General features: G+C 71.8%; 44 protein-coding genes and 1 tRNA gene (2 of these 45 cut by a window edge). 25 read left to right on the top strand and 20 right to left on the bottom strand.

From position 1 onward, the window contains the following. The 3 genes from BGP73_RS08365 to BGP73_RS08355 form a co-directional block, all read left to right on the top strand. Positions 1-40 carry the final stretch of a DUF4244 domain-containing protein gene (locus BGP73_RS08365; protein WP_069813301.1) on the top strand. The gene continues 158 nt to the left of window position 1, outside the view, so only the last 40 of its 198 coding nucleotides appear in the window; the start codon falls outside the window, past its left edge; its stop codon occupies positions 38-40. Then, positions 27-485, top strand: coding sequence for a TadE family type IV pilus minor pilin (locus BGP73_RS08360; RefSeq protein WP_069813299.1), 459 nt, complete (start codon positions 27-29; stop codon positions 483-485). Before BGP73_RS08365 ends, BGP73_RS08360 begins: the two co-directional genes overlap by 14 nt. 156 nt (positions 486-641) lie before the next feature. Beyond that, complete coding sequence (locus BGP73_RS08355; RefSeq protein WP_244501136.1) at positions 642-974, top strand: Rv3654c family TadE-like protein; 333 nt, start codon at positions 642-644, stop codon at positions 972-974. A 189-nt stretch (positions 975-1,163) separates the two neighbouring features. Here the strand turns inward: BGP73_RS08355 and BGP73_RS08350 are convergent, their stop codons facing one another. Further along, positions 1,164-3,605, bottom strand: a complete 2,442-nt coding sequence (locus BGP73_RS08350; protein ID WP_079127342.1) for a DEAD/DEAH box helicase — start codon at positions 3,603-3,605, stop codon at positions 1,164-1,166. A gap of 55 nt (positions 3,606-3,660) precedes the next feature. Between BGP73_RS08350 and bldG the strand changes: the two genes are divergently transcribed. The 5 genes from bldG to BGP73_RS08320 all read left to right on the top strand — a co-directional run bounded on the left by bldG (position 3,661) and on the right by BGP73_RS08320 (position 10,206). Next, positions 3,661-4,002 (top strand): anti-sigma factor antagonist BldG, encoded by a 342-nt coding sequence (bldG, locus tag BGP73_RS08345; protein WP_069813297.1) that lies wholly within the window; start codon positions 3,661-3,663, stop codon positions 4,000-4,002. A 107-nt stretch (positions 4,003-4,109) separates the two neighbouring features. Then, positions 4,110-4,532, top strand: a complete 423-nt coding sequence (locus BGP73_RS08340; RefSeq protein ID WP_069813295.1) for an ATP-binding protein — start codon at positions 4,110-4,112, stop codon at positions 4,530-4,532. Positions 4,533-5,264: 732 nt separating this feature from the next. Next, complete coding sequence (locus BGP73_RS08330; protein ID WP_069813291.1) at positions 5,265-7,658, top strand: sodium-translocating pyrophosphatase; 2,394 nt, start codon at positions 5,265-5,267, stop codon at positions 7,656-7,658. Between the two features lie 305 nt (positions 7,659-7,963). Further along, a complete protein-coding gene (locus BGP73_RS23045; protein ID WP_170837792.1) occupies positions 7,964-8,530 on the top strand; it encodes a small secreted protein in 567 nt (188 codons plus the stop codon). A 104-nt stretch (positions 8,531-8,634) separates the two neighbouring features. Further along, on the top strand, positions 8,635-10,206 hold the full coding sequence (locus tag BGP73_RS08320) for a N5-glutamine methyltransferase family protein (protein ID WP_069813287.1): 1,572 nt from the start codon (positions 8,635-8,637) through the stop codon (positions 10,204-10,206). Between the two features lie 133 nt (positions 10,207-10,339). Here BGP73_RS08320 and BGP73_RS08315 read toward each other — a convergent pair whose 3' ends face one another. The 3 genes from BGP73_RS08315 to BGP73_RS22555 form a co-directional block, all read right to left on the bottom strand. Next, a complete protein-coding gene (locus BGP73_RS08315; protein ID WP_069813285.1) occupies positions 10,340-10,591 on the bottom strand; it encodes a TM2 domain-containing protein in 252 nt (83 codons plus the stop codon). Positions 10,592-10,906: 315 nt separating this feature from the next. Continuing rightward, positions 10,907-11,320, bottom strand: coding sequence for a DUF2752 domain-containing protein (locus BGP73_RS22560; RefSeq protein ID WP_069813283.1), 414 nt, complete (start codon positions 11,318-11,320; stop codon positions 10,907-10,909). Next, positions 11,313-11,747 (bottom strand): TM2 domain-containing protein, encoded by a 435-nt coding sequence (locus tag BGP73_RS22555; RefSeq protein ID WP_069813281.1) that lies wholly within the window; start codon positions 11,745-11,747, stop codon positions 11,313-11,315. Before BGP73_RS22555 ends, BGP73_RS22560 begins: the two co-directional genes overlap by 8 nt. A 349-nt stretch (positions 11,748-12,096) precedes the next feature. Between BGP73_RS22555 and topA the strand changes: the two genes are divergently transcribed. From topA to BGP73_RS08280, 5 genes are all read left to right on the top strand, one after another. Further along, on the top strand, positions 12,097-14,964 hold the full coding sequence (gene topA / locus BGP73_RS08300) for a type I DNA topoisomerase (protein ID WP_069813279.1): 2,868 nt from the start codon (positions 12,097-12,099) through the stop codon (positions 14,962-14,964). A 143-nt stretch (positions 14,965-15,107) separates the two neighbouring features. Then, complete coding sequence (tmk, locus tag BGP73_RS08295; RefSeq protein WP_079127340.1) at positions 15,108-18,269, top strand: dTMP kinase; 3,162 nt, start codon at positions 15,108-15,110, stop codon at positions 18,267-18,269. A 327-nt stretch (positions 18,270-18,596) separates the two neighbouring features. Beyond that, a complete protein-coding gene (locus BGP73_RS08290) occupies positions 18,597-19,847 on the top strand; it encodes a DNA polymerase III subunit delta' (protein WP_069813275.1) in 1,251 nt (416 codons plus the stop codon). Positions 19,848-20,087: 240 nt separating this feature from the next. Continuing rightward, positions 20,088-21,656: an alpha/beta hydrolase gene (locus BGP73_RS08285; RefSeq protein ID WP_069813273.1), complete on the top strand. Its 1,569-nt coding sequence runs from the start codon at positions 20,088-20,090 to the stop codon at positions 21,654-21,656. A gap of 195 nt (positions 21,657-21,851) precedes the next feature. Next, a tRNA-Thr gene (locus tag BGP73_RS08280) sits at positions 21,852-21,925 on the top strand. A gap of 236 nt (positions 21,926-22,161) precedes the next feature. On the opposite strand, the gene BGP73_RS08275 is transcribed toward BGP73_RS08280, so the two are convergent. The 11 genes from BGP73_RS08275 to BGP73_RS23035 all read right to left on the bottom strand — a co-directional run bounded on the left by BGP73_RS08275 (position 22,162) and on the right by BGP73_RS23035 (position 37,760). Then, positions 22,162-23,157: a DUF4184 family protein gene (locus BGP73_RS08275; protein WP_079127339.1), complete on the bottom strand. Its 996-nt coding sequence runs from the start codon at positions 23,155-23,157 to the stop codon at positions 22,162-22,164. 775 nt (positions 23,158-23,932) lie between these two features. After that, positions 23,933-24,772 (bottom strand): ABC transporter permease, encoded by an 840-nt coding sequence (locus BGP73_RS08265; RefSeq protein ID WP_069813266.1) that lies wholly within the window; start codon positions 24,770-24,772, stop codon positions 23,933-23,935. Next, positions 24,769-25,713 carry an ABC transporter ATP-binding protein gene (locus BGP73_RS08260; protein ID WP_069813264.1) on the bottom strand — a complete coding sequence of 315 codons (945 nt, stop codon included), beginning with the start codon at positions 25,711-25,713 and terminating at the stop codon, positions 24,769-24,771. Before BGP73_RS08260 ends, BGP73_RS08265 begins: the two co-directional genes overlap by 4 nt. Next, positions 25,706-26,947: a M50 family metallopeptidase gene (locus BGP73_RS08255; RefSeq protein ID WP_069813262.1), complete on the bottom strand. Its 1,242-nt coding sequence runs from the start codon at positions 26,945-26,947 to the stop codon at positions 25,706-25,708. The genes BGP73_RS08260 and BGP73_RS08255 overlap by 8 nt, the downstream gene beginning before the upstream one ends. After that, positions 26,944-27,963, bottom strand: coding sequence for a thiopeptide-type bacteriocin biosynthesis protein (locus BGP73_RS08250; RefSeq protein WP_069813260.1), 1,020 nt, complete (start codon positions 27,961-27,963; stop codon positions 26,944-26,946). Before BGP73_RS08250 ends, BGP73_RS08255 begins: the two co-directional genes overlap by 4 nt. Then, positions 27,963-30,650 (bottom strand): lantibiotic dehydratase, encoded by a 2,688-nt coding sequence (locus BGP73_RS08245; protein WP_069813258.1) that lies wholly within the window; start codon positions 30,648-30,650, stop codon positions 27,963-27,965. The genes BGP73_RS08250 and BGP73_RS08245 overlap by 1 nt, the downstream gene beginning before the upstream one ends. A 14-nt stretch (positions 30,651-30,664) precedes the next feature. Continuing rightward, on the bottom strand, positions 30,665-32,278 hold the full coding sequence (locus BGP73_RS08240) for a SagB family peptide dehydrogenase (protein ID WP_069813256.1): 1,614 nt from the start codon (positions 32,276-32,278) through the stop codon (positions 30,665-30,667). A gap of 32 nt (positions 32,279-32,310) precedes the next feature. Next, positions 32,311-34,257, bottom strand: a complete 1,947-nt coding sequence (locus BGP73_RS08235; RefSeq protein ID WP_170837791.1) for a TOMM precursor leader peptide-binding protein — start codon at positions 34,255-34,257, stop codon at positions 32,311-32,313. Positions 34,258-34,531: 274 nt separating this feature from the next. Then, positions 34,532-34,708 carry a hypothetical protein gene (locus tag BGP73_RS23040; protein ID WP_170837790.1) on the bottom strand — a complete coding sequence of 59 codons (177 nt, stop codon included), beginning with the start codon at positions 34,706-34,708 and terminating at the stop codon, positions 34,532-34,534. Between the two features lie 282 nt (positions 34,709-34,990). After that, positions 34,991-37,033, bottom strand: coding sequence for a TOMM precursor leader peptide-binding protein (locus tag BGP73_RS08230; RefSeq protein ID WP_069813252.1), 2,043 nt, complete (start codon positions 37,031-37,033; stop codon positions 34,991-34,993). 580 nt (positions 37,034-37,613) lie between these two features. Further along, on the bottom strand, positions 37,614-37,760 hold the full coding sequence (locus tag BGP73_RS23035; protein WP_170837789.1) for a hypothetical protein: 147 nt from the start codon (positions 37,758-37,760) through the stop codon (positions 37,614-37,616). 638 nt (positions 37,761-38,398) lie between these two features. Between BGP73_RS23035 and BGP73_RS08225 the strand changes: the two genes are divergently transcribed. Then, positions 38,399-39,403: a helix-turn-helix domain-containing protein gene (locus BGP73_RS08225; protein ID WP_069813250.1), complete on the top strand. Its 1,005-nt coding sequence runs from the start codon at positions 38,399-38,401 to the stop codon at positions 39,401-39,403. A gap of 674 nt (positions 39,404-40,077) precedes the next feature. Further along, a complete protein-coding gene (locus BGP73_RS08220; protein WP_107473994.1) occupies positions 40,078-40,872 on the top strand; it encodes an AfsR/SARP family transcriptional regulator in 795 nt (264 codons plus the stop codon). Positions 40,873-40,934: 62 nt separating this feature from the next. Here the strand turns inward: BGP73_RS08220 and BGP73_RS08215 are convergent, their stop codons facing one another. The 4 genes from BGP73_RS08215 to BGP73_RS08200 all read right to left on the bottom strand — a co-directional run bounded on the left by BGP73_RS08215 (position 40,935) and on the right by BGP73_RS08200 (position 45,903). Then, complete coding sequence (locus BGP73_RS08215) at positions 40,935-42,074, bottom strand: FAD-dependent oxidoreductase (protein WP_069813246.1); 1,140 nt, start codon at positions 42,072-42,074, stop codon at positions 40,935-40,937. A gap of 250 nt (positions 42,075-42,324) precedes the next feature. Next, positions 42,325-43,590, bottom strand: a complete 1,266-nt coding sequence (locus BGP73_RS08210) for a nucleotide sugar dehydrogenase (RefSeq protein ID WP_069813244.1) — start codon at positions 43,588-43,590, stop codon at positions 42,325-42,327. 38 nt (positions 43,591-43,628) lie between these two features. Next, positions 43,629-44,789 carry a DegT/DnrJ/EryC1/StrS family aminotransferase gene (locus BGP73_RS08205; protein ID WP_244501135.1) on the bottom strand — a complete coding sequence of 387 codons (1,161 nt, stop codon included), beginning with the start codon at positions 44,787-44,789 and terminating at the stop codon, positions 43,629-43,631. Continuing rightward, positions 44,776-45,903, bottom strand: coding sequence for a DegT/DnrJ/EryC1/StrS family aminotransferase (locus BGP73_RS08200; protein WP_244501134.1), 1,128 nt, complete (start codon positions 45,901-45,903; stop codon positions 44,776-44,778). Before BGP73_RS08200 ends, BGP73_RS08205 begins: the two co-directional genes overlap by 14 nt. Before the next feature lie 348 nt (positions 45,904-46,251). Here BGP73_RS08200 and ispH point away from each other — a divergent pair, with 348 nt between their 5' ends. From ispH to ispG, 10 genes are read left to right on the top strand one after another with little or no spacing between them, the layout of a single operon-like run. Then, positions 46,252-47,244 (top strand): 4-hydroxy-3-methylbut-2-enyl diphosphate reductase, encoded by a 993-nt coding sequence (gene ispH, locus BGP73_RS08195; RefSeq protein ID WP_079127337.1) that lies wholly within the window; start codon positions 46,252-46,254, stop codon positions 47,242-47,244. Positions 47,245-47,254: 10 nt separating this feature from the next. Next, positions 47,255-48,310 (top strand): polyprenyl synthetase family protein, encoded by a 1,056-nt coding sequence (locus BGP73_RS08190; RefSeq protein ID WP_069813240.1) that lies wholly within the window; start codon positions 47,255-47,257, stop codon positions 48,308-48,310. Positions 48,311-48,315: 5 nt separating this feature from the next. Next, positions 48,316-49,395, top strand: coding sequence for a Gfo/Idh/MocA family oxidoreductase (locus BGP73_RS08185; RefSeq protein WP_069813238.1), 1,080 nt, complete (start codon positions 48,316-48,318; stop codon positions 49,393-49,395). Continuing rightward, a complete protein-coding gene (locus tag BGP73_RS08180) occupies positions 49,385-50,287 on the top strand; it encodes a sugar phosphate isomerase/epimerase family protein (RefSeq protein WP_069813236.1) in 903 nt (300 codons plus the stop codon). The genes BGP73_RS08185 and BGP73_RS08180 overlap by 11 nt, the downstream gene beginning before the upstream one ends. After that, a complete protein-coding gene (locus BGP73_RS08175; RefSeq protein ID WP_069813234.1) occupies positions 50,287-51,624 on the top strand; it encodes a M20/M25/M40 family metallo-hydrolase in 1,338 nt (445 codons plus the stop codon). Before BGP73_RS08180 ends, BGP73_RS08175 begins: the two co-directional genes overlap by 1 nt. Beyond that, on the top strand, positions 51,621-52,829 hold the full coding sequence (locus BGP73_RS08170; protein ID WP_069813232.1) for an Ldh family oxidoreductase: 1,209 nt from the start codon (positions 51,621-51,623) through the stop codon (positions 52,827-52,829). Before BGP73_RS08175 ends, BGP73_RS08170 begins: the two co-directional genes overlap by 4 nt. Then, entirely contained in the window at positions 52,826-53,749 is a 924-nt protein-coding gene (locus BGP73_RS08165; RefSeq protein ID WP_069813230.1) for a Gfo/Idh/MocA family protein, read from the top strand. The genes BGP73_RS08170 and BGP73_RS08165 overlap by 4 nt, the downstream gene beginning before the upstream one ends. Continuing rightward, the gene (locus BGP73_RS08160; protein WP_069813228.1) at positions 53,749-54,183 is read left to right on the top strand and encodes a DUF6917 domain-containing protein; all 435 of its coding nucleotides are present in this window, start codon (positions 53,749-53,751) and stop codon (positions 54,181-54,183) included. The genes BGP73_RS08165 and BGP73_RS08160 overlap by 1 nt, the downstream gene beginning before the upstream one ends. A 24-nt stretch (positions 54,184-54,207) precedes the next feature. Then, positions 54,208-56,028 (top strand): 1-deoxy-D-xylulose-5-phosphate synthase, encoded by a 1,821-nt coding sequence (locus tag BGP73_RS08155; RefSeq protein ID WP_069813226.1) that lies wholly within the window; start codon positions 54,208-54,210, stop codon positions 56,026-56,028. A gap of 49 nt (positions 56,029-56,077) precedes the next feature. Next, complete coding sequence (ispG, locus tag BGP73_RS08150; protein WP_069813224.1) at positions 56,078-57,229, top strand: flavodoxin-dependent (E)-4-hydroxy-3-methylbut-2-enyl-diphosphate synthase; 1,152 nt, start codon at positions 56,078-56,080, stop codon at positions 57,227-57,229. A 33-nt stretch (positions 57,230-57,262) separates the two neighbouring features. Here the strand turns inward: ispG and BGP73_RS08145 are convergent, their stop codons facing one another. Beyond that, positions 57,263-57,671 carry the final stretch of an ATP-binding protein gene (locus tag BGP73_RS08145; RefSeq protein ID WP_139134541.1) on the bottom strand. 1,985 nt of this gene lie beyond the right edge of the window, so 409 of the gene's 2,394 nt are visible here — the last part of the coding sequence; its start codon lies off the right edge, out of view; the stop codon is at positions 57,263-57,265.

Raw genomic sequence — 57,671 nt, 5'->3', positions numbered from 1 at the left:
TCAGTCAGTGGTCGCCAAGGCGCTCGATGCGCAGTTCTGACCGTGGGTATGTGACGGCGGAGGCGGCTGTGGTCCTGCCGGCCATGGCGCTGTTCACGGTGGCGCTGATCTGGGGGCTGATGGCCGCGGCGGCACAGATCCAGTGCGTCGACGCGGCCCGTGCGGGGGCGCGGGCCGCGGCTCGCGCCGAACCGGAGGAGGCCACCTTGGCCGCGGCGCGTACCACCGCGCCCGAGGGTGCCGAGATCTCCGTGAAGCGGGAGGACGGCCTGGTCCGAGTCCGTGTGGAGGCCCCGGCCGGCCCGGGAGCGCTGCCGGTACGGCTGGGGGCCGAGGCGGTGGCGCTGGACGAGTCCATGGCGTCCCCGCCCGGAGCGGGGCAGGGCGCTGCTGGTTCCGAGGCGGGGGACGAGGAGGGGGACGGCGTCACGTCGGAAGGCAGCGTCACGTCGGAAGGCAAGGGAGCAGCAGGCGGGTCTCGCTGAGCGACCCGGCGCTGTTCGTCGGAGAAGGCCCGGGTGGTACGTACGGAAGGGAGGCAAGCCATGCGGTGGGTGGGCGGAAGGCTGGGCCGGGTAGGTCTGGGCCGGTTGCCTGGACGAGGGCGTGGTCGGCTGCCGAGCCGAGCCGGGGGGCGGAGGGTGTCTCCACTCGGTGCGGAGCAGGGCTCGGCGACGGTGTGGACGGCCGTAGCCGCCACCGCGCTCTGTGCGGTGTTCGCCGCCGAGTTGGCGCTGGGCGGGGTGGTCGGAGCTCGGCATCGGGCTGCCGGCGGAGCGGATCTCGCCGCGCTCGCCGCGGCCGGGCATGCGTTGGAGGGGCAGACGAGGGCGTGTGGCCTGGCCAGGAAGGTGGCCGTGGCTCAAGACGTGCGGGTGGTCCGCTGCGCGGTCCGTGGTGAGATCGCCGACCTCACCGCGGAGGTCGGGTACGGCCCGTTCACCGCCAGGGTGCGGTCCCGTGCCGGGCCGTAGCCAGCGGGTGGGGGCAGCACGGAGCTGCCGAGGCCCACCGGGCTGCGCTGGGCTCCGAGGAGGCGGCCGGGCAGGCGTCCGTCAGCGTCGGCGGGCCGCCACCTCGCCGGTGGCCGGTGTCGGTGCCGCGTACCGCAGATCGCCGGGTGAGGCCGCCCACTCCGGCCTGGGGCAGGGGGACGCGGCCACTCACTCCGATGGAGCACCGCTGAGGAGGGTGCCGAGCAGCCGCACGGCAGCCCGCTTGTCCAACGGATCGTTGCCGTTTCCGCACTTCGGCGACTGGATGCAGGACGGACACCCCGCTTCGCACTCACAGGCGGCGATCGCTTCCCGGGTCGCTCGCAGCCATCGGGAGGCCACCTGGAAGGCCCGCTCGGAGAAGCCCGCCCCGCCCGGTTGGCCGTCGTAGACGAAGACGGTGGGCAACAGGGTGTCCGGATGCAGCGGGACGGACACACCGCCGATGTCCCAGCGATCGCAGGTCGCGAAGAGCGGCAGGATTCCGATGGCGGCGTGCTCGGCGGCGTGCAGCGCACCCGCCAGGGACTCGGGAGCGATGCTCGCCTCGTCGAGCTGGTCCTCGGTGACCGTCCACCACACCGCCCGGGTGCGCAGCGTACGGGGCGGCAGGTCCAGCTTGCTCTCGCCGAGGACCTCGTTGGTGATCAGTCTGCGCCGGAGGAAGGAGACGACCTGGTTGGTGACCTCCACGGAGCCGAAGCAGAGTCGGCCCGCGCCCCACGGCACCTCGGTGGCGGTCTCCAGCACCGAGATGGCGGTGGTGTCCCTGGCGGTGGTCGAGTAGGGCGGCGACGACTCCTCGACCAGCGCCACCGAGTCCGCCAGGTCCAGCTCCCGGACCACGTAGGTGCGCCCCTGGTGGAGGTGGACGGCCCCGGTGTGGACGGTCGTGTGGGCCGCCGCCGCGTCGACCGTGCCCAGCAGTCGGCCGGTGCCCGCCTCGACCACCTGGACGGGGGCGCCGCCCTGGCCGCGGATGTCGGCGAGGTCCGCGGCCCGGTCGCTGCGCGGCCAGTGCCAGGCGGTCGCCCGCCGCCGCAGCAGCCTCCGTCGCTCCAGTTGGGGGAGGAGCCCGGGGGCCGCCGGTCCGAAGAGCGCCAGATCCTCCTCGGTGAGCGGCAACTCCGCTGCTGCCGCGCACAGGTGGGGGGCCAGCACGTAGGGGTTGTCCGGGTCCAGCACGGTCGACTCGACGGGCTGCCGGAACAGCGCCTCGGGATGGTGCACGAGATAGGTGTCGAGCGGGTCGTCGCGAGCCACCAGCACCGCGAGCGAGCCCTGGCCGGCGCGTCCGGCCCGGCCGGCCTGCTGCCACAGGGACGCCCGGGTGCCCGGATAACCGGCGAGCAGCACCGCGTCCAGGCCGGAGACGTCCATCCCCAGTTCCAGGGCGTTGGTGGCGGACAACCCGAGGATCTCACCGGAGTGCAGGGCTTGCTCCAGGCCACGCCGTTCCTCGGGAAGGTATCCGCCGCGGTAGGCGGCGACCCGCCCGGGCAGCGACCGGTCGACGGCCGCGAGGCGTTCCTGGGCGATGAGGGCGATCATCTCGGCCGCCCGCCGGGAGCGGACGAAGGCGACGGTGCGGGTGCCCTGCACGGCGAGGTCGGTGAGGAGGTCGGCGGTCTCCGCCGTGGCGCTGCGCCGCACCGGGGCGCCCTGCTCCCCGTGGAGCTCGGTCAGCGGCGGCTCCCAGAGCGCGAAGACGAGCTCCCCGCGCGGTGAGGCGTCGTCGGTGACCTCGACCACCGGAAGGCCGGTCAGCCGGCCGGCGGCCTCCGCCGGTTCCGAGGCCGTGGCCGAGGCGAGCAGGAAGACCGGCTCCGAGCCGTACCGCGCACAGACCCGCCGCAGTCGGCGGATCACCTGGGCCACGTGGGAGCCGAAGACCCCGCGGTAGCTGTGGCACTCGTCGACGACCACATAGCGCAGTGCGCGTAGGAAGGAGGACCAACGCGGGTGCCCGGGCAGGATGCTCCGGTGCAGCATGTCGGGGTTGGTCAGCAGGTAGTTGGCGTACCGCCGGGCCCAGTCCCGCTCCTCGACCGGTGTGTCCCCGTCGAACACCGCCGGCCGCACGGCGCTGCCCAGCGGTGCCGTGAGTTCGCCGACGGACCGTCGCTGGTCGGCGGCGAGGGCCTTGGTCGGCGCGAGGTACAGCGCGGTGGTGCCCCGTCCGCCCCGCTCCGCCGCGCCGTCGAGCAGCGTGCTGACCACCGGGACCAGGTAGGAGAGCGTCTTGCCGGAGGCGGTCCCGGTCGCGACGACGACGGAGGTGCCGCTCAGCGCCTGCTCGGCGACGCGGGCCTGGTGTTCCCAGAGGTGCTCGATCCCGGCGTTCCGGACCGCCTCCACCACTTCTGGCCGGATCCGCTCCGGCCAGCGCGCATGACGGCCCGTGCGCGGGGGCAGGTGCTCCGTATGGGTGATGCGCGCAGCGCGGTCCGCGCTACCGGCGAGCCGGTCGAGGACGGACCGTGCGGGGGAGTGGGCGGCCCCGACACGCGGGAGTTGGTTGTCGGCCATCGGCACCGAGTGTGTCACCGGAGTGACGGACAATGCGCTCAAGGCGTCGTGCACGCCGGTCGGTAAGTGATTGAATGCCATCGCGGCTGCCGATCCATGGGGGGCGACCGTTCGATTGCAAGCTGCTGGAGGATCCGTGGACCTGTCCCTGTCGACCCGGACCGTAGGCGACCGCACAGTGGTCGAAGTCGGTGGCGAGATCGATGTATACACCGCGCCCAAGCTGCGTGAGCAGCTGGTCGAGCTTGTGAACGACGGGAGTTACCACCTGGTCGTCGACATGGAGGGGGTCGACTTCCTCGACTCCACCGGTCTCGGCGTCCTGGTGGGCGGGCTGAAGCGGGTGCGTGCCAATGAGGGCTCGTTGCGCCTGGTGTGCAACCAGGAGCGCATCCTCAAGATTTTCCGCATCACCGGGCTGACCAAGGTGTTCCCGATCCACACCTCGGTCGACGACGCTGTCGCAGCCACCGACTGACAGTCGCCGGCGAGCCCCGTGCCGATGGCACGGGGCGCGGCAAGCCTGGGGTGCCGGTGGCTGCGCCCGGACCCCCGAGAGATGCCACACGCGACCGAGGGGAAGGCATGGCCACCGTCGAACTGCTGTTCAGCGCCCTGCCCGAGCACGTACGGACCGCCCGCCTGGTGGCGGCGGCCGTGGCGCGCAAGGCCGGGGTCGACGAGGCTGTGCTGGACGAAGTCCGCCTGGCTGTCGGAGAGGCCTGCAGCCGGGCTGTCGGCCTGCACAGGGGCCATGGTCTGGCCGCGCCGGTGCGGGTGTTGTTGATCGAGGAGGAGAAGAAGTTCTCGATCGAGGTCGGCGAAGGAGTGGCTTCGGGTGCCGAGGGCGAGCCTTCCGGCCCGGCGGCCCGGCCCGCCGATGCCGATGACGAGATGGGCCTTGCCGTGATCAGAGGGCTCGTCGATGATTTCGAGGTGACCGGTTCCGGGCTCGTGGGCCTCATTCGGATGAGCTGGCCGGCCACTCAACTGCCTGAAGTGCCCTGAGCCACGGAGGAATGGCCCCATCAGCCGTCAGGCCCTGTCGGGGCCGTCGGGGCCTGATGGGACCGGCGCCGCTCTGACGGTCCGGGATCCTCCGGGTTCACTGATGCTCCCGGCGCCTGGCCGGACCGTGACCGGACCGGAGGGTGGTCGGCGCCGCGCGGAGCCCTTCGGCGGTGACTGTCTTATCGCTCGAGTCGGTGAACCTGCGTCCCAGCGGGTCCGAACGCCCGGTCCGTCCCATGGCCACCGCCTCGACCGGCTCACCCAGATGCAGGCCCGGACGGCCGACGAGTCCCCTGTTTCCCATGACAGCACCTCGACACCTGGATCCACGACGAGAAAACGTTCCATCGGCGACTCGTCGGACCGTCACGGACTTCGAGGTCAGTACACCGTGATCGTTCTCGCCGGTAGCCGCTGTAGCGACCTTCCGTGGCGAGCAGGTTTGTTTTTCATCCGCGCCGTTGAACAGGTGTTTCTTTATGCGCTGAGATCATTTGCAGATCATCTCCGATCGCGTCAAGGAAATGATCACCGACCTGCCTTCGGGTGATCTTTTACTCTCGATGTTTTTTGATCTTCGCTGGTGCTGGTGAATTCCCGGGTACGCGCACTGTTTTGATCGACCGCAGCTCCCTACAATCCGTCAACATCTTCTAAAGATCCAGCACGCTTGAGCGCTGCGGCTCGTTCCGTGCTGCGCGCCCATGTGCCAAACGTCAAGGAGGACGAATGGCGGGGCCCCTTCCCCCACTCACGCCGGACCCTTTTCCAACGCTCGCGGCCGCCACGCTGACCCACGACAACAGAATGATCGTGTCGGTTATCGCGGTGGTGGCGCTCGCGGCACTGGCCGTCGCCGTGGTCCTGGTGCGGCAGGTACTCGCCAACGGCGAGGGAACCGACAGCATGAAGAAGATCGCCGCTGCCGTGCAGGAGGGCGCTAACGCCTATCTCGCACGCCAGTTGCGCACCCTCGGCGTATTCGCCGTCGTGGTGTTCTTCCTGCTGATGCTGTTGCCCGCGGATGACTGGACACAGCGTGCCGGACGTTCGATCTTCTTCCTGATCGGCGCGCTCTTCTCCGCGGCCACCGGATACATCGGAATGTGGCTGGCGGTGCGGAGCAATGTGCGGGTGGCCGCCGCGGCCCGGGAGGCGACCGCGGTCGGCGGCGCGCCGGCCAAGGACCTCACCGCCGTCTCCCACAAGGCCATGAAGATCGCATTCCGCACCGGCGGTGTGGTCGGCATGTTCACCGTGGGGCTGGGCCTCCTCGGGGCCTCCTGCGTCGTGCTGGTCTACGCGGCGGACGCCCCGAAGGTGCTTGAGGGCTTCGGGCTCGGTGCCGCCCTGATCGCGATGTTCATGCGGGTGGGCGGCGGCATCTTCACCAAGGCGGCGGACGTCGGCGCCGACCTGGTCGGCAAGGTCGAGCAGGGCATCCCGGAGGACGACCCGCGAAACGCCGCCACCATCGCGGACAACGTGGGCGACAACGTCGGCGACTGCGCCGGAATGGCGGCCGACCTGTTCGAGTCCTACGCCGTGACCCTGGTCGCCGCGCTGATCCTGGGCAAGGTCGCCTTCGGCGACTCCGGCCTCGCCTTCCCGCTGCTGGTCCCCGCCATCGGCGTGGTCACGGCCATGATCGGCATCTTCGCGGTGGCCCCGCGCGCCTCCGACCGCGGCGGGATGACCGCCATCAACCGGGGCTTCTTCATCTCCGCGGTCATCTCGCTGGTACTGGTCGCGGTGGCGGTGTACACCTATCTGCCCTCCACCTACGCCGAGTTGGCGGGTGTGACGGACGCCGCCATCCTGGGCCACGAAGGCGACCCCCGGGTGCTCGCCCTGCTCGCGGTGGCGATCGGCATCGTGCTCGCCGCACTCATCCAGCAACTCACCGGATACTTCACCGAGACCAGTCGGCGGCCGGTGCAGGACGTCGGGAAGTCCTCGCTGACCGGCCCGGCGACCGTGGTACTCGCCGGAGTCTCGCTGGGGCTGGAATCCGCGGTCTACTCGGCGGTGCTCATCGGCCTGAGCGTCTACGGCGCCTTCCTGCTCGGCGGGGCGTCCATCATGCTGGCGCTGTTCGCGGTCGCCCTGGCCGGCACCGGCCTGCTCACCACGGTCGGTGTGATCGTCGCCATGGACACCTTCGGTCCGGTCTCCGACAACGCCCAGGGCATCGCGGAGATGTCGGGCGACGTCGAGGGCGCGGGCGCCCAGGTGCTCACCGACCTGGACGCCGTCGGCAACACCACCAAGGCCATCACCAAGGGCATCGCCATCGCCACCGCGGTGCTCGCCGCGGCGGCGCTCTTCGGCTCCTACCGGGACGCGATCGCTACGGCGGTCACCGATGTGGGGGCGATGGGCAGTGAGCTGGGGCTGAGCCTGGACATCTCGCAGCCGAACAACCTGGTCGGCCTGGTCCTGGGAGCGGCCGTCGTCTTCCTCTTCTCCGGGTTGGCGATCAATGCGGTCTCGCGGTCCGCCGGGGCGGTCGTCTACGAGGTCCGCCGGCAGTTCCGGGAGCGTCCCGGGATCATGGACTACACCGAGAAGCCGGAGTACGGCCGGGTGGTGGACATCTGCACCAAGGACGCGCTGCGCGAACTGGCCACGCCCGGTCTGCTGGCCGTCATGGCCCCGATCGCGGTCGGTTTCACCCTCGGGGTCGGCGCGCTCGGAGCGTACCTCGCGGGCGCGATCGGCACCGGCACCCTGATGGCGGTGTTCCTCGCCAACTCCGGTGGCGCCTGGGACAACGCCAAGAAGATGGTCGAGGACGGCCACCACGGCGGCAAGGGGAGCGAGGCACACGCCGCCACGGTCATCGGTGACACCGTGGGCGACCCGTTCAAGGACACCGCGGGCCCCGCCATCAACCCGCTGCTGAAGGTCATGAACCTGGTGGCCCTGCTGATCGCTCCCGCGGTCGTGCGGTTCAGCTACGGAGCGGACGCCAGCCCGGCCGTCCGGGCCGTGGTGGCGACCTTCGCCATCGTGGTCATCATCGCGGCGGTCTACCTCTCCAAGCGCCGGGGCATCGCGGTCGGCGAGGAGGTCGGCACGGCACCGGCGAAGGAGTCGGCCGACGCGGCGCCCGTCTCCTGACGGCTGCCTACCCCCGGTGGATCGGTACCCGGCGTCAGGTGCGGTGCGCGGCCGCTCCGGCCGGGAACCCCCACCTGGCACCGCTCCCGCACGGGCGGACGCTGTCTGCCGCGGCGCGGGGCGGGCGGGCCGCCGGATCGGTCGGACGGGCGGCGTGCTGCGGCGCGCCGCCCGTCCGACGTTCCGGGCACCGTCCACCCTTGGGCCGAGTGTGAGAAACCCGACTGTTCGTCGTGGCCGGCTCGTGGTCCCCGCTCTTCTGGCGTGTATGTTCCGGGGCCGAGAGCATGGAAGGGACCGATCCGGTGAACAACAAGCTTGCGGCCGCACTCTCCGGCGGTGCGGTGCTGATGCTCGTGCTGTCCGGCTGCGCCGAGGGGAACCAGAAGGTCGACGAGTACGCCAAGCGGATCTGCGACCAGCTGGGGCCCCAGCTGAAGAAGATCAGCCAGGCGAACCAGTCGATCACCTCGACCGCGGCCGACGGCAAGCCCGAGGACATCAAGAAGGCCGACTCCGCCGCCTTCGACAAGATCTCCAAGGCGTACGCCGCGATGTCCGCCAGCGTGGAGAAGGCCGGCCCGCCGCCGGTCGAGGGCGGCGCCAAGACGCAGCAGGAGGCGGTGAAGGAGCTGAAGGGCACCTCCCGGGCCTACAGCGACCTGAAGAAGTCCGTCGACCGGCTCGACACCATGGACCAGGGGAAGTTCGCCGAGGGGCTGAGCGGAATCGTCGAACAGCTCGACGAGATCAACCGGCTCGGCGGCAAGGCGATCCAGAAGTTCCAGTCCGGCGACCTCGGCGCCGCGATGGGGCAGCAGGCCGGCTGCCAGCGGCCGGGGGGCGAACTGAAGCCGAACGGCGATAAGTGAGGTCCGGCGCGGCGGCCCCTCCGGCCCCCGCGCCGGACCAGCGGTCGCCGCCCGGGTGGTGTCGAGCCGTCGACCGGCGGGCCGGGAGCCCCGACAATGGCCAGGTGACTACGCACCGCCTCCCCACTCCCGACGCCGACCGCACGTCCCGGCTGCGCGAGGCCCTGCTCACCGCAGGCTTCACCGCCGACGGGCTGCTCGAACTGCTCGGCGCGCCCGCCTACACCGCCCTCGCCCGGAACGAGACGGTCCCCGCGCTCCGGGCCACCCGCGGCGGTTCGCCGCTGGAGGCCCTGGCCAGACTCTTCCTGCTCCAGCACCCGGTGCCCTACCGGCAGGCGCTCCGGGCGCTGCCCGTCGAGGAGTGCCTCGCGGACGGCTGGCTGCTCCGGGACGGCGAGGAGGTGCGGTCCGGTGTCGACGTACGCCCCTACGGCGGGCCGGAGGGGCAGGACTGGTGGATCGTCTCCGACCTGGGCTGCGCGGTGGGCGGAGCCGGCGGTGTGCCCGTCCCCGCCGACCAGCAGGACGGCGGCCCGCCGGGGACCGCGGGGGCCAGGCCGCGGGCGGGCGGCGAGGACGACGCGGGCCTGGTGCTGGGCGTCGGGGGAGCCTCCACGACCCTGGCCGGCATCACCGTGCGGACACCCGTCGCCCGGGCGCTCGACCTGGGCACCGGCTCCGGTATCCAGGCGCTGCACGCGGTCGGTCACGCCCGGCGGGTGACGGCCACCGACGTCAACCCGCGCGCGCTGGCGTTCGCCCGGCTGACGCTGGCTCTGTCCGGCGCCGGCGAGGCGGAGTTCCGGCAGGGCTCCCTCTTCGAGCCGGTGCAGTCCGAACGGTTCGACCTGATCGTCTCCAACCCGCCGTTCGTCATCTCCCCGGGCGCCCGGCTGACCTACCGGGACGGTGGGATGGCCGGCGACGAACTGTGCCGAACGCTGGTCGAGCGGTCGGCCGAGCACCTCACCGACGGCGGCTACTGCCAGCTGCTCGCCAACTGGGAGCACACCGGTTCCGCCGACTGGCGCGAACGGCTCGCGGCCTGGGTGCCGAGCGGCTGCGACGCCTGGATCGTCCAACGGGACGTACAGGACGTCACCGAGTACGCGGAGCTGTGGCTGCGGGACGCCGGCGACCACCGGGCCGGCCGGGAGCGGTACGCCGCCCGCTACGACGCCTGGCTGGAGGAGTTCGAGCGCCGCGGGACCAAGGCCGTCGGGTTCGGCTGGATCACGCTGCGCAGGTCGGGCTCCGAGTCGCCTTCCGTCACGGTGGATGAATGGCCGCATCCGGTGCAGCAGCCGTTGGGGGAGGCGGTGCGGGAGCACTTCGCCCGGCAGGACTTCCTCCGCCGGACGGACGACGCGGAGTTGCTCACCACCACGCTCAAGCTGGCGGACGGGGTGCTGCAGGAGCAGGTGGGACCGCCGGGAGCGGAGGATCCGGAGCACGTGGTGCTCCGTCAGGAGTTCGGCATGCGCCGGGCGGCCCGGGTGGACACGGTGGGCGCCGGGTTCGCCGGCGTCTGCGACGGAACTCTCTCGGCCGGGCGCATCCTCGACGCCATCGCCCAACTGCTGGGCGAGGACCCGGTGGTGCTGCGGGACCGGATGCCCGAGTCCATCCGGATGCTGGTGGGCCAGGGATTCCTGGAGCCGGTGGAGGGCTGAGCGGGGGAGGCGAGTACGCGGGCGTCAGCCCGTCGGCCCTGCCCGAAGTCCCGGGGTACGACCGACGGTCGCGGCCCGTCGACGGAACCCCCGTCGACGGGCCGCGACCGTGCCGGCTACCGGCCGATGCGTCTCAGCCGCGCAGTACGCGACCGTCGCTGTCGGTCCGGTCGTTGCTGATGAAGAAGATGATGGCGTCGATCAGCGCCCAGAGACCGAGGCCGCCGCAGGTCAGGAGCTGGGCTATGCCCATGCCGATGTGCCCGGTGTAGAAACGCCCGATCCCCAGGCCGCCGAAGAAGAGCTGGAGCAGACCAGCCACGATCTTGGACTTCTCGGAGTAGGGCTGGCCGTTCGGGGCGACCGGCTGGCCGGGGTTCCCCATCGGGGGCGGAGCAGGGTACGACACGGGTGTTCCTCCTGAGCGGTGTGACTGACGCCGGTCGAACAAGGGGACGACGCCGGCGAGGAACAAGCTGCCATGGATGGGTTGTCCACCGCGATCCCGGAGGGGAATCGTCACCATATGGTGACGATTCCGGGAGGTTTCGGTGTGCCGCGGATGGTTCTCGCACCTCAACCGCCGGGTGGCTCGGTGCCGGTGACTGTGTGAATGGCGCACCGGAGGAGGCCGTGGGACGGGATGGTTCCGGGCCGCGCCCGTCCGGGGTGCCGGGCCGCCGAAGAGACTGAGCGAGCGTCAGCCCACGAGGTTGCGGGCCAGCGTCCAGCAGACGGCGGTCGCCAGTACCGCGGCGGTGCCGAGGCGGCCGAAGGAGGGCCGGTAGCGCCGCCGGCGCACCCCCTCGAACAGCCAGCGGAAGCCCAGGTAGGCCCCGAGCGGAACACCGAGGAGCAGCAGTGCGGCGTTGTCGCGGAGCGCCGCGGCGAAGTCGCCGTGCATCAGGTCGTACGCCATGCGGGTGCCGCCGCAGGCCGGGCAGAGCAGGCCGGTGGCCCAGTTGAAGGGGCACCGGGGCAGCCAGTGTCCGGACTCGTGCGGGTTGGTGCCGTAGAGGTAGACGGCGGCGGCGATCCCGGCCGCGAGCACCGCGAGGGGTGCCGCGGCCGGATGCCCGGTGGCCCGGCGTCGGACCGCCGTGGTGTCAGCCACGGAGCGGGCGACCTTCGGAGTCGGTGGCGCCGCTGCCGGCGAGCAGCATGATGCCGTCGACCAGCGACCAGATGCCGCAGCCGCCGCAGGTGAGCAGCTGGGCCACGCCCATGCCGATGTGTCCGGTGTAGAAACGCCCCACGCCCAGCCCGCCGAGGAAGAGCTGCAGCACACCGGCGACGATCTTCGACTTCTCGGAGTACGGCCGACCGTAGGGGTCGTAGCCGTAGGGCGCGTTCGGGTCGCCCGTGTACGCCCCGCCGAGCGGCTGCTGCTGCGCGTAGCCGTAGCCGCCCTGCGGGTAGCCGTACCCCGCCTGCTGGTGGGCGCCGTAGCCGGGCTGGCCGTAGGACTGCTGGCCGTCCTGCGGGTAGCCGTAGCCGCCGTTCGGGTCCTGCGGTGCGCCGTAAGGGTTCGAATTGGACATGGGCTGGGCCCCCCGATGTGTTCTGGACGGTTGTGCGGGACTGGTGAACCAGCGCGGTCACCGCCCGCCATCCTGCCAGTGGTGCCACCGCTGGTTGCAAGACCGGGGGGCGACCGGACGCCGGACCCCGGCCCCGCCCGGTGCCCGGCGCGGGATGGCAGGATGCGGGGATCCCCGGCTGTCCGAGCGCGGGCGACATGCTTGTCGGGTTACCGTTCGAGTGGCGTTGCGGACTTTTCCCGTTTGACATGGGGCCGGGAGGTACCGTCACACTCCGCAGCGTCACACCGTGCCCGTTACGAGTGGCGATGCCTATCCACTGAGAGCCGATCCGGAGAGAAGAGCGAAGTTGTCCCCGACCAGCGAGCCCGCGAAGGGCGAACGCCGACTCGTCATCGTCGAGTCGCCTGCCAAGGCGAAGACGATCAAGGGTTACCTCGGCTCCGGCTATGTGGTCGAGGCCAGCGTCGGGCACATCCGCGACCTGCCCAGCGGAGCGGCGGAGGTGCCCGACAAGTACACCGGTGAGGTGCGCCGGCTGGGCGTCGACGTCGAACACGACTTCCAGCCGATCTACGTCGTCAACAGCGACAAGAAGAGCCAGGTCAGGAAACTCAGGGAGCTGCTCGCCGAGTCCGACGAACTCTTCCTCGCCACCGATGAGGACCGCGAGGGCGAGGCCATCGCCTGGCACCTCCGGGAGGTGCTGAAGCCGAAGGTTCCGGTCCGCCGGATGGTCTTCCACGAGATCACCAAGTCCGCGATCCGGGAGGCCGTCGCCAACCCCCGCGAACTCAACAAGCGCCTGGTCGACGCCCAGGAGACGCGCCGGATCCTGGACCGCCTCTACGGCTACGAGGTCTCTCCGGTGCTGTGGAAGAAGGTCTCCCGCGGGCTGTCCGCCGGGCGGGTGCAGTCCGTGGCCACCCGGCTCGTGGTGGAGCGGGAGCGGGAGCGGATCGCCTTCCGGTCGGCCGAGTACTGGGACCTCACCGGCACCTTCGGCACCGGCCGGGCCGGTGACGCGACCGACCCCGGGACCTTCGGCGCCCGGCTGAGCGCCGTAGACGGCAGGCGGGTGGCGCAGGGCCGGGACTTCGGTTCCACCGGCGTCCTCAAGGAGGGTGCGAACGTCCTCCACCTGGACGAGGAGGCCGCCCGGGCGCTCGCCGCAGGTCTGGAGGGCACCGCCTTCTCGGTGCGCTCGGTGGAGGCCAAGCCGTACCGCCGCTCGCCGTACGCGCCGTTCCGCACCACCACCATGCAGCAGGAGGCCGCCCGGAAGCTGGGCTTCGGCGCCAAGGCCACCATGCAGGTGGCGCAGAAGCTGTACGAGAACGGCTTCATCACCTACATGCGGACCGACTCGACCACCCTGTCGGAGACGGCGGTCAAGGCGGCCCGCGCCCAGGTCACGCAGCTCTACGGCGCCGACTACCTGCCGGACAAGCCCCGGATGTACGCCGCCAAGGTGAAGAACGCCCAGGAGGCGCACGAGGCGATCCGGCCCTCCGGGGACCGCTTCCGCACCCCGGCCGAGACCGGCCTCACCGGCGACCAGTTCCGGCTCTACGAGCTGATCTGGAAGCGGACGGTCGCTTCCCAGATGAAGGACGCGGTCGGGCAGTCGGTCACGGTCCGGATCGGGGGGCGTGCCGCCGACGGCCGGGACGCGGAGTTCTCCGCCTCCGGCAAGACGATCACCTTCCACGGCTTCCTGAAGGCTTACGTCGAAGGCGCCGACGACCCGAACGCCGAGCTGGACGACCGGGAGCGCAGGCTCCCCCAGGTCAGCGAGGGCGACGCGCTCTCGGCCGAGGAGATCACGGTCGACGGTCATGCGACCAAGCCCCCGGCCCGCTACACCGAGGCGTCGCTGGTCAAGGAGCTGGAAGAGCGGGAGATCGGCCGCCCGTCGACCTACGCCTCGATCATCAGCACCATCCTGGACCGGCGCTACGTCTTCAAGAAGGGCACCGCGCTGGTGCCGTCCTTCCTCTCCTTCGCGGTCGTCGGGCTGCTGGAGAAGCACTTCGGGCGCCTCGTGGACTACGACTTCACCGCCAAGATGGAGGGCGACCTCGACCGGATCGCCGCCGGCGAGGCGGAGTCCGTGCCCTGGCTGCGCCGCTTCTACTTCGGCTCCGAGGAGAACGGGCGGGCCGGAGCGGCGGCCGAGGCCGGCAACGGCGACGGCGACCACCTCGGCGGGCTCAAGGAACTCGTCACCGACCTGGGCGCCATCGACGCCCGCGAGGTGTCGTCCTTCCCGGTCGGCGAGGGCATCGTGCTCCGGGTCGGCCGCTACGGACCGTACGTCGAGAAGCCGTCGCCCAAGGAGGACGAGCCGGGGCAGCGCGCCGACGTGCCCGACGACCTCCCCCCGGACGAGCTGACCGTCGAGTACGCCAAGGAACTGCTCGCCAAGCCGACGGGCGACTTCGAGCTGGGCACCGACCCCGAGACCGGGCGGCCGATCGTCGCCAAGGACGGCCGGTACGGGCCGTACGTCACCGAGGTGCTCCCGGAGGGCACCCCGAAGACCGGCAAGAACGCCGTCAAGCCGCGCACCGCCTCGCTGCTGAAGTCGATGTCGCTGGACACCGTGACCCTGGAGGACGCGCTCCGGCTGCTCTCGCTGCCGCGGGTGGTCGGCGTCGACCCGGAGTCCGGCACCGAGATCACCGCACAGAACGGCCGGTACGGGCCGTATCTGAAGAAGGGCACCGACTCCCGCTCGCTCGAGTCGGAGGAGCAGCTCTTCACCCTCACCCTGGACGAGGCGCTGGCGATCTACGCCAAACCGAAGCAGCGGGGGCGGGCGGCAGCCAAGCCGCCGCTCAAGGAACTGGGCGTCGACCCGGTCAGCGAACGTCCGGTGGTCGTCAAGGACGGCCGTTTCGGCCCGTACGTCACCGACGGGGAGACCAACGCCACCCTGCGCCGGGAGGACGAGGTCGAGACCATCACCCCGGAGCGCGGGTACGAGCTGCTCGCGGAGAAGCGGGCCAAGGGGCCTGCCAAGAAGACCGCCAAGAAGACCGCGGCGAAGAAGACGGCCACCAAGAAGACGGCGGCGAAGAAGACGGCGGCCAAGAAGACCGCCACCAAGACGGCGGCCAAGAAGACCGCCACCAAGGCGGCGGCGAAGAAGACCACCGCGAAGAAGACCACCACCAAGAAGAGCGCCGCGGGGAAGAGCGGACCAGCCGACTGAACCGGGCCGTCGGCCCGCGCCACCGCCGACGAAACCCGGAAAGCCGCCCGATCCGCCCGGAATAAATGGAATAGTTCGGGGCGGTCCGGGCAGTTGTTCGGGCACCGCGACGCTGCTTGGGTCGCTCCCGATAGGCTGGCCGAATGACGCGAGCCGAGCAGCCAACGGTCGTGAACCCCACTTCCGATCACCTTGCCGCGGACTCCCGTGAGCGCGCCGTACGAGCACTGCTGCGATTCCCGCCGCTGCGGCGGTTGTGGACCGCGCAGCTCGTCAGCGGAGTCGGGGACGCGCTGGCCCTTCTGGTGCTCCTCCTGCTGACGCTGCATGCGTCCGTGGTGCAGGACACCTTCGGGGTCGGCTACCGCGGTGCGGCCTTCGCGGTGGCCGCGGTGATCGGGGTGCGGGCGCTGGCGACCCTTCTCTTCGGGGCCGTTTTCCTGGGACCGCTCACCAGGCTCACCGCACCCTCCGGCCCGCTCGACCGCCGCTGGACGATGATCGGTGCGGACGGAGTACGCCTCGCGCTGCTCATCGTCGCGCCGCTGTGGACGGACTGGACGCCCGCGAACGCGGTGCCGTGCCTGCTGGTCACCGTCTTCGTCGTCGGTGTGGCGGAGCGGGTCTGGGGTGTCTGCCGGGAGAGCGCCGCGCCCATGCTGCTGCCGGCCGCACCGGCCGAGGGAGCGGCCGTACGCCCGCTGCCCGACAACCTGGACGCGCTGCGGAGGCTCTTCCTCCGCACGGACTTCCTGGCGCTGCCCCTCGCGGCGGTCGTGCTGGTCGTCGTCACCCTGCTCAACAACCTGCTCGGCTCGGGCTTCGGCTGGTTCCGCCTCCACCAGGTGGCGCTCAGCTCCTACGTGGCCTCCGGGCTGTTCGCCGCCGCCGTCTCGGCGCTCTACTTCCTGGAGATCCCGGCCGGGCAGTCCCCACGGCCGCGCTCGCCCTTCGAGGGCCTCCGCCGTCCGCGCGTCGGCAAGGACACCGACAAGGGCCGCACCGGGGCCGCCCCGCTGATCGTCTTCGCCTGCGCGTCGGTCGCCGGCGCTGTCGCCGCGGGGGTGGCCCTCGCCGCTCTGCACGCCGCCGACCTGGGCGGCGGGCCGATCGGTTTCGCGCTGCTCGTCCTGGCACTGACCGGCGGCACCGGCGCCGGGATCCGGTTGGCTCCGAAGGTGCTCCCGGCGCTCTCCCGGCGGCGGCTGCTGGCGATGGCCCTGGCCGTCACCGGACTGGCGCTGCTCGCCTCCGGACTGACCCCCGACGCCACCACCGTGCTGTTCCTGGTGCTGCTCGCGGGGGTCGCGGCCGGTATCTCGGCCAACACCGGACACGTCCTGCTCGACCAGGAGAGCGAGGAGAGCCGACGGGCCCGGACCACGCTGCACCTGCACGCCGTCGTCCGCGTCTTCGTCGGCGGTGGCGCGATCGCCGCCCCGCTGCTCGCCGCGGCCATCGGCCCCCACCGCCTGGCACGGAACGGTTTCGTCTTCGCCCACGGAGGCGCGGCCTTCACCCTGATGCTCATCGGCGCCCTGCTGCTGCCCGTGGCGGCGCTGGTTCTCGTCAAGACCGACGACCGCTCAGGCGTACCGCTCCGCCAGGACCTGCGGGACGCGCTGCGCGGCGGCGGCCCCGACCGGGAGTCCCTGGCCGAGAACGGCTTCTTCATCGCGGTCGAGGGCGGCGACGGCGCCGGCAAGTCCACGCAGGTGGAGGCGGTGGCCGAGTGGATCAGGGCGAAGGGCCACGAGGTGGTGGTCACCCGCGAACCGGGCGCCACCGCCGTCGGGAAGCGGCTCCGCTCGATCCTGCTGGACGTCTCCTCGGCGGGCATCTCGCACCGGGCCGAGGCGCTGCTGTACGCGGCGGACCGGGCCGAGCACGTGGACAGCGTCGTCCGGCCGGCCCTGGAACGCGGCGCCGTCGTGATCTCCGACCGCTACATCGACTCCTCGGTCGCCTACCAGGGAGCCGGGCGGGATCTGTCGCCGACCGAGATCGCCCGCATCTCCCGCTGGGCGACCGGTGGCCTCGTCCCGCACCTCACCGTCCTCCTGGACATCTCCCCGGAGACCGCGCGGGAGCGCTTCACCGAGGCGCCCGACCGGCTGGAGTCCGAGTCCGCCGAGTTCCACCAGCGGGTGCGGAACGGCTTCCTCACGCTGGCCGCGGCCGACAGTGCGCGCTATCTGGTCGTCGACGGGGGGCAGGAGCCGGAAGCCGTCACCGCGGTGGTGCGCCACCGTCTCGACCAGATGCTTCCGCTCTCCGAGGCGGAGATCAAGGCGCGGGACGAAGCCCGGAAGGCCGCCGAGGAGGCGGCTCGGCGGAAGGCCGAGGAAGAGGCCGCGCGGAAGGCCGAGGAGGAGCGGCTGGAGCGCGAGCGCCAGGAGGAGCTGGCCCGGCAGCGGGCCGAGGAGGAAGAGCGTGAGCGCCGCGCCATGGAGGAGGCGCGCGAGCGTGAGGCCGAGCGCCAGGCCGAGGCGGCGCGGCTGAGGGCCGAGGACGCTCAGCGCCGGGTCGACGAGGCGCGCAGGCGCCGGGAGGCCGAGGAGAAGGCCCACGCCGCCGAACAGGAGCGGTTGCGGCAGCGGGCCGAGGAGGAGGCTCGGCTGCGGGCTGAGGCCGCGGCGCGTCGGCTGGAGAAGCAGCGGGAGGCCGAGGAGGCGCTGCTGCGGGCCGAGCAGGCCCGGCTGGCCGCCGAGGCGGCCGCCTCCGCTGCGGCGCACCCGGACAACGAGACCACGGTGCAGACCCCGATGGGGCGGGACTCCGGCCCCGGGCACCGGGAGGATTCCGCCCCCGAGGCAGGCTCGGGCGGGGACTCGCGGGACGCGGACCGCGGACCCGCCGGCTCCGGCCCGGCCTCCAGCTCCGGCACGGAGTCGGGACGGCAGAGCGACCGGGACTCCGACTCGGGCTCGGCCTCCGGATCCGCCTTCGGATCGGACGGCGGGACCGGGACGAACCCGGACGCCGAGGCAACCCAGATCATGACCGTCGACCCGCGGCTCGGAGCGGTCTCCGACTCGGAGGAGACGGCGGTGCTGCCGCAGCTGCCCGAGCAGGGGTACGGGCAGTCGACCCTCCACCCCCAGTCGGAGGTGGAGCGCACCCGGGAGCTCCCGCAGGTCGAGGAGGACTCCGGTGGTGCGCGGGGCAGGTCCCGGCCGCGCCCGGACTGGGCCGAGGAGACGCCGTTGGACGATCTGCCGACGCTCGCGGACGAACTGCTCGGCCCGCGTGAGGACGAGGACGGCGACGGCCCCGGGTCGGGCGCCGAGGGGCGCCGCCCCTGACCGGACGGCGGTCCGCAGGGTTCCGCGTCGGCAGTCGGCCGCCGCTCACCGGGTTCGGGGAGCGGCGGCCGTTCCCGTGTCCGCAGGCGAACGCCCCCGCCCGGACGGTTCTCTCCCCGGTCTCCCCGCAGCCTCGGCCGGTCGGTGCCTGCCGGTCCGGCTCCGGGCTGTCAGCCCGGTGCACCACAATGGGGAGCGGTGGTACGAGGCGCGCCACCGGTCGGCGGTTTCCGGGGCCTGGACCGGAAGCGGCCCCGCACCGCCAGGACGAGGGCGGACGAACGGCGGCAGGGCAGCCGACCAACTGTCGAGAACGGTGGCAAGGCGATGACGGTGTGGGACGAGCTGGTCGGGCAGGACCAGGTGATCGAGCATCTCGCCGCCGCCGCCCGGGACGCGGACGCCCTGGTCACCGCGGAGGCCGCCCGGTCGGAAGCCGCCGCCTCCGCTCCACACGGCGAACCGCCGCGGCCGAGGTCGGCGGCGACGTCGATGACCCATGCCTGGCTGTTCACCGGGCCGCCGGGTTCCGGCCGGGCCACCGCGGCCCGCGCTTTCGCGGCGGCGTTGCAGTGCGTCAGCCCCGACCGGGCGCTGGGCTCCGCCCCCGGCTGCGGGTTCTGCGACGGATGCCACACCGCGCTCATCGGTTCCCACGCCGATGTCGAGGTGGTCCGCAGCGAGTTGCTCTCCATCGGTGTGAAGGACACCCGGGACCTCGTCCGCCGGGCGCAGCTCGCGCCGGCCGGCGGACGCTGGCAGGTGATCGTCTTCGAGGATGCCGACCGGCTCACCGAAGGCGCGGGCAACGTCCTCCTCAAGGCCGTGGAGGAGCCCGCCCCCCGCACCGTCTGGCTGCTGTGCGCCCCGTCGATCGAGGACGTCCTGCCGACGATCCGCTCCCGCTGCCGGCTCCTCACGCTCCGCACCCCTCCGGTGGCGGCGGTGGCCGACATGCTGGCGCGGCGGGACGGCATCGCCCCGGAACTCGCCGCCGCCATGGCCCAGGCCACCCAGGGGCACATCGGCCGGGCGCGGCGACTGGCCACCGACGAGCGGGCCCGCGCCCGCCGGGCGGCCGTGCTCCGGATGCCGCTGCGGATCGACGAGGTCGGAGGCTGCCTGAGGTCCGCACAGGAACTGGTGGACGCGGCGGCTGAGGACGCCAAGCAACTGGCCGAAGAGGTCGACACCAAGGAGACGGAGGAGCTGCGGGCCGCGCTCGGCGCGGCCTCGGGAAGCGGTGGCCGGCTGCCGCGGGGGACGGCCGGAGCGGTGAAGGACCTCCAGGACCGGCAGAAGAAGCGGGCGACCCGCACCCAGCGGGACACCCTGGACCTCGCGTTGACCGACCTGGTGTCCTTCTACCGCGATGTGCTGGCCGTGCAACTCGGATCCACCGTGCCGCTGGCCAACGCCGACGTGCGGGACGCCGTTGAGCGCGTGGCGCGGGAGACGAGCGCCGAGCGGACACTGCGCCGCATCGAGGCGGTGCTCGCCTGCCGGACCGCCCTGGACCGCAACGTCGCCCCGCTGCTCGCCGTCGAGGCGATGGCCATGGCCCTGCGGGCGGGCTGAGGGCCGGGCGGTTCGAAGGCCGGGACTGGTGAACGTCGGCGCGGCTCCCGGTCGCCGGTCCGCCCTCCCGGGCCCCGGTGTGCCGAACGGTCCGCCCCGGCGGCTCACCCGTAGGTGGGAAGAACCGGGCCCGTCGGGGGCGGCTCCCGATACCCTCCGCCACAGAGCCAGGGCCCGGGCGGGCGAACGTCGCCCAACGGGGCCGAATGGACCTGCCTGCACTGTGACGAGGGGCGCACCATGGACAGCAGCCGTCTGCTCCGCACCACCGGTCTGGCCCTCGCGGTCGCCGGTCTGCTGACCTCCGGCTGCTCCTCGGGCGGACCCGCTGCCGGCGCCGACGCGGGGCGGGCCGCTCCCCGGGCAGCGCTGCTCCAGCCGCTGGACGAGGAGATCCCCGAGGAGCTGAAGCCCTACTACGGGCAGAAGCTGCGCTGGCGGAAGTGCGGAGCCGACGGCTTCGAGTGCGCCCGGATGAGGGCGCCGCTGGACTACGGGAAGCCGGGGAAGGGCGGGGACATCGAGTTGGCCGTGGCCCGGAAGAAGGCGACGGGCCGCGGCGGACACCTCGGCTCCCTGCTGGTGAACCCGGGCGGCCCCGGCGGATCAGCCGTCGACTACCTGCGGACCTACGCCGGGATCGGGTACCCCCAGGAGGTCCGGGAACGCTACGACATGGTGGCCGTGGACCCCCGGGGGGTGGCCCGCAGCGAACCGGTCCGATGCCTCCCCGGCCGGCAGATGGACGCTCTCACCCAGGTCGACCTGACCCCCGACGACCAAGCCGAGGTGGAGACCCTGGTGGAGGCCTTCCGCGGCTTCGCCCAAGGCTGCCAGCGGCGTTCCGGGGAACTGCTGGGACACATCTCCACCATCGACTCGGCCCGCGACATGGACGTACTCCGCGAACTGCTGGGGGACGAAAAGCTGAACTACGTCGGAGCCTCCTACGGCACCTTCCTCGGGGCCACCTACGCCGGGCTCTTCCCGAGCCGGTCCGGTCGACTGGTGTTGGACGGCGCCATGGACCCGGCACTCTCCGCACGGAGGATGAACCGCGATCAGACCGCCGGGTTCGATACCGCGTTCACGGCCTTCGCGGAAGACTGCGCCGGCCGCAAGGACTGTCCACTGGAGGGCGGTAACGCCCAAGAGGTGGGGGAGAGTCTCCAGCGCTTCTTCAGGAAACTCGACGCCGAACCCCTGGCCACCGGGGAGGACCGGCGGCTGACCGAGTCCCTGGCCACCACGGCCGTCATCGCGGCGATGTACGACGAGGGCGCCTGGGCACGGCTCCGCGAGGAGCTCAAACAGGCCATGGCGGGAAAGGGGGAGGGGCTGCTCAAGCTCTCCGACCTCTACTACGAGCGAGGGGCGGACGGCAGCTACTCGAACCTGATGCCGGCGAACTCCGCCATCAACTGCCTCGACCTCCCCGCCGCCTTCAAGGGGCCCGAGGAGGTTCGCGAACACCTGGGTTCCTTCCGGAAGGCCTCACCGGTCTTCGGCACCGGCCTCGCCTGGGAGGCGCTGAGCTGCGCCTACTGGCCGGTCGAAGCCACCGGGAAGCCGCGGCGGATCGAGGCCGAGGGGGCCGATCCGATCCTGGTCGTGGGCACCACCCGGGATCCCGCGACGCCGTACGTCTGGGCCCGGTCGCTGGCCGACCAGCTCCGCTCCGGCAGGCTGCTCACCTACGTGGGCGACGGCCACACCGCCTACGGGCGCGGCAGCCACTGCGTCGACTCGACGATCAACGGCTACCTGCTTGAGGGGAAGGCGCCCTCCGACGGCAAGAAGTGCGGTTGACAGCGGGCGGTGCCCGGACGGCTCCGGTCTCCGCCGCCGCGCTCCGACCGGGTTTGCGGACGAGTGGCGGAGGTACGGGCGGGGCCGACCGCTGGGACCAAACCCGGTTCGGGGCACCCCGCCCGACTGTGTAAACTGAGCGCTGTTGCCGATGCCGCTGTCGTGACGCCTGTACGAACGGTATCTCCGCAGCTCGCCGCCTTAGCTCAGTAGGCCAGAGCAACGCACTCGTAATGCGTAGGTCGGGGGTTCGACTCCCCCAGGCGGCTCAGCTGAAAGCCCAGGTCACCCGCTTGTGACCTGGGCTTTCTGATGTTCCGGCGTTGGCTGTCCGGGGTTGGCTCGGGACTTGCGTGGTCGCCTCGCCCCTCCGTGAGCCTGCTCGGCCAAGAGCCGGACGAGGGGCCGGCGGGCGAACCGGGGCAGCTCCGGTGTGCTGTGGACGGCTGGTGATGTCTTGAGTCGTGAACGGTGTGAACGAGGTTCAGCGAGAAAACGACGTGGGTCAGCGCGAGCCGGTCGGCTCCTCACATTCCGCATCCGCTTCTCCTGTGTGCTCGAGTCGGGTGGCGCGTGTGCTCAAGCCGTCTGGCACGGAGGACCGGCTCGCCCGGTGCGCCCACCAGGCGCCGGAGTACAGGATGAGCGCGCAGGCGAGCGCGGCGCCGCCGCCCTTCGCCCAGTCCGAGAGAAGCCCCTCCACCACTCGTTGTACGGTCAGCTGGTCGACTGCCGCGGATCCGGCCCCGTAGTACTCCAGTGTCTGCGTGTTGGCCACAGCGCCGGTGAGGGCGGCAACGCCCATCACCGCCACGACGCTCCAGCGCGTCACTGCGGGAAGTCCGGCCCGGCCCGTGTTGTCGGCCGGGGCTCGGCGCAGTCGGCGCCACAAGCAGACCGTGATGGCGATCAGTCCCCCGGCCGTGCTGATGTGCTGGAGCGTCCGCGACACCGTGAGGCCGCCCGTGATGTGGGATCGCAGGACACTCAGGTGGGTCACCACGTAGCCGTCGGCGTGGGTGAAGGAGTCCCACACCAGATGGGAGGCGATGCCGATCAGCGCGGACAGCAGCACCCAGCCCGTCCGGTGCAGGCCCCCGCCGCCGCGGCCGGTCGTTCCGGTCCGGGAGAGGCGGTCCGGCAGTAGGGCGGCGACCGGGCGGCGCACGAGCCGGTACAGCGCCAGGAGGGCCAGGGCGAACGGCAACGCCACAGTGAGAAGGCCGGAGGGCGTGTGGGAGGAGGTGGCGTTGAGGAACTGCTCGTACCAGGACTGGGCGCTCACCGGTATGCGCGCCGCGGCGAGGAAGTACGGCACATCCGGAGCCATGGCTCCGCAGACCAGCGCGGCCGGCGAGAACGGGTGGCGCAGCAGCGGCAGAACGGCTGCGGGGTGGGAGAGCGTGAACGGCATCGAGGCGGGTCTCTTCCGTGTCGACGCGGGGCCGTGGTGGCGGGCGCCGAGTGCGGTCGGGCATGGGGCGTTTACGCGCAGCTTCATGAGCTGAACAGTTGGAAGACCTCTCCGGAACCCTCCTCGATACCCGCGTTGACGGAGCCGGTCGCCTGGCTGAACAAGGTACTGCCGGAGCCGGTGACCTCCGATGACCCACGCGCGTCGCGATCGCCGCACACGGAGTGAAGATCACGCGGTGAAGATCACGGCGGCGCCGCCAGACTTCGTGGAGGAGGACGCGTCCTGACCGTCCGGCGTTGCACGTTCCCAACGTCGCTCGACTCGGTCGGTGCTGACGCGCTCACCAGGTCTGCGCGTCAGAGTGGGCTGTTGCAGCCCGACTCGCATGAGGGTTTCCATGGGTAAGGTTCCCCGGGCCGGGGTTTTCGTCGGAGTCACTTGCTGGGGAGGCACAGGGCGTCATCGGTCAGCCGAGCACCTCGCGCGTCCGCTGCTCGAACGCGTTAACCGGCGCCTCCCGCGAGTACGGAGTCAGGTGCTGGCGGAATTCCCACACGTGCCCGGCCACACGCGGGGAGTCGAGCGACACGGCGAAGTCGAGTGCGGGACCGGCGCTTTCGCACGCCGCGTCGAGAAGGCCTTGCCGGAGCCGAGTGGTGGCCGGTCGGAAGGCGTTGAGCCCGTGCCGAAGCGGATCGGACTTCCCCCGGCAGGCATGGGAAGCCGCCTTCGGCGCCACCTCGGCGCCGGTGGGTGCGTACGCCCGCCGGCCGGCCCGCCCCACTGACGGACCGGCTCCGCGCAGGCGTCCCGCCGAGAGCGCGCCACCGGGCCTGGTGTGCGCGGTGGGAGACCGTGGTCAGGCGGAGTCGCGGCGGTTGACGAGCACGGCGGAGAGGCCGAGGAACAGCACGACGTATCCCACGAGCACGAGACTCGCGGCAACCGGTCCCGAGACGGCCACGACCCCGGGCATGCCGCCGTTCTCCTGCGTGGAGGAGCCCAGGGCGGTGGCCAGTGAGCCGCCGTTCGGACCGATCAGCGCTCGCTGCACGACATCGAGGGCCGGCATCATGCCGGCGATACCCGACACCAGGTTCTCCAGCGCCAGAAGCCACACCAGTCCGACGCCGATGGCGGCGCCGGTGTTGCGGAACAGCACCGCGAGGAACGTGCCGATGCTGGCCGCGGCCATGCTGACCAGCCAGGCGGCGCCGACCCCCTGGAAGACGGTCGTCACTCCCGGCCAGTCGGCGGTTCGCCCGAGAAGGGCTGTGATCAGCGCACTCGCCAGGGCGGTGGCGGTCACCACCACCGCGGTGATGCAGAGCAGCGCCACCGCGGTCGCCAGGAGCTTCCCGACCATGGTGGGCACCCGGCCGGGGCGCTGCACGAGGAGGGTCCCCATGGTGCCCCACCGGTAGTCGCCGCCGGCCACCACCGCGCCGAAGATCAGCATCAGGGCGCTGCCGAAGAGCGGGTACAGCCCCACGGTGCTGCTCACGAACTGGTCGGGCAGCAGCCCGGTGACCAGGTCCTCCGGATCGTCGGCCGAACCGGATCCCTTGAGGGACAGGTAGACGATGTAGGGGACCAGCATGCCGAAGGTCACGGCCAGAAGCGCCCAGGCACCGCCGACGATCCAGACGCCGGGGCGCTTGCGGATGGACAACAGCTCGGCCCGCAGACAACCAGTCATCGCTCGGTCACTTTCGCCAGATCGGGTTCGGGTTTCTGTCGATCGCTGATGAGATCGAAGAACGCGGTCTCCAGCGAGGCCGCGTGCTGCCGGAGTTCGTGCACGTCGACGCCGCCCGTCACCAGCAGGCGGTTGATGTCGGCGGCCTCGGCTGGGTCTACGGCGAGTTGCAGTTCACCGTCCACGATCTGTACGGAGCGTACGGACGGGCGGGCCCTCAGCAGGTCGGCGGCGGTCTCCGGGTCGCTGGTCCGGATCGACAGGCCGCCTCCGCCGGTGTGTTCGCGGAGCTCGGCCACCGTCCCGTCGGCGACGAGCCGCCCCTGCCGCAGCACGGCCACCCGGTCGCAGAGATGCTCGACCTCGGTCAGCAGGTGGCTGGAGAGCAGCACGGTGCGCTTGTCCTGGCGGAGCCCGGTGATGAGTTCCCGCATACCGGCCATGCCGGCTGGGTCCAGGCCGTTCGTCGGTTCGTCGAGGATCAGCAGGTCGGGGTTCTTCAGCAGGGCGGCGGCCACTCCGAGGCGCTGCTTCATACCGAGTGAGTAGGACCGGAACCGCACGTCCGCCCGGTCCGCCATACCGACCTCGGTCAGCACCTCGCCGACGCGTGCGGCGGGCACCTCCGCGTAACCCGCGAGGATGCGGAGGTTGTCGCGGCCGGAGAGGTGCGGGTAGAACGCCGGCGACTCGATCAGGGCCCCGGTCCCGGCCAGGCTCCGCGCACTGCCGGCGGGATGTCCGAGGACCGACACCGCGCCGGAGGTCGGTCTGATCAGCCCCACGAGCATGCGCATCGTGGTGGTCTTTCCGGAACCGTTGGGTCCGAGGAATCCGTAGACCTCTCCACGGCGGACCGTCAGGTCGAGGTCGAAGACGCCCGTGGCCTCTCCGTAGCGCTTGGTCAGACCCGTGGTGCGGATCGCTGTCTCATCATCCATGTGCGGTCTTCCGTTCACTGGTGCGGCGGCGGGCCGCGTAGACGAGGACGCCCCCCACCAGCGCGGTCTCCGCGGCGAGGAGGAGGACGGCCGGGGCCGGCCCCATCCAGTGCCGCAGACTGCCGTACCACAGCCACATGAGGCCGCTGTACGCCAGGGCGGTGAAGAGGAGTGTGACGAGCCCGTAGAGGGCGTAGAGACGTGCGTCCCTGGTCGGATAGGCCCGCAGGCGGTCCCGGGCGGCCGGACTCCGCCGGCTCAGCAGCTGCCGGCAGTACCGGTAGGACTCGCCCCGCAGGTCGGCCATGTCCAGGGCGTGGGAGAGCATCACGTAGCCGTCCAACTGCAGGAACGGCAGCAGGTTGACCAGCGCTCCGGCGCTGCCGAACAGCAGCAGTCCGGCGGCGAGCGAGTGCCCCCATTGTCCGTCCTCGGTCAGCCACCACCACCCGAGCACCGGGACCATGCAGAGCAGGCTCACCAGGACGCCCGCGAAGGCGGTTCCCACCCGGGCCGTCCGGCGGTGGAGCAGCACGATGTCGTCGGTCCGGCAGTAGGCGGTGAGCAGCGGGAACCGCCAGCGCACGCCGATCTCCGTCACCGTTCCGCCGAAGTGTTTGAACGTCACCCCGTGGCCGAGTTCGTGCAGCAGGGTGATTAGGCCCATCAGGACGAACATGACCGGCACGGTGACCGGCCACATCGACCGTGGCGCCGCCTCGGCCAGGATGGTTCCGGCCCGGGACCAGACGAGGGCCTGCACCGCGACCGCGAGGAGCAGCGCGAGCGCTACGAAGGCCGGGTGGAAGGTGAAGGACAGCCGGGCGGCCAGTGCCGTGCAGAGCCGGTCCGGCCGGAGCAGTACCCAGCGCCGGTGCAGCCAGGTGTGGTTCTCCTGCCGCTCGGCCTCCCGGTCCCGCCTGAGCCGCTCCAGTGTCTCCTCGTCGGCCATGCCGTCGAGCAGCCGGTGGCGGCCGAGGAGCGTGAAGATCTGCCGCCAACTGTCCGGGCCGAGCACCCGGCCGTACTCCTCGGTGTACTCCCGGCCGATGTCCTCGATGGTTCGGCTGCCGTCCATCCGCCGGATGACGAAGTGCTCGCGCGGTCCGATCCGGTAGTGGACGCCGGTCCGTTGGTCCTTGAGCCGGTGCACGACCGACGGGCCGGAGCGCAGGGCCGGCCCGATCGTCACCTCCGGTCGCAACCGGGGAAGGTCGTGACGGGTCTCGGTCACCGCGCCGCTCCCTCGAGGACCGGTTCGGCGAGGGCCTTGCCGATCACGTAGGAGAGGTAGATCTCGTCGAGGATGCTGACCCCCAACCGGTTGTTGGTCATGTGCACATACGAGCTGAGCAGGATGGACAGCGCGGCCTGCGGGGTGGGCCGGGCACCGTCGCGGAAGGTCAGCGAGCCCGCTTCGGCCAGGGCCAGCACGGAGTCCCGCAGCTCGGCGCAGTGGGCCAGCCAGGACTCCTCGACGGGGGTGACCGTGGCGCCGGGGACGCCGCGGGCACTGTCCCGGATGTTCCGCACCCGCTGGACGAGCCGGTCGCGCATCCGGCCGTAGCTGCGGTCGAACCGGTCGTGGTGGTCCTCGCTCGACTCCTGGTAGGAGGCCTCCCACATCGTGCGGTAGCGCACCAGGAAGTCCGCCACGGCCTCGTCGTCCGGCAGGAAGGTGAAGCAGAGCGCCATGGTCAGTTGGGCACCCTGGCCGAGCAGGGCGGTTCGGACGTGTACGTTCGTCGTCTCCAGTAGTTCGAGGACGAGCGCGCTGGACCGTTCGAAGTGCGATTCGGCGAGCGGCATGGCGGCCGGACCGCCGTACCGGCTGTACTCGCGCTCGTAGTCGATGAGCGCGACGCTGTTGTTGTCCCGGAACGGCATCGCTCCGTCGGGGCCGTACAGCTCGTCCCAGCGCTCCTGGCTGTACTCCGCGAGGAACATGTTCTTGTACAGGTCGGCGCTGTTGTTCCGGTCCTCCTCGTAGAGGGCCGGCCGCCGGCGGAGGAAGTCCCGCAGGGTCTCCTCGGCGATGCGTCGCACCTCGGGGGCGCTGGCGGCGTCGGTGGGCAGCAGACGCAGCCTGATGTGGGGGCCTTCGAGCCAGTACCGGATGAAGAACCACTTCTGGAGCAGACCGCGGTCGCGCAGCGACTGCACCAGGGGCCCGACGCACTGCACCAGGACCGGGTTGGCGTTCGCGGCGTAGAAGATGTGCAGGCTGATCCACCCGCTGTAGCCGTCCATCACTGCTCCGTCCGTGTTCCGTCGAGCTCGACCGTGAGCTCGGTGACGTACTGCTGGTCGCCGTCCTTCAGCCACAGTTCCTCGGGACCCGGCAGCATCTCGGTGAGGACGACCCTGCCCTCGGTCTTCCGAGCGGCCGCGTCCAGCAGCTGGAGCGAGAAGTAGGAGTCGAAGTCGACGTACTGCGGCTTGTGCTCCTTGCCGAGGTTGGCGAACACCCGCCGCGGCAGACCGTGGGAGCGCTGCCAGCGACGCCAGGAGAGGAACCACTCGTGGTCGCCGCTGCTCTTCTCCTGGATCGGCAGGCGGCTGGCGGCGATGCGCCAGGAGCGGCGCTGCACTACGACGTTGCCGAGGCGGATCCTGGGCAGGGCGACGACCTCCTCGTCCGGTAGGTCGGTGCCCTCCCACAGGTCCAGTTGGGCGAGTCCGGTGTAGGAGAAGTTCAGCAGCACCTGCTGGACCTCCGGTAGGGCCATCGGCATCAGGAAACCGAGGTAGACGGGGATCACCTCCACTCCGAGCCTGCGGGAGCGGAGCAGCAGCCGGTCGCTCTCCTGGCAGTGTTCGATGACGAGGTCGTCGACGGGTATCTGCTCCTGCTGCGGGCGGAAGCTGGTCTCCCCGGGGCAGACGATCTCGTACGGGGTGACGACCGGGTGCAGGTTGAGGTTGGTGGCGTCGTAGCCGCCCTTGAGCTCGGCGAACACGGCGCCTTCCGGCACCACCGCCTGCAGGGTCTCCCCGAGTTCGCCGGGCAGCTCGGGGCCGAAGAGGTGGGCGAAGCGGGAGAACAGCAGGGTCAGTCCCGAGTAGACCCGGTTGACGACGACCGAGGGGGCGCCGCTGCCGCCGTCCGCCACCTGGAGGAAGAACGAGAGGGGTTGCAGGCTGCCGAGCTTCCGGGGCAGCCGGTCGGCGACGGTGCGGATGAACTCCTCGTCGAGTTCCACGTCGGTGCCCGTGGTGGCGCTGTCCCGGCGGCGTCGTGTGATCTCCCGGGCGACGGTGGCGCGCGCCTCGTCGATCCCGGTGATCTCGCCCTGCCGGAACCAGTTGTCGAACGGCTGGAGTTCGGTGCCCTCGAACCGCTGGTGCCGCATCAGCCGCTGGCTGTAGTTGTCGTACAGGTCCTGGTCGAACTCGTGGGCGAAGGAGAGGAAGTCCGTGCACCGGCCGCCCACTCCGTACCGGACGGTGAAGTACCCCTTCGTCACGAACCGACGGACCAGGTTGGTGTCGAAGGCCGGGAGGATCCGGGCGAGCTGCCGCAGCGCGGGGGAGAGTTGGTCCGTCCAGGTGCGGGCGTCGCCGGTCACCTCCGCGGCCGGGACGGTCGTGTCCTCGTACACGAGAGTGCGCACGACGGGGACGTCGTCGCCGCCGAGCCGCTCGTGGGCCCGGGTGGCGGACGCCCTGATCCCGGCCAGCAGATCCCGTCTGCGGTCCAGGCCGGCTCCGGCGAACTCCGCCACGTCCGAGTCCATCCGCTCGATGAGCCCGGCGACCTCGTCCGCCCAGTCGCAGCCCAGTCCGAGCAGGCCCTTCCGGTAGCTCCGCACCGGGTCCGGATCGTGGATGTCCAACTGGAGGTCGGGGACGACGAGCAGGCCGAGGCGGAGCAGCTGTGCCAGGTACTCCTCGACGTCCTCCTCCGCCCGGTCGGGGCGCATGGCGCACAACTGCCGCACCGCGTCGCCGAACCGCACCGGGGTGTCGCCCGAGAGCAGGTCGAGGGTGTCGGCGAGGACCTCCCCGGTCGGTACGTAGAACAGGCTCTCGCTCACCGTGTCGAGTGTGACGGCCGCGTCCTCGTTGCCACTGGCGTTCTGCAGTCTGCGCAGGTAGCGGACCCGGTCCCGGTGCACCTCCAGGCCTCCGGTGGCCCGTACCGGGAGGTCGCGGCGGACCGCGGCCGTCGTGCTCATCAGCGCCGACAACCGGGCGAGCACGGCCATGTTGAGCCGGGTTGCGCTCCGTTTGCCCCAGTCGCCCGCCTCGGCGTGGAGCGGCCCGCCGGGGCTCTCCCCGAACCGGCCGAGGCAGACCGAGGTGAGCGTGCTGAACGGGCTGGTCTTGCAGGCGGTGCGGAACAGGTACTCCAGCAGGGAGCGTTCGATCCGGCGTGCGCGCTTGCTCAGCGGGCCCCCGGACCAGTCGAGGTAGAGGTCCAGGTGCTCGTCGAGCGAGGGCGAGGACAACTGGATGCCGTACCGCAGGTCGGTCGTCCGGGCGATGAGACGGAGTTCCTCGCGGCGGTACCGGGTCTCCTCCGCCACGATCCGCGAGCCCGCCGCCAGCAGCTCGCCGTGCCGCTCGCGCTCGGCCAGCCAGGCGTGCAGTAGGGCGAGGCGTTCCGCGGACAGGAGCCGCTCGGCGGCCTCCAGCCCGCGCGGTGCCCGGAGGTTGAACACGTCACGCCGCAGGTTGATCAGCGCTCGGCGGGCGTCCTCGTCGTCGAGGTGCTGGGAGACGGACTCCTGGAGCAGGTCGGCGAGCCGGGCACCGGCGTCCCGGAGCCGGAGTTCGGCGTCGATCACCTCGTCCGCCCAGGCCGTGCTGTCCGGGGCGGCGATCCGGTCGGCGAAGCCGAACGGGAGCCCGCCGACGCGCAGCATGAACTGGGGCGCCAGATGCCAGTCCACCCGGTCGGCCGTGGCCGGTTCGGGGAGCAGGATGCTTGACATACCGATCTCTCCTCTCAGACCAGGCGGGAGTCGAAGTCCGCACGGTCCGCGCGTTCGTGGCCGAGTAGCACGAACAGGAACGTGCGCTCGTCGGTGCCGTCGAGGCCGACCGCCTCGTCGATGGCGATGTTGTCGAAGCCGAGTACCGTGCCGCAGCCGACGCCCAGGGCCGACGCGGCCACGTAGGCGGTCTGCGCCACCGCTCCCACCTCGGAGTTCACCACCCGGTAGCCCCGGCTGCCGTAGGCCCGCAGGATGCTCTCCCAGCGGGCGGATATCGCCAGCACGGCGCCGACCTGGTCGATGTTGTAGTTGCTGAGGTAGTAGCTGCGCTGCAGGTGGTCGGCGAGGGGACGCTCCTGAAGGACCTGCAGCCGGTGGCCGTCCGGGTCGTACCGGTAGGCGCCGCTCCCGAGCCCCGCCACCCGGTTGGCGAGCACGTACAGGCCAGTCAGCCCGGTCCGCGGGGGTGCCACGTCCGAGGCGTAGTGCCGGGCGGACACCGTGCCGGCCAGCACCGTGGCCAGGTCCCCGAGTCCCAGCGGGTGTGAGCCGACGAACGAACCGAAGCTGGTCTGCCGGGAACGCAGGACCTCCTCCAGCCCCCGGTCGAGCCGGTCGGTGTCCGGCGCGGGCAGCGGAACGGTGCGGCGGTCCGGGCGGGGCCGGGGCGCCAGCTCCGCGGCCACCGTTGGGTCCGGGCGGTCCCGTCGGTCATCGAGGACGGCCCGGTGCACCTGCTCCACCTGTTCGAAGGTGCGGGTGACCGAGGAACGCTCGAAGCTCGGCCGGTCGATCAGACCGCCCCGGACCGAACCGCCCTCGACCGGTTCCCGCACCGGTGCGGACACCCGCGCGAACGGCATCGGGACGACGGCCAGCACGCTCTCCTCCAGCGTGTCGACGCCCAGCAGCCGGTTGAGCCGCTCGTCGTCGAACCAGAGCACCCGCTCCAGCCTCCGGCCGAGGCCCCGGGCGAGAAGCTCCCAGCAGCCCAGCAGAGCACCGGCGTCCTGGGTGACCACGTGGTAGCAGAAGCTGTTGTACTTGAACGAGTTCTTCCAGAACCGGACGGAGACGAGCAGGAAGCCGTCGGCCTCGCCGGCATCCGCACAGGCTGCTCGCACCTCGTCGGTGAGGTCGCCCGTCAGCAGCCGCTCGAAGGCGTGGTGCGCCGTCGAGTAGTGGTAGACCCCGGGGGTCAGGGGACCGCCCTGCCCGGCCACCCAGTAGATCTCCAGCGGGTACATCCCGCCCCCGGAGGCGGCCGCTCGGCCCCAGAGCGACTGCGGGTAGAGCACCCGCACATCGCTGTCCTGGTTCCAGTTGACCCGCAGTCTGCGGTCCAGCACGCCGTAGGACAGGCGGAGCAGGGTGGCCAGCGATTCCAGGGTCCACGGCCGGTCTTCGGCCTCGACCGGCGGGGTGGCCAGCACCTGCGCCGCGGAGGCGGACGTGCCGCCGGTCCCCGCCGGCAGGGGGAACCGGGAGACGCCGAGGTAGGTCTTGTGGCGGGACGGCTGGTCGCCGAAGTCGGGGGTGAACCCGATCGGCTCCATCGGCTCCCGGCCGCGCCGGAACACCGCCTCCACGTACTCCCGGACGACTTCCGTCTTCTCTTCGAGCATCGGCTCTCCTTCTTCGGCCAGGCGCCGGGTGCTCAGGGGAACGGGTGCGGCCTGGGGTTCAGTCCGGTCGGCCCGTAGCCCTCGGCCGCCGAGTGGATCTCGGACAGTTCGCCACCGAGGTAGGCGTGCAGCCGCGGGTGGTCGAGCGCCCGCTGGCGGTCCCAGCCGAAGTCGATCGGAATGAGTCCCGGCGCCAGTACGGACAGGGTGTGGATACCGGCCTGCCGCTGCTCCGGGCAGGTCTGGTCGACGGCGAGGACGTCGCTGCCGACCTCCCGGAGCCGGTCGATCAGGAACGTCACGTCGTCGGTGAGGTCGAGGGTCGACGGCCGCTGCCTGAGCCAGTCTCCGTAGAGGTCGTCCATGGCCCGGGGCGCCGGGTCGTCCAGCAGGAAGCGGGCGGTCTCGGCCATCTCGGGCAGCCCGTACAGCAGGGCGTGCTGGGTGAGTTCGTGGACCTGGCTGTAGTCCTCGACCATGGCGCGCAGCTCCGGCATCCGGGAGGCGACGCGCTCGTCCATGCCCGGGATGTACGACGCGGTCTCGGCGAGCGCCGAGCGCACGGCCTCGATCGGCTCCAGGCTGGCTCCCGCCGCGAAGCAGAGGGTGCCCAGTTGCCCGTCGAGCCGTTCGGCGACGGCCATCACGGCGGGTACCGGGACGTCCACCCGCATGTCGAACAGCCGCATCCGGTAACCGAGTCGGGCCACCCGGTCCAGGACGAACTGGATCTCCTCGTCCGCGCAGGTCGAGGCGTCGATCTCGGGGAGCCGGGCGCTGCCGTACCAGCAGAGCAGGAACGCGTCCCGCTCGATCAGCTCGAGCATGCCGTGCAGCAGCGCCTCCTCCACGCTGGTGCCGCTGGCGCAGCCGTTGGAGCATTCCTGCACGAACTTCTTGTCCGGTCGCCGGTCCAGATAGAAGACGATCTGCTCGGGCACCAGCACCGGCCGCTGCTCTCCGAAGGAGTAGCCCCAGACCCAGTGCAGGGGGGTGTCCCGGTCGAACGGCTGGTAGAAGTCGGAGTGGCTGGCGTAGAAACCTGGCCGGTAGGAGCCCATGGTGGTCGGGTCGATCGCGTGCGGCGCGAGACCGTTGTACGTGTCGTGGGTGATCGACTGCTTGGAGCGGGGGAACTGGCCCGCGTAGCGCTCCAGGCCCTCCAGCATCCCGTACCGCTCGCTGCTCGCCGAGCTCTGCGACTGCCCGCTCCACCACATCTCGTGGTAGTCGTACTTGCTGCGGACCCGGAAGAACCCGCTGACCGGGAGGGTCGCGCTGCACTGGTAGACGCGCTGGGTCGCGCCGGCCAGCGCACCGCAGACGTCGTTGACGTAGGCGCCGGTCGGTAGTTCCAGATCGACGGCGGCGGCCCCGCGGTAACTGGTGGGCGTCCGCTTGGGGCGCGGGGCGAGTGGGAGCACCGCCGCCTGGGCGGTGTCCGGTTCCGGGGTGGCGCACCGCTCGCACTCGGAGTCGGCGATGAGCTGGTGGCGGGTGACGGTCATGTCCCGCAGCCGCAGTTCCACGATGCGTCCGATCCCGGAGTCGTCCAGCGGGGTAGCCGTCTCGGCGGACACCAGCAGGGCGATCTGCTCCAGGACGAACGGGGCGTGCGCCGGGGCGCCGCCCAGCACCGTGTAGTCGGTGCCGTCCTCGACCGCTCGGCGCTCCTGGACCGGGCGCAGGGCGAGCCAGCGCCGTTCCAGGCAGCGGGCGCAGGGCCGGCTCGTCCCGTCCGCCCGGTGCAGCGGGCCGAGGAGCACGGTATCCGTGTAGAGGCGGACCGGATAGACCAGTCCTCCCGGAGGCGGCAGGCTCTCGGAGGCCGGGGGCGGGGTCTCCGGGGCCGGCAGGCCCAAGAAGCCGACGTCCACCCGGACATCGCCGAAGGCCCGTCCGAGCAGGTGGCCCTGTAGGGCACTGACCATCCACGCCTGGGGATCGGCGACCGCCGCGTCCACCGTCGCATTCGACACCAGAATCATCCGCCCATCCAGCCGAGTGACTCCGCGATCTCCGCGTGCGGTAGTGCGCGCGAGGGAATTTCCGCTCTCTGCCCGAGAACGGGAGTCGATGCCCTCACACACGTGAGACCGCGAAGTCGGAACCACTCGTTTCCAGTAACGAGATCGACTGCCGCGACTGCTTGCGCGCCTGTTGCAGTGGCGCTCAAGCAGCCGCAGCCGTCACATTGCTTGCAGAACCGAAGCGGCCGGAATACGCACTGATCTCAGCGCCGGCCTTTCGGGGTCAGCTGGTGCTGGTGCTGGTGGAGCAGCAGCTGCTGGTGGAGCAGGAGCAGCAGCTCGAGGTCGAGCAGCTGGAGCTGGACCAGGCCAGTTCGACGGCGGCCGAGTCGTTCATCTCCTCGATCTCGAAGGTCGCGCTCTCCAGAGCGTGCAGCTCCTCTTTCAGGGTGGTGGGCATTTCATTCCCCTCTCTTTTGCTTGACGGTTTCTCTGCTGACTGTTCATGGTCAGCTGGTGCGGCTGCTGCGGGAGCAGCCGCACCAGCTGACCACGAGTGGTCAGAAACGAATCGGCAGCTGTTCTTCCGGATCGGTGTGCGGTGGAATTTCTCTCTTGCTCCGGTTCACGGGCCGTTTCCGGCGTCGTTCGCGGAATTCCGGGATGCCGATGGGGTGCGGGCCGGGTTCCGGGCGTTCTCTCCGCCGTGAGTCGCGGGGCCACCGCGGAGAGCTGGGTGCGGTCAGTCCGCGGCCGCCGGTTCCGCCGCGAGCAGTACGGTGCCGGTGACCAGGCCCCGTGCCGACCTGAGGTCGATGGTCGTGGTGTCGGCGAAGAGCGCCTGGGTGCCGCCGGCGGCGAGCGTCGCGAGTACCTCGGCCATCGCCACCTCCGTGCCGTCGAGCGACCAGTCGCAGGCGGCGGCGCCGTCGGGGAGTACCGCCGGGTCGAAGTCGGTGAGCAGTGGATCACCGAGGTCTGCCGGGGCGCCCTCGTAGTGGCGGGTGACGGCCAGGCCGACCGCGTCGAGCGTCGCGGCGCGAACGGCGGCTCGGGCGGAGAGGCCGGAGCCGACCGCCCAGTCCGCGGGGGCGCCGTCCGGTCCGTCGACCACGGCGAGGGCGGCGAAGGCGGGCGCCGCTCCGGGCAGCGCGAACACGCGTGCGGTGCGGCCGATGTGCCGGAGGCTCGCAAGGGCGAACGAGGCCTCCTCGTCGGTGGCGAGTACGGAGGAGTCCACCTCGCCGACCGGGGCGGTGCCGCGGATCGCACCGGTCAGGCCCCGGTAGGCGAGGGCCGAGCACAACCCCTCCTCGCGTACCGCTTCGACCGTCCAGCCGGCGGCCGCTCCGGACGAGGTGGGCTCGAACTCGAGCCCCTGGTTGACCGGTGAGAGCGGATAGACCGCGGCGTCCGGGACCCGCCACGCACTGCCGTCGTGCAGCGAGGCCACCGGCAGCCAGGAGCGGGAGCGGTGCGGGATCGAAGGGGCCCCGCTGTGCACGGAGAGACGGTTTGGCCGGATGGTCGGCGCGGAGTCCGGACGCTCCTCACGACCGACGGGGCCGAGCCGACCGACGTAGGTCGACACCGCGGACCGCACCGCTCGGATGCGGGCGTGCAGGATGACGTCGGTGTCGAAGGCGGTGATCCTCCGGGCACCGCCGGCGGGTGAGCCCGCCGCGCCGAGCAGGACCCGTCCCGACTTGACCGGGACCTGCTTGATCGACTCGTCCGCCCAGTCCGAGAGCAGGCCCAGGTTCGGGGAGACCAGCGCACCGGCCTGCTCGTAGGCGGCGCTGTCGAAGTCGGGTCGACCGGGGTCGGCGTCCACCGGCTGGGCCTCAGCGGGAGCGTCGGCGGCCGGTGCGGCCGCCCGGTGCGGCACCGGGCACCGCGGGTGGGGCAGCACCCGCTCGCGCCGCGACTCCAGCGTGGTCAGGTCCTTGAGTACGGCGTGTGCCTCGTCGTCGGGGCTGAGCTGCCCGGTGCGCAACCGGAAGACCTCGAAGGCCACACCGTTGCCGATCATGCTCTGGGCGACCGTGCTGCCGCCGAGGGGGGCACCGCCGGGGGCGTCCGTTCCGAGCGCCAGCCCCTGCCAGAACGCCGCCGAGGAGCTCGGGTCGGTGTTGGCCGAGAGCCGCAGCTGCGCACACATCCAACACGGCTGTTCGGCCGGGCCGGCGATCGGACCGATGACGGCTCGGTCCCGGTCGACCACCACCGGGAGCAGCCGCGGTCCGTGCCCGTCCGTGGCCCGGTCGCCGACGACCTGCTTGGTGAGGTCCAGCAGGGAGGCGCCGTCGGACCCGTCGGTCACAGCGACGATGACGTCGTAGCCGTCGGGGTCACGCGGGGTACCGGACGGCACGACGATGCCGGCGGGGGCGCCCTCCGCGGCGAGTTCGGCGAGGTCGGCGTCGAACTCCGACTTCCAGGCGGGATCGTCCAGGGCTGTCTCGGCGAGTCCGTTGCGCAGCAGTCCGCGGACCACGGACGTGACGACCTCGCCGGGCGGGCCGGTGACCAGGACGCGGGCGGTGCGGAAGCGCGCGAAGAGCTCCTGGGGAGTCCGGGTGTCGGCGTGCATGAAGTGCTCGACGAAATTGATCTGCGGCGAGAAGCGGGCCAGGACGGCATCGGGCAGAATGCCGTCTTCCGGTTGCGCCGCATGGCGTGCGAAGCCTTTGGCGAGCAGGGTCTTCATCAGGGCGATCGAGGTGTTCCGCCGGCCTTCGTCGAGCCCTTCGCACAGGTCGGCGATACTCAGTTCCCCGGTCATTCGCGGGCCGAGGATCGACATCCACTCATAGGCGCCGGGACCTTTGAGAACGCAGGCGGTCTCCGAGCTCCTGAGGTAAACGCCGGTGTCGACACGGAGAAACACCACATCATTGCGGAGCCTGGGGCGGATCTCTGACAGACGTGCCTCATCGACTGTGTTCATCATGCGCCCCCAGCAGCTTCTTGCCCATCGGTGCCCTTTTCGCCGGCTGTGCGGTGATCGCCCTGCTCGGCCGGAAATCTACTAACATTTGTTCTTTCTGGGCGTCAACTCCTTCTCGTTGACGCACTTTCTCGGCGGTCTCCACTCGCGAGAGTTCGAAGAAATGCTTTGGATTCCGCCGGCATTCAGCGGTCCCGGGCGGCCGTCCGGCCTGTCCGTTCGGCTGTTTCCAGCGCCGGCTTTCCCCGCCCGGCCGCACGGTCCTGTTTCGGCGCGGCGAACGGCTTGGCGGTACCGCTGCCCGGAGCGTTCCCCCTCCGGTACTTCCGTGCGCCGGGCCCCGGCCCTTCTTCCGGTGGCACGGAGCGAGGGTCGCCGATGCGCGGGTGTGTCTCGTCCCCTCGGCTCCGCGCCGCTACTGCCAGCCGAAGTCCCGGACACCGCCGGGATGGTTCGTGTGGGGTAGCGGGCCGGGCGCGGCGGACACCGCGGAGACGAGCGACACGGCGCCGGTGGTGCGGGCGTCCGCCGGAGTGCGGCAGGAGGAAATGGTGCGGAGCATGTGTGAAGTCCTTAGCCGAATCCTGTGAACCTGGTTGACCGTTGGCGAGAGTCTCGTGTGGGCGAGGCGATCCGAGAAGAGTTCGACGGTGGCCTGAACGGGCCATGGCCCGTTCAGGTCAGCCCCGGAAGTCGGTTCGATTCGCTTCCGGGGCCGGCTGGTCACCATGAGTGACGGAAGCCCTGTGTTCGGTTGGTGGAAGGGCGGTTGCGGAGCGTCAATTCCGCGCTCTGCCACTAAGAGTTGTCCGTGATCCCTGGATCGGCGCACGGCGACAGAGAGTCAGGGCTGGCTGGTACCGCCCGTGGTGGGAGGTTTTGGGTAGGGGCCCGATGGCCGGAAGTGGTCGGGTGAGCAGCCCCTGCCGACGGCCTCGGGGTGCGGCGGCGACCGAGCTGCGGCACGCCGTTCCGGCGGCCGTCCCCGTTCCTGGGGCGAGCGGCTCCGGTGTCGCTGTCGATCCCGGCGAAGCCTGCTCGATCGGCCGAAACAGGTCGCCGACCTTTCGGGGGCAGGGACCGGAGAGTGGTAGAAAGCGCCCCAACGCCTCTCTGCTGTCCTGTTTATGACACTCCCGGCAGGTCCACGGCGCCGAGCGACTCAGTAAGGTGTAGCGCACAAGTGTTCTGGGGGGACGGATGCTTGACCTGCTGGGTCTGGACGCGGTGGCTGAATCGGTCTACCGGGGCCTGCTCAACCACCCTCATGACGACGTGGGCTCCCTGCGATCGCGGCTGGGGCTGTCCGAGGAGGAGTTCCGGTCGGCGCTGGAACTGCTGACAGAGCTCGCGCTGGTCCGGTCCTCGACCGGCGACGGCCCGTGGCGGCTGCACGCGATGAATCCCCGGCTCGGCATGGAAATCCTCCTCGCCCGCCAACAGGCCGAACTCGCCGCGCACCAGCAGCGGGTGGAGGCCGGGCGGGCGGCTGCGGCCCGGCTGATCAGCGAGTTCGCTGCCTGCCACCCCGGGGCCGCCGAGTCTTCGATGATCCACCTGGACGGCGTCGACCGGGTCCGCGACTACCTGGCGCGGATACACCGGGAGGTGCAGGAGGAGGTGCTGGCCTTCGCTCCGGGGGGCGCGCAGACCGTCGAGAACATGCAGGCGTCGAGGCCGTTGAACCAGGAGTTGCTGGAGCGCGGGGTGCGGATGCGCACCGTCTACCTGGACAGCATCCGCAACCACCGGCCCACGACGGAGCACGCCCAGTGGCTGATGTCGCTGGGAGCCGAGGTGCGGACCATTCCGTCCCTCGCCACCCGGATGATCATCAGTGACCGGCGGGTCGCGCTCCTGGCCGCGGACAGCCACGACACCTCTGCCGGCGCCCTGGTCCTGGGCGGTGAGGGTTTGCTGACCGCGCTCTGCTCGCTCTTCGAGACGGTCTGGGAAGCCGCGGAGCCGCTGGGTCCGCTGGAACGTCGGAGTACGGACCAGCTCAACCGCCAGCAGCAGGAAGCGCTGCGTCTGCTCGCGCAGGGCTACACCGACGAGGCCATCGCCAAACGCCTCGGCGTCTCCTCCCGGACGGCCCGCCGCATCGCCACGGACCTGATGGAGAGGCTGCACGCTCGGAGCCGTTTCCAGGCCGGGGTCCACGCGGTGCAGCAGGGCTGTCTGCCGAACCCCTCCGGCAGCTGAACTCCCCGCACCCGGCTGTCGCGCGGCGCCGCCACCGGTTGCCGCGGACGCCGCCGGTACCCCCCGGGACGTAGCCGGACGGCGCCCGGGCGTGGTGCGTCACGGCCTCCGGGGCGCCTTCCGTTGCCGTGGTCAACGGCTTCCCGGTGCACCGCTTGTCCAGTGAAACCCCTTACGAGAAAGGGGAGTTGGGATACCGGGGCAGAGTCGTTCGAGGGCTGTGCGATCAGTTGATCAGGGCGCCACGACTGTTTACAGTGACGTGCACATTGTGTGTGCTATAGGCGGCGGCGAGTTCGTGGGCGTACGCCGGCACAGCTAGGGGGACGTATGTTCGCTCCGAGGGTCAGACACTGTGTGGCCCCGGCCTCCACCAGCCGTGCACATGGCCACCGTCTTCTGAACCGCCGCCGAGCAGCCTACCCGGCTCTCATGGGATGCGGCGTCCGCACTCCGCATGAGGCAGGTCACACGCCAATGACTGGGGGAGTCGATTCGTGTATGAAACGCACTCAGTAGCGAGGCCGCAGCTGGCGGAGGGCACGTACTCCGGGGTGACCGGTCAGCTCCCCCACTGTGAATCGGACACCCTCTCGGCGGCCGAGCGCGGGTCGGACGGACCGGACGGAGAGGACTCCCCATCCCGAGCCGGGTCTCCCGTGGCAGGGGCGTCCATGACGGCCTCCGGGGCGGGCGACGGGGGGATGAGTGGCGGGCGCGGACCGAACCCGGTGCGTATCGGGGTGCTGGGCCCCATGGAGGTACTCCTCGACGGCGAGGACCTCACCCCCTCGGCTCCCATGACCCGGCGAACCCTGGCGGTGCTGCTCCTGCACGCCAACCGGGTCGTCCCCCTCTCCACGCTCATAGACGAGCTGTGGGAGGGCGCGCCGCCCCGGCTGGCCCGGAAGACCGTCCAGACGTACGTGTACCAGCTGCGGCAGCTGCTCGGACCTCTGGCACCCGACGCGATCGAGACCCGGGGAAGCGGCTATGTGCTCCGACTCGAGGCCGGTGAGCTGGACCTCTGGGAGTTCGAGCGGATGTCGGCCGAGGGCCGCCGGGCCCTGGAGGACGGTGACGCCGAGAAGGCGGCGGTCGTCCTCGGTGAGGCGTTGGACTTCTGGCGCGGTTCGGCCTTCGCGGACATCGTCGCCCCCGGACCGATGCTGTCGGCGCGCATCGCGCAGGTGGACGACTCCCGGCTGCACGCACTGGAGCTGCGTATCGAGTCCGAGCTCCGCTTAGGGCGGCACCGCAGCCTCTTGGGGGAGCTGTTCGAACTGACCGCCATCCACCCGCTGCACGAGGAGTTCACCGCCCAGCTCATGCGTGCCGCGTACCGCTCCGGGCGGCCCGGCATGGCGCTGAGCGCCTTCACCCGGCTGCGCTCACGGCTCGTGGAGGAGCTCGGTCTCGAACCGTCCCAGCGCCTGTGCCGGTTGCAGCAGGAGGTGCTGAGTCTGTAGGCCGCCGGTGCCCTCGACCGCCCTGGCCGACGGCCGGCCGGTGGTGTCGCGCTGGGTGGGGCTCAGCGTGCGGCCGTACGGACCGCGCCGCGGGCGGCCCGTACGGCGCTGTTGTAGGACACCTCGCTCAGTACGCCGGGCGCCGCGACCCGGTCCCCGGCCAGGTACACCCCGTCCCCGCGGTCGACGGCCGGGCGGTCGCGCCAGGTGCGGTCGACCGGGTCGACGGCCCCGGTGCAGTTGACCGCCGTGTGCTCCCGGCGCATGAGCGTGCGCTGTCGCCAGTCGGGGAAGCCCTGGTCCAGCAGGGACTCCGCACGGCGCAGCGTTGCCTCCCGTGCCGCCATCGAGGCGAGGGGGAACTGCGCCTGGATCAGGGACACGCCCTCCGGGGCGAGCCCCGGGTCCTGCGCGGTGAAGCGCTCGATCCAGCCGGGGGCGTCCAGGTCGGAGACGACGAACGCGTCGCCGGGCCGCCGTTCCAGGGCCACGTCCATCAGCAGGGTGCGGGTGCCGGGCCAGGTCAGGCTCTGGTCGCCCAGGAGCCGACCGGCCGCCTCGAGCGCGGTGGCCACGACGACGGGGCGGTCGGGGGGCAGTTCGGTGACGCGCTCACCGGTGCGGATCGCCACCCCGAGACGGCGGGCGTAGGCGGCCATCCGGTCGATGAGGGACTGCCAGCCGCCCTGCGGGTAGTGGGCCTCGGGCGGCACCTTGGACGCCCGCCGGAACCGTTCCTGGGTGAAGGCCGCGGAGAGGCCGCCGGGGTCGTGGTGGTAGACGGCGACGGCCGCGTAGTTGGCCGCGGCGTGCGCCGTCTCCGCGCCGACACGGGCGGTCGCCCAGGAACGGAAGTCCGTGCCGGCGGGGGCGGTGCGGTGGGCGGCCAGCCGGAAGAGGCCGAGGGGCGGAAGGCGGTGCAGCCTCCCGTGGCGGTGGTAGCGGACCCGCAGCACCTCCCGGACCGGTAGGCGCGCGAGCGGCTCCAGGAGTCCGCGCCGCTTGAGCCACCTCCAGTGCGGCCCGCCGTTGTAGAGCGCGTGCGGACCTTCGTTGGTGCGGTACGGAGGCTGGGCGGTGCGGGCCCGGCCCCCGAGGACCTGGTGGGCCTCGTGGAGAGTGACGCCGGCCCCGGCCTCGGCCGCGGTGATGGCGGCGACCAGACCGGCGAAACCGCCTCCGATGACCGTGACAGGGCGCACGGTGGTCCTCCCCTACACCCGCTGGCAGTGTGCGTGTCCGCACTCCTAACGAGCCGGGTGGGGAAACTGTCACACCGCGCCGCCGCGGACCGCCGCCGCAGGCCGCGCCCGGACGTGTCCGGCTTCCCGCTCGGCCGGTCGCCCGGGCCGCGGTCGGCTGCCACGCTCGCCGGGCCGGTGCGGTGCCGGCGTCCGGGTGGGGGCGGAGCGGCACCCGGCGGGGAAAGAGGCGCCGGCCGACGAACGTCCTTCACAGCACCTCGATGTTCCCACCGGGGGCCAGTCGGCGGCGGCAGTCCAGCACGTAGCGGGACTGCCGCCGGATCAGGTCGTAGTCGAAGGCGTCGTGGTCGGTCAGCAGGACCACCGCGTCGGCGGCGGCCAGCTCCTCGGCGCAGAACTCGGCCCGCGTCACCCCGTCGGCCGAGGGCGGGAGTTCGGCCACGTGGGGGTCGACGACGCGGACCTCGGCGCCCATGCCGCGGAGCAGCTCGTGCGTGCGGAGCGCGGGCGACTCCCGGGTGTCGCTGGTGTTGGCCTTGTAGGCCACGCCGAGCAGCAGCACCCGGGAGCCGGCGAGGGAGCGGCGGCGGGTGTTGAACGCCGTGAGCAGCCGCTGCACGACGTAGTCCGGCATGTGGCCGTTGATCTCGTTGGCCAGCTCCACGAAGCGGAAGCGGCGCCCGAGCGTGCGGTGGACCCGCCAGGAGAGGTACTCGGGGTCGATGGGCAGGCAGTGCCCGCCGACGCCAGGCCCGGGGGTGAAGCGCATGAAGCCGAAGGGCTTGGAGCCCGCCGCGTCGAGCGTCTCCCAGACGTCGACGCCCAGCTCGTGCGCGTACACCGCGATCTCGTTGACCAGGGCGATGTTGACGTGCCGGAAGGTGTTCTCCACGAGTTTGGACAGTTCGGCGGCGGCGGGTGTGCCGACGGGCACGACGGTGTCGACGAAGGACTCGTAGAAACGGCGGACGGCGGCGAGGGACGCCTCGTCGATCCCGGAGACGACCTTGGGGGTGTTCCCCAGGTGCCACTGCCGGTTGCCCGGGTCGATCCGCTCGGGGCTGTAGCCGAGGTGGAAGTCGGCTCCGGCGGTGAGACCGGAACCCGACTCCAGGATCGGTGAGAGCAGTTCCACGGTCGTGCCCGGGTACGTCGTGGACTCCAGGATCACCGTCGCCCCGGGCCGCAGCCGTGCCGCCACGGTGCGCGCCGCGTGCTCGATGTACGTCAGGTCCGGCACCCCCTCGCGGAGCGGGGTGGGGACGGTGATGACGGCCGTGTCGAAACCCTCCAGGTCCTTCGGGTCGCTGGTGGGCAGGTAGCTGCCGTCGTCGAGCAGGCGCGCCAGTTGCTCCCCGGGTACGTCCTCGACGTACGACTCGGCGACCATCAGCCGCTTGACGCGGTCGGTGTCGGTGTCGAGGCCCACGACGCGGTGGCCCGCGTGGGCTGCCCGTACAGCAAGGGGCAGGCCCACATAGCCCTGCCCGAGTATCACGGCCTTGCTGCGCATGGTTCCTCCCGGTGCGGCGGAGCGACGTGTCGGTCGGTTCACTCGAAGAAGGCGCACACCGCGTCGGCGACGCCGCGCATCTGCGCGCGGGTCAGGTGTGGGTGCAGGGGCAGCGCGAGATGGCGCGCGCAGGCCAGTTCGGCGCCGGGCCAGGATGCGGTGGGGGGTGTGGTCGGGACGCCGGCGAAGGCGGCCGACCGCGGCAGCGGCTTCGGGTAGTAGACGCGGGTGCCGATCCCGTGCGCGGCCAGGTGGCGGGCGAGTGCGTCCCGGTCCGCGGTGTGTACGGCGTACACGTACAGGCAGCGGCCGTCGGCGCCGGGGCGGGGCGCGAGCAGCCCGTGTTCCCGCAGCGGTGCGAAGCGTTCGTCGTAGTAGTCGACGACGGTGCGGCGTCGGTCCAGGAGTCCGTCCAGGGCGGGGAGCCGTCCGAGTTGGAAGGCGGCCTGGATCTCGTCGAACCGGCTGTTGAAGCCGATCTCGTGGTGCACGAAGCGCTGGCGGCCGTCCTGGCCGTGGTTGCGCAGCATGCGGACGGCGCGGGCCGGCTCGGCCTCGTCGCTGAGGACGACGGCGCCCTCCCCGACCATGCCGAACGGCTTGACGGGGTAGAAGGAGTAGAGGCCAAGGTCGCCCCAGGCGCCCGCGGGACGTCCGCGGAGGGTGGCGCCCTGGGCGACCGCGGCGTCCTCGATGACCTCCAGCCGGTGTCGGACGGCCAGTTCGATGATGGCGGGCATGTCGGCCATCGTGCTGAAGACGTGGGCCGCGATGATCGCCCGAGTCCGTTCGGAGACGCGCGACTCCGCGTCCACCGGATCGATCACGCCCGTCTCCGGGTGCACATCGGCGAAGACGGGCTTGGCGCCCGTCCCGAGCACGCACGCCGCGAGGGGCTCCGCCCCGAACGCCGGCACGATCACCTCGTCCCCCGGGCCGACGCGCAGGGCGCGCAGCGAGAGCGTCAGCGCGCCGGTGCCGCTGGCGCAGGCGATGACGTCGGCCACCCCGGTCCGCTCGCGCAGCGCGCGCTCCAGCTCCGCGGTGCGTCGGCCGAGGATGAACTTCTGCTCCGGGTCGGTGCCCACCTCCCGGACGGACGTCAGGAGCAGTTCCCGCTCGGCGGCCGGCAGTGGCGGGTGGCCATAGGGGACGGTGGCGGGGGCGCCGGCCCCGGTCGCGAGGTCATCGATCGTCACGGTCGGCTCCCGGGTGGAAGGCGTGAACGGCGGAGCAGACACGCTCGAGCTGCTCCTCCGTGAGGTCGGGGTAGAGGGGCAGGGCGACCGTGTGCCGGGCGGCGGACTCCGCCCGCGGGTGGTCGCCGGTGCGGTGACCGTGCCCGGCGAAGCAGGGCTGGGTGTGCAGCGGCTGCGGGTAGTACGTCTCGGTCTCGACACCGTGTGCCGCCAGGTGGGCCACCAGGCCGTCCCGGTCCTCGACCTCGATGACGTACACGTAGAACACCGGATCCACCGGGGCGCCCCGGTTCTCGACCGCCGGCAGTCGGAGTACACAGGGGGCCGTGGCGAGCCTCTCGGTGTACGCGGCGGCCAGCTCGCAGCGGCGTCTGATCTCCTCGTCCAGGCCGGCGAGCCGGGTGAGCAGCACCGCGGCCTGCACCTCGTCCATCTTGGCGTTGGTGCCGGCCAGTACGCCCTGCGGAGCCACTTCGGCGAGGCCCCCGGCGCCCGTGCTCCGGCCGCTGCCTGGCAGTCGGCCGTGGTTGCGCAGGGCACGGACGCGTTCGGCGAGTTCGTCGTCGTCGGTGAGCACCATGCCGGCGTCACCGAGCGCGCCCAGGGTCTTGGTGGGGAAGAAGGAGAGCACACCGCCGCGCCCGACCAGCCCGGTGTGGACGCCGTTCCAGCGCATGCCGATGCCCTCGGCGCTGTCCTCGAGCACCTGCAGGCCGTGCCGGTCCGCCACGGCCCGCACACCGGCCATGTCGGCCGGCTGGCAGAAGAGGTGGACGGGCATGACCGCCTTGGTGGCCGGGGTCAGCGCCTTCTCCAGGGAGAGCGGGTCGATGCAGTACGTGGCCGGGTCGATGTCCGCGAAGACGGGGCGGGCGCCGGCCAGCGCCACCGAGGTGGCGGAGGCGACGAACGTGAAGGCCGGGACGACGACCTCGTCCCCGGGGCCGATGCCCGCCGCCCGTAGCAGGAGCACCAGCGCGTCCGTGCCGTTGCTCACCGCCAGGGCGTGCCGGGCGCCGGTATAAGCGGACAGCGCCTCCTCCAGCTCCGCGCAGACGGGGCCGGCCGAGTAGACGCCGGTGTCGAGGAGGCCCTCGATGCGGCGGCGCAGCACCGGCCACGATCGCTCGAAGGAAGCGGTCTGTGTGAAGAAGGGGACTTTCCCCGAATCCGAATCGGGCCCGGAGAGCGGCTGAATGCTTTGTGGTGATCCCCTGGCCATGCCTCTCCATCCATCAGAAGTGTGCCGTTGAGGCTAGGTCAGGAATTTCGGGGCTCGGAATAGCAGTGCGGAGGCAATGTGGTGGCAAGTTCGGGGGTGTTCTCATGGCAACGTGCTGCACGTAGGTGCCAGTTTGCCGGGCGACAGACATTGCCGGTTCCCTGTTATTGACTGCGGAGCGCGCCCCGCTGATGGTTGGGGCATTCCAACTCCGAAACCTGGGGGCGTCCGATCGTGTCCATGGAGAGAGAAGTCGGCACCGGGAATGCCGGAGCGAAGGAAATTCCCGGTAAGAAGGTGCTCCTGGCCGAACCGAATGGATTCTGTGCGGGGGTGCGGCGCGCGATTGCCATGGTGGAAAAGGCGTTGGACACCTACGGCGCCCCCGTCTACGTGCGCAAGGAAATCGTGCACAACCACTACGTGGTGGCCTCGCTGCGGCGGCGCGGCGCCATCTTCGTCGAGTCGGAGGAGGAGGTGCCGGAAGGAGAGGTCTGCCTCTTCTCCGCACACGGCGTCGCTCCGGCGGTGCGCTCCGGGGCGCAGGCGCGGCGGCTGCGGACCATCGACGCGACCTGTCCGCTGGTGTCGAAGGTGCACCAGGAGGCCCGTCGGTTCGCGCGGGACAACCGCACCGTCCTCCTGATCGGCCATGCCGAGCACGAGGAGGTCGAGGGCACCTACGGGGAGGCGCCGGAGCAGACCGTCGTCGTCGAGAACGAGGAGGAGGCCCGGCGGCTTCCGCTGCCCACCGACACGCCGGTGGCCGTGCTCACGCAGACCACGCTGTCCGTGGACGAGACCGCGGGTGTCCTGCGGGTGCTGCGGGAGCGCTACCCCGACCTGGTGACACCGCCCGACGGTGACATCTGCTACGCCAGCACCAACCGGCAGGCGGCCGTACGGGACATCGCGCGCGAGAGCGATCTGGTGCTGGTGGTCGGCTCCCGGAACTCCAGCAACTCCCTGCGCATGGTGGAGGTGGCCAGGGGCGAGGGCGTCCCCGCCCACCTGGTCCCGGACGTCTCCGAACTGGCCGAGGAACGGCTCACCGGCGTCCGCACGGTGGGGGTCAGCGCCGGGGCCAGCGCCCCGCAGATCCTCATCGACGAACTGCTCGAACGGCTCGATCGCCTCGGCTTCCACGAGGTGCGGCTCTCCCACACCGTCACCGAAGACGCCGAGTTCTCCATGCCCGCCCGTCTCGTCTCCCCCGCCCACCCAGCCCGTTGAGAGGATTCCGATGACCACGTCACCGCCCGCGACGGCGCCCGCGTCCGCTGCCCGGAACCGTGCCGAGGTGCTCTCCCGCGTCGAGGAGCGGCTGAAGAGCCTGCTGGACCTGGAGCACCGGCGGTGGGCCGAGGTGGACCACCGCGCCACCGCCCCGGTCGAGGCGATCAGCCGGCTGGTGCGCGCGGGTGGGAAGCGCCTCCGACCGGACTTCTGCGTCGTGGGCTTCCTGGCGGCCGGTGGTACGCCCGACGATCCGCGGGTGGTGGAGGCGGGTACCGCGATCGAACTCCTCCACGCCTTCGCCCTCCTCCACGACGACGTGCTCGACGGCTCGGCCGTGCGGCGCGGAGTGCCCACGGCCCATGTGCGTCATGCCGAGGAGCACCGGAGCCGCGGCTGGCAGGGCGAGCCGCGCCGTTACGGGGAGGGGGTGGCCGTGCTCGCCGGCGACCTGGCCTTCGCCTATGCGGGCCGACTGGCACAGGAACTGCCCCGGCAGGCCCGGCGGGTGTGGGCGGAACTGGTCGGGGAGATGATCGTCGGCCAGCACCTGGACGTGGCCGTGGCCGCCGAGGCCGTGGCCGACCCGGACCTGTCGGCCTACATCGCCAACGCCAAGTCCGGCCGCTACAGCATCCGGCGCCCGCTGGAGCTGGGCGCCTCGCTGGCGGGCGGCTCCCACCTCTCGGGCGCCTTCGAGGCGTACGGCACCGCGCTGGGGGAGGCCTTCCAACTGCGCGACGACCTCATCGACGTCTTCGGCGACGCCGGGGTGGCGGGAAAGCCCGTCGGTGCGGACGCCGACAACCACAAGATGACGCTGCTGGTGAGCATCGCCGTACGGGACGACCCCGCGGTGCGGGAACTGGTCGCCCGCGACGACCTGCCGCCCGGCGAGCTGAGCCGGGCCCTGGAACGGGCCGGCGTGCGCGCCACCGTGGAGCACCGCATCGACCGGCTGGTCACCGAGGCCGGGGAGGCCCTGGCGGGGACGCCCGTCGACGAGGAGTGGCGGGTGGTGTTGGCCGAGATGGCCGTCGCCGTCGCCTACCGGGACAAGTGAGCGCGATGCGTACCCTCATCGTCGGCTTCGGCCGATCCGGCGCGGGTCTGCACCTGCCTGTGCTGCGCCGGCTCCGCGCCGAAGCCGGGGCGGCGGACCACTGGTCGCCGGAGCCGCCGCTGGTCTGGGACGTGCGGGACGTGCGGCAGGAGGCCGCGGCGGCCGGGCTCGCCGCGGCCGGCTCCCTGGAGGAGGCGGCCGCGACCGCCGACCCCGCGCGGACCGTGGTCCATGTCTGCACCCCTCCCATGGAGCGGCCGCACGTCCTGGAACAACTGGCCGACCTGGGCTTCACCCGGCTGCTGGTGGAGAAGCCGCTGGCCGCCGACACGGCCTCGCTGGAGGCCGTCGACGCCCTCGCCAGGAAGCGGGGGCTCATCCTCCGGGTGATCTCCCCGTGGCTCAGCAGCGAACTGACCGGCGCCCTCCGCCGACTGGCCGGCGGGCCGCGGTTGGGAGCGCTCCGGTCACTGGCGTTCCGCCAGCTCAAACCGCGCTGGACGCGCTCCCTGAACGGCCCCGGGCACCCCACCGTCTTCGACGTGGAGCTGCCGCACTCGGTCGGCGTGGCGCTCCGGCTGGCCGGGGACGCCCAGCCGGTCAGGGCCGCCTGGGAGGACCTGCGCCTCGGCGGCCGCACCGTGCCGCGGATGGGCCGCGGGCACCTCGAACTGCGCCACGAGAACGGAACCACCAGCGAGTTCTTCACCGACCTGACCGCGCCGGTCCGCGAGCGCAGCGTGGTCATGCGCTGCGCGACCGGCGAGGTGACGGGCCACTACCCGGTCAGCGAGGCCGATCACCACGCCCAGTGGACCGTCCGCGAGGGAGCGGGCGCCGCCAGGCGGAGCGTGGTCCACGACGAGGCGCTCGCGACGTTCCTGCGCGATGCCTACCGGGACTTCGCCGAGGGCCGGACCACCGCCCGCGGCGCCGACGACTACGCGATCGGCCGCCGGGTGGTGGAGATCCTCCAGGAGGCCAAGTCGCTGGCCGAGGCGAGCCCGACGGCACGCGTACCCGACCCCGGTGAGCGCCCGGCGGAGCCCGTCGATCTGTCGAAGGGGGCAGCTCATGACGTCTGAACCGGGCTCGGCGGGGACCGTGGCGCCGCGGGTGGTGCTCGGCGGCATCGGCGACGAAGCGGCACCGGGGCTGGAACGGCAGTTGTCGGCGCTCCGCCGGCTCGGCTGGACACAGCTGGAACTGCGCTCCATCGACGGGGTGCCGCTGGCGGACCTGCCGGACGACGCCTTCGCCCGAGCGGCAGAGGCGATCGCCCGGGCCGGCGTGACGGTGCCCTGCGTCGACGCGCGGATCGGCAACTACAGCCGGTCGGTGGCCACCCCTCTGGAGACGGACCTCGCCGAACTGGACGTGCTCGGTGAGCGCTGTGCGGCGCTCGGATGCCGCTTCGTGCGGATCATGTCCTACCCCAACGCCGGGCTCCCCGAGCCGGAGTGGGAGCGGGAGGTCCTCCGCCGCGTGCGGCGGCTGGCGGTCCGGGCCGAACGGGCGGGCGTCGTGCTGCTGCACGAGAACTGCGCGGGATGGGCCGCCCGCGACCCCCGCCGGATGCTGCGGCTGCTGGAAGCGGCGGAGAGCCCCGCGCTCCGGTTGCTCTTCGACATCGGCAACGGCGTCGCCTACGGCTACCGCGCCCTCGACCTGCTCCCCGCCCTCGGCCCCCATGTGGCGCACGTGCACGTCAAGGACGCCCTCGGGGACACCGAACGGCAGCGGTACACCCTGCCGGGCGACGGGGACTGCGATGTCGCCGACTGTCTGCGGCGGCTGTACGACGGCGGCTACACCGGCGTGCTGTCCATCGAACCGCACCTCAACATCCGGCCGCACGACGGCTGGCGCGACCCCTCGGGCGACTACGTCGACTCCTTCGTCGCCTACGGGCGCCGACTGGAGGAGCTGCTGGCGACGGACGTCCTGCCCCAGCTCACCGCGGTGGGGGAGGAGTGATGGGCGCCCGCACCGTACCGACCCCGGGCGGAGCCGCACCGGCGCCCGGGGCGCGGCTCTCGCCGGCCGACCGGGACCTGCTCGTCCACCTGATGACGCTGCCGACGGCCGGGCCGATGGAGACCGGCGGGGACGGGCACCCCCGGCTGTGGGAAGCGCAGTCGGCGTACGCGGACGCCGCGGCCGAACTCGGCTTCACCGTCGTCCACCACGCCGCCGCACCGCCCGCCTCGCTCCAGTCGCCGGAAGTCCCGCGGAGCGTACGGGAGGCGGCGCGCGCCCGGCCGGACTTCCTGGAGTGCCAGCCGAACATGGTGCTCCGGCTGGGGCCCGAACTGCCCCGGGCGCGCACCCTCATGTTCAACGTGCACCTCGACACCGTCGCCGGTGGCGGCCCGGTCGGCTTCGACGGCCGGCGCTTCCGCGGCCGGGGCGCCATCGACGCCAAGGGACCGGCCGTCGGACTGCTGGCCGGGCTGCGGGCGGCGGTGGGCGCCTGCGGGGCGCTCGGCACCGAGGTGGGCGTACTCGTCCAGTTGGTCTCCGGCGAGGAAGGCGGCGCGATGGGCGTCTTCGGCACCCGGCCGCTCGTCGAGGCCGGCTGGGTGGGCGGGCTGAACGTCTTCTGCGAACCGACCGGCCTGCGCGTCCTGGACCGCGCCACCGCCTCCATGACCGCCGCGCTGCACGTCACCGGTCGCGACGCGGTCGACGACGCGCCCGGCACCGGCCACAACGCCACAGTCCTGCTCGGGCACCTCGCCCAGCACCTCGCCCGGTGGCTGCCGCAGCCGCCGGACGGCCGGGTCTGCGTGGCCGGACTGCACACCGGCGAGATGCACAACAAGGTCTACGGAAGCGGGCGGTTGCTGCTCAACCTCTCCTACGGCTCCCCCGCCACCGCGCACACCCTGGAGCAGGCGCTGCGGGAGGCCGTGGGCACCGGTCTCGCGGACTTCCGGGAACGCTTCGCCGACCATCCCGCGTACGCGCTCACCGCCGGCGAAGCCGGAGCCGTACTGCGTCTGGAGTGGCTCAAACACGGGCTGCCGGCGCTGGAGGCGCCCGCCGGGCCGCGGACCGCGGAGCTCCTCGGAGGGGCCCGGCTGGACACCTGGCCTGCCGAGGCACCCGCCTTCACCTGCGACGCCATCTGGATGGCCGGGGTACCCGGCACCTCGACGATCGTCTTCGGGCCCGGCGACCTGGACGCCCACGGCGCCCACGCGGCCGAGGAGTTCGCCGACCTCGCCGACCTCGACGCCCACGCGCGCCTCGTCGCGCGGCTGACCACCTGTTTCGCCCACCACACCACCACCAGGGAGGCCACCGCATGAACACGCTCACGCCACCGGCGACGAGGAAGCGGGGGGAGGTACGCGTAGACCACCGGGAACTGCTGGACTTCACCGCCGCGGTACTCGCCTCCCGCGGGGTACCGCCCGGACGCGCCCGCACCGCGGCCGAGGCCCTCGTCCACGGGGACCTGACCGGGGTGACCTCGCACGGTCTGGTCAACCTCACCCGGTTGTACCTGCCGCTCTTCGACGAGGGCCGGTGCGACCCGGCCGCGGAGCCCGGGATCGTCACCGACACCGGCGCCTCCGTCCTGGTCGACGCACGGCGCGCCCTCGGCCTGTGGGCGGCGGCCGAGGCGGTGGACCTGGCCGCCGATCGGGCCCGCGACCACGGAGTGGGGCTGGTCTCGGTACGCGGTGCCACCCACCTTGGGTGCGCCGGCGCCCACGCGCTGCGCGCCGCCCGGCGGGGCATGATCTGCCTCCTGGTCTCCAACTGCGGCCGTCAGCGCATCGCCCGCCCGCCGGGCGGCCGGCCCGCGATGCTCGGAACCAATCCGCTGGCGTTCGCCGCGCCCGCGGGCCGGCAGCCGCCGCTGGTGCTGGACATGAGCACGACCGCCGTGCCCACCGGCCGGGTGCGGGCCGCCGCCCGTGCGGGGGAGCGCATACCCCCCGGCTGGCTGGCGGACGACGACGGCCGACCGGTCACCGACCCCGGCGCCCTGGACCGGGGGGAGGGCTTCCTCCAGTGGCTCGGCGGCAGCCCGGAGACCGGTGTCTACAAGGGCTACGGGCTGGGCCTGCTGGTGGAGGTCCTGGGGGCGCTGCTGCCCGGCGCCGGCCTCGGCCCGGCGCCCGAGGCCCTGGCGGGGGACGGCAGCCCTTCCGGGCGGGACGACGACATCGGCTTCGCGGCGCTCGTCGTCGCACCCGGTCGGCTCCGCCCGCAGGAGGACTTCGAGGCGCAGGCCGACGGACTCTTCTCCGCGCTGCTCGGCGCGCCCGCCCTCGCAGCTGACCGCCCCGTCCGCTACCCGGGCTGGTACGAGGCACGCCGGGCGGCCGAACGCCGGGACACCGGTGTGCCGCTGTCCGAGTCGCTCTACGCGGAGTTGCGGAGCGTCGCCTCGGACACCGCGCTCCCGGCACCGGCCCCGCTGCCGGCGGCGGACGCGGCCGACCCCGTGGAGACAGCGGACGACAGGGACCCGGTGGCCGGTCCGGTGCGGGAGGAACGATGAGACCGCTGCGCATCGGTGTGGTGGGGCTGGGAGTGATCTCCCGCTTCTACCTCGCCGCGCTCGACGGCACGACCGAGGCGGAGCTCGCGGCCGTGTGCGACCTGCGGGAGGAGGCCCTCGCGCCGCACCGCGGAACCGTGCCCTGCTACCGGGACCACCGAACGATGCTCGCCGAGGGCGGGCTGGACGCGGTCGTGGTGAACGTCCCCAACGACGCGCACGCCGCGGTGTGCCACGACGCGCTCGACGCCGGAACAGCGGTGTGCGTGGAGAAGCCCCTCGCGTTGACCGCAGCGCAGGGGCGCCGACTGGCCGAACTGGCGAGCCTCCGGGAGACCGTCCTCTTCACCGCCTTCCACCGCCGCTACAACTCGCACGTGCTGGCGCTGGCCGAGTCGCTGCGGACGGACAACCCCGTCACCTCGCTGACCGTCCGCTACCTGGAGAAGATCGAGGAGCACGTCGGGGAGGACCGCTGGTACCTCGATCCGCAGCGGTGCGGCGGCGGCTGCGTGGCCGACAACGGGCCCAACGCCTTCGATCTGGCCCGGCTCCTCCTGGGCGACCTCACCCTGGTCTCCGCCGAGGTGCGGCGCGACGCGGCCGGCACCGACCGGCAGGCGCTGGTCCGGCTGCGGTCGGCCGCCGGTGTCCCCGCCACCGTCGAACTGGACTGGTCCTATCCGCACGGTGAGCTGAAGGACGTCACCGTGCGGCTCGCCGACGGCTCCCGGCGGTACGCCGACATGCTCGCCGGCCACCGCGCCTTCAAGGGCTCGCTGTGGCACGAGTACGAGGGCATCCTCTCGGACTTCGCCCAGCGGGTTCGCACCGGCCGGGAGTCCTCGCGGAGCGGCGTCTCCGCCCTGGAACTCGTCGAGGACGTGTACGCCGCCGAGCGGACGGAGGTGAACGTGTGATGACGCTTCCCTCCACCACCTCACTGGACTGGGAGAACGGCGCCAAGCGCGAGGTGACCGGCGAGATCGTCAAGGTGCTCAAGCACCGGCGCCAGGACCGCGGGATGCGCCTGGAGGAGTTCGCCTCCCGCTGCGTGCAGCGCGGTGAGATCCACGAACTCGTCACCACCGACCACGTGGAGACGGCGGCCGGCTCCCGTATCGACAGGGTCGGCTTCCTGGGCTTCGCCGAGTTCATCCAGGCCGGCGTCGTCGACCGGGGAGACACGGTGCTCCTCGACGACGAACCCGTCGGCACGGTGCTCGGCTTCGACGCCTGCCACTTCCCCAACCACTACAACGTGCTCATCCACACGGAGCGGACCCTGACCGGCCCCGAGGCGGGACTGCGTCCCGGCAGCCACATCGTCTTCCGCCCACCGGCCCGACTCTGACCCCAAGGAACGGAGATCACCCTCATGGCGCTCCTGGAGACCATCTCCGGCCCCGCGGACCTGCGCCGTCTGAGCCCCGTGCAACTGGAGTGCGTGGCCGCGGAGATCCGCGAGACGCTCGTCCGGAAGGTCCGGGCCAGCGGTGGCCACCTCGGGTCGAACCTGGGCGTGGTGGAGCTGACGCTCGCCCTGCACCGCGTCTTCGACTCGCCGGCCGACACGCTGCTGTGGGACACCGGGCACCAGACCTACGTGCACAAGATGCTCACCGGACGGCAGGAGGGCTTCGACCGGCTGCGGCAAGGCGGCGGCCTCTCCGGGTACGCCTCCCGGGCGGAGTCCGAGCACGACGTCATCGAGAACTCGCACGCCTCCACGGCGCTCGGCTACGCGCACGGCCTGGCCAGGGCGCGCGCGCTGGCGGGCGACCGGGGCCGGGCCGTCGTCGCCGTCGTCGGGGACGGCTCGCTCACCGGCGGCATGGCCTGGGAGGCGCTCAACAACCTCGGCGGCGAGCCCGACCTGCCCGTCATCATCGTGCTCAACGACAACGGCCGCTCGTACCAGCCGACCGTGGGCGGCATCGCCGCACACCTCCGCCGACTCCGCGCGGGGGCGGGCTCACGGCACACACCGGAGACGGCGGCGGAGCCGGACGGGAACCTCTTCGAGCGCCTCGGTCTGGAGTACCGCGGTCCGGTGGACGGCCACGACGTGGCCGCCGTCGAGGAGGCGCTGTGCGCCGCCCGGTCGACGGCACGGCCCGTCGTGGTGCACGTCGTCACCGAGAAGGGCCGCGGTTGGCCGGAGGCCGAGAGCAACGACCTCGACCGCTGCCACGTCGTCCGCGCGGCCCCGACGCCGGGGCCCGCCGCGGCCTCCACACCCACACCGGCGTGGACCTCCGTCTTCGGGGAGGAACTGGTCGCCGTCGCGGAGGAGCGCCCGGACGTCGTGGCGCTGACCGCGGCGATGCTGGAACCGGTCGGCCTGCTGCAGTTCGGGCGGCGGTTCCCCGAACGCACCATCGACGTCGGCATCGCCGAGCAGCACGCCGCGGCGCTGGCGGCGGGCCTGGCGCTCGGCGGGGCCCACCCGGTACTCGCCCTCTACGCCACCTTCGCCAACCGCGCTGTCGACCAGCTCCTGATGGACATCGCCCTGCACCGGTGCCCGGTCACCCTGGTGATGGACCGGGCCGGAGTCACCGGTGACGACGGGGCCAGTCACAACGGCATGTGGGACATGAGCCTGCTCCAGGCGGTGCCCGGGCTGCGCATCGCGGCGCCGCGGGACGGGAGCAGGCTCCGCGAACTGCTGCGGGAGGCCGTGGCTCACGAGGAGGGCCCGACGGCGCTCCGCTTCCCCAAGGGCGCCACCGGAGCGGATGTCCCCGCCCTCGACACGTACGCCGGTATGGACGTCCTGTGCAACGAACCGGGGCGCGACGTGCTGGTGGTGACGGCCGGACCGATGGCCCGGCTCGGGCTGGAGGCGGCCGGCCTGCTGAAGGCCCACGGCATCGGCGCCACCGTGGTCGACCCGCGCTGGGTGGCGCCGGTCAACCCGGAACTGGCCACCGTCGCCGCGCACTACGCGTACGTCGTCACCCTTGAGGACCACGGCCGCACCGGCGGTATGGGGGCGGCCGTGGGCCAGGCCCTCGCCGACGCCGGGGTCCGCACGCCGGTGCGCTCCTTCGGACTCCCCCGCGCCTTCCTGGAGCACGGATCGCGCGCTGAGGTGCTCGCCCGCGTGGGACTCACGGCCCCCGCCGTCGTCGGCAGCGTCCTCGCGCTCCTCGAAAACCGCGCCGCCGCGCGTGCCACACCGGCCTGGAGCTGACCTTCTCTCCCTCCTCTTGCCCCCTGATCCCGCAAGGAAGTGACTCTGGATGGGCGTCGATCTCGGAATCCCGGACGTACCGACCCGACTGGCGGTACGTCGAAAGAGCCGGCGGATCCTCGTCGGTGACGTTCCGATCGGTGACGGCGCGCCGGTGTCGGTGCAGTCGATGACCACGACGCGTACTTCGGATATCGGTGCGACGCTTCAGCAGATCGCCGAGTTGACGGCGGCGGGGTGTCAGATCGTGCGGGTGGCGTGTCCGACGCAGGATGACGCGGACGCGCTTTCGGTGATCGCGCGGAAGTCGCAGATTCCGGTGATCGCCGATATTCATTTCCAGCCGAAGTACGTGTTCGCGGCGATCGAGGCCGGTTGTGCGGCGGTGCGGGTGAACCCGGGGAACATCAAGCAGTTCGACGACCGGGTGAAGGAGATCGCGCGGGAGGCTTCGGCGGCGGGTACGCCGATCCGGATCGGGGTGAACGCGGGTTCGCTCGACAGGCGTCTGCTGCGGAAGTACGGGAGGGCGACGCCTGAGGCGTTGGTGGAGTCGGCGTTGTGGGAGTGCTCGTTGTTCGAGGAGCACGGGTTCCGGGACATCAAGATCTCGGTGAAGCACAACGATCCGGTGGTGATGGTCAACGCGTACCGGCAGTTGGCGGAGCGGTGTGAGTATCCGCTGCATCTGGGGGTGACGGAGGCGGGGCCGGCGTTCCAGGGCACGGTGAAGTCGGCGGTGGCTTTCGGGGCGTTGCTGTCGGAGGGGATCGGGGACACGATCCGGGTGTCGTTGTCGGCGCCGCCGGTCGAGGAGATCAAGGTCGGTGCGCAGATCCTGGAGTCGTTGGGGTTGCGGCAGCGCAGGTTGGAGATCGTCTCGTGTCCGTCCTGTGGGCGGGCGCAGGTGGATGTGTACAAGTTGGCGGATGAGGTGACCGCGGGGCTGGAGGGGATGGAGGTTCCGCTGCGGGTCGCGGTGATGGGGTGTGTGGTCAACGGTCCGGGTGAGGCGCGGGAGGCGGATCTCGGGGTGGCCTCCGGTAACGGTAAGGGGCAGATCTTCGTCAAGGGCGAGGTGATCAAGACGGTGCCGGAGTCGAAGATCGTCGAGACGTTGATCGAGGAGGCGATGAGGATCGCCGAGCGGATGGAGAAGGACGGCACCATCTCCGGCCCGCCCGAGGTCGTCCTCCGTTGACCCCCGGAGGGCCGTCCGGACGGAGGACGCCGGTCACGGCGACATCGCCAGGAAGGTGGTGTCGCTGTCGCCGAGCCCGTCGGTGGGGGACCGCAGCACCTTGTTCGCCACCTGGATCCGGGAGGCGCAGTCCAGCTTGCGCATCACCCGCCGCAGCGTGTTCACCGCCGTCCACTCCGCGATGCCGAGCCTGCTGGCCACCTCCCGATTGGTCAGCCCCTCCGCGACCAGCGCGGCGACCTCCTGCTCCCGGCGGGTGAGGGCGTCCGAGGCCGCCGGCTGCAGTGGGTTGACCAGCGGCCGGATGGGTTCCGCCGCCTGGACGGCGGCCGCGTGCGCGGTGAGCGCGGCCCCCCGGCGACGCTGGGTCTCCCAGGCGGCCTCGCCGAGGCGTTCGCGGGCGGTCGCGAGCAGCCCCGAGCGGTAGGCCGCCGGCTGGTGC

The organism is Streptomyces sp. TP-A0874, assembly GCF_001748085.1.
In the GTDB taxonomy this organism is placed as follows: domain Bacteria; phylum Actinomycetota; class Actinomycetes; order Streptomycetales; family Streptomycetaceae; genus Streptomyces.
Note: the sequence above shows the minus strand (reverse complement) of the source record. Positions and strands in the feature narration are given on the sequence as shown.

Coding starts and splice junctions, on each gene's coding strand:
- BGP73_RS08360 (WP_069813299.1), top strand. CDS start 27: ATGCGCAGTTCTGACCGTGGGTATGTGACGGCGGAGGCGGCTGTGGTC.
- BGP73_RS08350 (WP_079127342.1), bottom strand. CDS start 3,605: ATGGCATTCAATCACTTACCGACCGGCGTGCACGACGCCTTGAGCGCA.
- BGP73_RS08340 (WP_069813295.1), top strand. CDS start 4,110: ATGGCCACCGTCGAACTGCTGTTCAGCGCCCTGCCCGAGCACGTACGG.
- BGP73_RS08330 (WP_069813291.1), top strand. CDS start 5,265: ATGGCGGGGCCCCTTCCCCCACTCACGCCGGACCCTTTTCCAACGCTC.
- BGP73_RS08315 (WP_069813285.1), bottom strand. CDS start 10,591: ATGGGGAACCCCGGCCAGCCGGTCGCCCCGAACGGCCAGCCCTACTCC.
- BGP73_RS22555 (WP_069813281.1), bottom strand. CDS start 11,747: ATGTCCAATTCGAACCCTTACGGCGCACCGCAGGACCCGAACGGCGGC.
- tmk (WP_079127340.1), top strand. CDS start 15,108: ATGACGCGAGCCGAGCAGCCAACGGTCGTGAACCCCACTTCCGATCAC.
- BGP73_RS08290 (WP_069813275.1), top strand. CDS start 18,597: ATGACGGTGTGGGACGAGCTGGTCGGGCAGGACCAGGTGATCGAGCAT.
- BGP73_RS08285 (WP_069813273.1), top strand. CDS start 20,088: ATGGACAGCAGCCGTCTGCTCCGCACCACCGGTCTGGCCCTCGCGGTC.
- BGP73_RS08275 (WP_079127339.1), bottom strand. CDS start 23,157: ATGAAGCTGCGCGTAAACGCCCCATGCCCGACCGCACTCGGCGCCCGC.
- BGP73_RS08265 (WP_069813266.1), bottom strand. CDS start 24,772: ATGACTGGTTGTCTGCGGGCCGAGCTGTTGTCCATCCGCAAGCGCCCC.
- BGP73_RS08260 (WP_069813264.1), bottom strand. CDS start 25,713: ATGGATGATGAGACAGCGATCCGCACCACGGGTCTGACCAAGCGCTAC.
- BGP73_RS08250 (WP_069813260.1), bottom strand. CDS start 27,963: ATGGACGGCTACAGCGGGTGGATCAGCCTGCACATCTTCTACGCCGCG.
- BGP73_RS08245 (WP_069813258.1), bottom strand. CDS start 30,650: ATGTCAAGCATCCTGCTCCCCGAACCGGCCACGGCCGACCGGGTGGAC.
- BGP73_RS08240 (WP_069813256.1), bottom strand. CDS start 32,278: ATGCTCGAAGAGAAGACGGAAGTCGTCCGGGAGTACGTGGAGGCGGTG.
- BGP73_RS23040 (WP_170837790.1), bottom strand. CDS start 34,708: ATGCCCACCACCCTGAAAGAGGAGCTGCACGCTCTGGAGAGCGCGACC.
- BGP73_RS08230 (WP_069813252.1), bottom strand. CDS start 37,033: ATGACCGGGGAACTGAGTATCGCCGACCTGTGCGAAGGGCTCGACGAA.
- BGP73_RS23035 (WP_170837789.1), bottom strand. CDS start 37,760: ATGCTCCGCACCATTTCCTCCTGCCGCACTCCGGCGGACGCCCGCACC.
- BGP73_RS08225 (WP_069813250.1), top strand. CDS start 38,399: ATGCTTGACCTGCTGGGTCTGGACGCGGTGGCTGAATCGGTCTACCGG.
- BGP73_RS08220 (WP_107473994.1), top strand. CDS start 40,078: ATGACGGCCTCCGGGGCGGGCGACGGGGGGATGAGTGGCGGGCGCGGA.
- BGP73_RS08210 (WP_069813244.1), bottom strand. CDS start 43,590: ATGCGCAGCAAGGCCGTGATACTCGGGCAGGGCTATGTGGGCCTGCCC.
- ispH (WP_079127337.1), top strand. CDS start 46,252: ATGGAGAGAGAAGTCGGCACCGGGAATGCCGGAGCGAAGGAAATTCCC.
- BGP73_RS08190 (WP_069813240.1), top strand. CDS start 47,255: ATGACCACGTCACCGCCCGCGACGGCGCCCGCGTCCGCTGCCCGGAAC.
- BGP73_RS08185 (WP_069813238.1), top strand. CDS start 48,316: ATGCGTACCCTCATCGTCGGCTTCGGCCGATCCGGCGCGGGTCTGCAC.
- BGP73_RS08180 (WP_069813236.1), top strand. CDS start 49,385: ATGACGTCTGAACCGGGCTCGGCGGGGACCGTGGCGCCGCGGGTGGTG.
- BGP73_RS08175 (WP_069813234.1), top strand. CDS start 50,287: ATGGGCGCCCGCACCGTACCGACCCCGGGCGGAGCCGCACCGGCGCCC.
- BGP73_RS08170 (WP_069813232.1), top strand. CDS start 51,621: ATGAACACGCTCACGCCACCGGCGACGAGGAAGCGGGGGGAGGTACGC.
- BGP73_RS08165 (WP_069813230.1), top strand. CDS start 52,826: ATGAGACCGCTGCGCATCGGTGTGGTGGGGCTGGGAGTGATCTCCCGC.
- BGP73_RS08160 (WP_069813228.1), top strand. CDS start 53,749: ATGACGCTTCCCTCCACCACCTCACTGGACTGGGAGAACGGCGCCAAG.
- BGP73_RS08155 (WP_069813226.1), top strand. CDS start 54,208: ATGGCGCTCCTGGAGACCATCTCCGGCCCCGCGGACCTGCGCCGTCTG.
- ispG (WP_069813224.1), top strand. CDS start 56,078: ATGGGCGTCGATCTCGGAATCCCGGACGTACCGACCCGACTGGCGGTA.